This is a genomic window from Bacillus sp. UNC41MFS5, assembly GCF_000686805.1.
Map to the genome: position 1 here is coordinate 1,161,183 of NZ_KK366017.1, position 57,671 is coordinate 1,218,853.

48 protein-coding genes (1 of these 48 only partly in view) are annotated in these 57,671 nt (G+C 38.2%); 35 read left to right on the plus strand and 13 right to left on the minus strand.

All coding sequences use genetic code 11. The annotated features are described in order from the left end of the window. Window positions 1–339 precede the first annotated feature (339 nt). From BR30_RS0121930 to brnQ, 6 genes are all read left to right on the plus strand, one after another. Complete coding sequence (locus tag BR30_RS0121930) at window positions 340–1,872, plus strand: spore germination protein (protein WP_026566864.1); 1,533 nt, start codon at window positions 340–342, stop codon at window positions 1,870–1,872. 1 nt (window position 1,873) lies between these two features. Continuing rightward, window positions 1,874–3,058 carry a Ger(x)C family spore germination protein gene (locus BR30_RS0121935; protein ID WP_026566865.1) on the plus strand — a complete coding sequence of 395 codons (1,185 nt, stop codon included), beginning with the start codon at window positions 1,874–1,876 and terminating at the stop codon, window positions 3,056–3,058. Window positions 3,059–3,074: 16 nt separating this feature from the next. Then, entirely contained in the window at window positions 3,075–4,175 is a 1,101-nt protein-coding gene (locus BR30_RS0121940) for a GerAB/ArcD/ProY family transporter (protein WP_026566866.1), read from the plus strand. Between the two features lie 377 nt (window positions 4,176–4,552). Further along, complete coding sequence (locus tag BR30_RS0121950) at window positions 4,553–5,323, plus strand: L,D-transpeptidase family protein (RefSeq protein WP_035445791.1); 771 nt, start codon at window positions 4,553–4,555, stop codon at window positions 5,321–5,323. A 148-nt stretch (window positions 5,324–5,471) separates the two neighbouring features. After that, window positions 5,472–6,683: a GNAT family N-acetyltransferase gene (locus BR30_RS0121955; protein WP_026566869.1), complete on the plus strand. Its 1,212-nt coding sequence runs from the start codon at window positions 5,472–5,474 to the stop codon at window positions 6,681–6,683. A 138-nt stretch (window positions 6,684–6,821) separates the two neighbouring features. Continuing rightward, window positions 6,822–8,135 carry a branched-chain amino acid transport system II carrier protein gene (brnQ, locus tag BR30_RS0121960; protein WP_026566870.1) on the plus strand — a complete coding sequence of 438 codons (1,314 nt, stop codon included), beginning with the start codon at window positions 6,822–6,824 and terminating at the stop codon, window positions 8,133–8,135. Between the two features lie 68 nt (window positions 8,136–8,203). Here the strand turns inward: brnQ and BR30_RS0121965 are convergent, their stop codons facing one another. Further along, on the minus strand, window positions 8,204–8,539 hold the full coding sequence (locus BR30_RS0121965; RefSeq protein WP_026566871.1) for a hypothetical protein: 336 nt from the start codon (window positions 8,537–8,539) through the stop codon (window positions 8,204–8,206). Window positions 8,540–8,729: 190 nt separating this feature from the next. Between BR30_RS0121965 and BR30_RS0121970 the strand changes: the two genes are divergently transcribed. Together BR30_RS0121970 and splB are read left to right on the plus strand one after the other, a co-directional pair. Beyond that, entirely contained in the window at window positions 8,730–8,978 is a 249-nt protein-coding gene (locus BR30_RS0121970; RefSeq protein WP_026566872.1) for a transcriptional regulator SplA domain-containing protein, read from the plus strand. Beyond that, window positions 8,971–9,999: a spore photoproduct lyase gene (splB, locus tag BR30_RS0121975; protein WP_026566873.1), complete on the plus strand. Its 1,029-nt coding sequence runs from the start codon at window positions 8,971–8,973 to the stop codon at window positions 9,997–9,999. Before BR30_RS0121970 ends, splB begins: the two co-directional genes overlap by 8 nt. A 41-nt stretch (window positions 10,000–10,040) precedes the next feature. On the opposite strand, the gene BR30_RS0121980 is transcribed toward splB, so the two are convergent. Further along, entirely contained in the window at window positions 10,041–11,645 is a 1,605-nt protein-coding gene (locus tag BR30_RS0121980) for an MDR family MFS transporter (protein ID WP_026566874.1), read from the minus strand. 113 nt (window positions 11,646–11,758) lie between these two features. Continuing rightward, complete coding sequence (locus BR30_RS0121985) at window positions 11,759–12,619, minus strand: TetR/AcrR family transcriptional regulator (protein WP_026566875.1); 861 nt, start codon at window positions 12,617–12,619, stop codon at window positions 11,759–11,761. A gap of 153 nt (window positions 12,620–12,772) precedes the next feature. Between BR30_RS0121985 and BR30_RS0121990 the strand changes: the two genes are divergently transcribed. The 8 genes from BR30_RS0121990 (at window position 12,773) to BR30_RS0122025 (ending at window position 25,063) form a co-directional block, all read left to right on the plus strand. Next, window positions 12,773–15,931 carry an efflux RND transporter permease subunit gene (locus tag BR30_RS0121990; RefSeq protein ID WP_026566876.1) on the plus strand — a complete coding sequence of 1,053 codons (3,159 nt, stop codon included), beginning with the start codon at window positions 12,773–12,775 and terminating at the stop codon, window positions 15,929–15,931. A 267-nt stretch (window positions 15,932–16,198) separates the two neighbouring features. Next, a complete protein-coding gene (locus BR30_RS0121995; protein WP_026566877.1) occupies window positions 16,199–18,148 on the plus strand; it encodes a lipoteichoic acid synthase in 1,950 nt (649 codons plus the stop codon). A gap of 132 nt (window positions 18,149–18,280) precedes the next feature. Continuing rightward, window positions 18,281–20,317, plus strand: coding sequence for a YhgE/Pip domain-containing protein (locus BR30_RS0122000; RefSeq protein ID WP_051633724.1), 2,037 nt, complete (start codon window positions 18,281–18,283; stop codon window positions 20,315–20,317). Between the two features lie 254 nt (window positions 20,318–20,571). Continuing rightward, window positions 20,572–21,285: a phosphoadenylyl-sulfate reductase gene (locus BR30_RS0122005; RefSeq protein WP_026566879.1), complete on the plus strand. Its 714-nt coding sequence runs from the start codon at window positions 20,572–20,574 to the stop codon at window positions 21,283–21,285. Between the two features lie 111 nt (window positions 21,286–21,396). Beyond that, window positions 21,397–22,545 (plus strand): sulfate adenylyltransferase, encoded by a 1,149-nt coding sequence (sat, locus tag BR30_RS0122010; RefSeq protein WP_026566880.1) that lies wholly within the window; start codon window positions 21,397–21,399, stop codon window positions 22,543–22,545. Between the two features lie 15 nt (window positions 22,546–22,560). After that, window positions 22,561–23,160 (plus strand): adenylyl-sulfate kinase, encoded by a 600-nt coding sequence (cysC, locus tag BR30_RS0122015; RefSeq protein ID WP_026566881.1) that lies wholly within the window; start codon window positions 22,561–22,563, stop codon window positions 23,158–23,160. 95 nt (window positions 23,161–23,255) lie between these two features. After that, window positions 23,256–23,984 carry a sirohydrochlorin chelatase gene (locus BR30_RS0122020; protein WP_026566882.1) on the plus strand — a complete coding sequence of 243 codons (729 nt, stop codon included), beginning with the start codon at window positions 23,256–23,258 and terminating at the stop codon, window positions 23,982–23,984. A gap of 194 nt (window positions 23,985–24,178) precedes the next feature. Next, a complete protein-coding gene (locus tag BR30_RS0122025) occupies window positions 24,179–25,063 on the plus strand; it encodes a YitT family protein (RefSeq protein ID WP_026566883.1) in 885 nt (294 codons plus the stop codon). A gap of 45 nt (window positions 25,064–25,108) precedes the next feature. Here BR30_RS0122025 and BR30_RS0122030 read toward each other — a convergent pair whose 3' ends face one another. Then, window positions 25,109–26,356 carry an MFS transporter gene (locus BR30_RS0122030; RefSeq protein ID WP_026566884.1) on the minus strand — a complete coding sequence of 416 codons (1,248 nt, stop codon included), beginning with the start codon at window positions 26,354–26,356 and terminating at the stop codon, window positions 25,109–25,111. A gap of 198 nt (window positions 26,357–26,554) precedes the next feature. On the opposite strand from BR30_RS0122030, the gene BR30_RS0122035 reads away from it, so the two are divergent. Further along, entirely contained in the window at window positions 26,555–26,977 is a 423-nt protein-coding gene (locus tag BR30_RS0122035; RefSeq protein WP_026566885.1) for a MarR family winged helix-turn-helix transcriptional regulator, read from the plus strand. A 209-nt stretch (window positions 26,978–27,186) separates the two neighbouring features. After that, entirely contained in the window at window positions 27,187–28,605 is a 1,419-nt protein-coding gene (aspA, locus tag BR30_RS0122040) for an aspartate ammonia-lyase (protein ID WP_026566886.1), read from the plus strand. 70 nt (window positions 28,606–28,675) lie between these two features. Here aspA and BR30_RS38515 read toward each other — a convergent pair whose 3' ends face one another. After that, window positions 28,676–29,830: a polysaccharide deacetylase family protein gene (locus tag BR30_RS38515; protein WP_051633725.1), complete on the minus strand. Its 1,155-nt coding sequence runs from the start codon at window positions 29,828–29,830 to the stop codon at window positions 28,676–28,678. Between the two features lie 359 nt (window positions 29,831–30,189). Here BR30_RS38515 and BR30_RS0122050 point away from each other — a divergent pair, with 359 nt between their 5' ends. Next, window positions 30,190–31,221, plus strand: a complete 1,032-nt coding sequence (locus BR30_RS0122050; protein ID WP_026566887.1) for a VanW family protein — start codon at window positions 30,190–30,192, stop codon at window positions 31,219–31,221. A gap of 89 nt (window positions 31,222–31,310) precedes the next feature. On the opposite strand, the gene BR30_RS0122055 is transcribed toward BR30_RS0122050, so the two are convergent. Together BR30_RS0122055 and BR30_RS0122060 are read right to left on the minus strand one after the other, a co-directional pair. Continuing rightward, window positions 31,311–31,517 carry a DnaJ-like cysteine-rich domain-containing protein gene (locus BR30_RS0122055; RefSeq protein ID WP_026566888.1) on the minus strand — a complete coding sequence of 69 codons (207 nt, stop codon included), beginning with the start codon at window positions 31,515–31,517 and terminating at the stop codon, window positions 31,311–31,313. Between the two features lie 219 nt (window positions 31,518–31,736). Continuing rightward, window positions 31,737–33,155: a sigma-54 interaction domain-containing protein gene (locus BR30_RS0122060; RefSeq protein WP_051633726.1), complete on the minus strand. Its 1,419-nt coding sequence runs from the start codon at window positions 33,153–33,155 to the stop codon at window positions 31,737–31,739. A gap of 486 nt (window positions 33,156–33,641) precedes the next feature. Between BR30_RS0122060 and BR30_RS0122065 the strand changes: the two genes are divergently transcribed. From BR30_RS0122065 to BR30_RS0122095, 7 genes are all read left to right on the plus strand, one after another. Beyond that, window positions 33,642–35,084 (plus strand): amino acid permease, encoded by a 1,443-nt coding sequence (locus BR30_RS0122065; RefSeq protein ID WP_026566890.1) that lies wholly within the window; start codon window positions 33,642–33,644, stop codon window positions 35,082–35,084. A 303-nt stretch (window positions 35,085–35,387) separates the two neighbouring features. Next, window positions 35,388–35,561: a hypothetical protein gene (locus tag BR30_RS37450; protein ID WP_197032384.1), complete on the plus strand. Its 174-nt coding sequence runs from the start codon at window positions 35,388–35,390 to the stop codon at window positions 35,559–35,561. Window positions 35,562–35,673: 112 nt separating this feature from the next. Continuing rightward, window positions 35,674–36,021, plus strand: a complete 348-nt coding sequence (locus BR30_RS0122075) for a PadR family transcriptional regulator (RefSeq protein ID WP_026566891.1) — start codon at window positions 35,674–35,676, stop codon at window positions 36,019–36,021. Beyond that, complete coding sequence (locus BR30_RS0122080; RefSeq protein WP_026566892.1) at window positions 36,002–36,637, plus strand: HAAS signaling domain-containing protein; 636 nt, start codon at window positions 36,002–36,004, stop codon at window positions 36,635–36,637. The genes BR30_RS0122075 and BR30_RS0122080 overlap by 20 nt, the downstream gene beginning before the upstream one ends. 69 nt (window positions 36,638–36,706) lie before the next feature. Continuing rightward, complete coding sequence (locus tag BR30_RS0122085; protein WP_231507766.1) at window positions 36,707–38,179, plus strand: DUF4153 domain-containing protein; 1,473 nt, start codon at window positions 36,707–36,709, stop codon at window positions 38,177–38,179. A gap of 204 nt (window positions 38,180–38,383) precedes the next feature. Continuing rightward, window positions 38,384–39,259 (plus strand): ABC transporter permease subunit, encoded by an 876-nt coding sequence (locus tag BR30_RS0122090; RefSeq protein WP_026566894.1) that lies wholly within the window; start codon window positions 38,384–38,386, stop codon window positions 39,257–39,259. After that, the gene (locus BR30_RS0122095) at window positions 39,256–40,245 is read left to right on the plus strand and encodes an ABC transporter permease subunit (RefSeq protein ID WP_026566895.1); all 990 of its coding nucleotides are present in this window, start codon (window positions 39,256–39,258) and stop codon (window positions 40,243–40,245) included. The genes BR30_RS0122090 and BR30_RS0122095 overlap by 4 nt, the downstream gene beginning before the upstream one ends. Window positions 40,246–40,375: 130 nt before the next feature. On the opposite strand, the gene BR30_RS0122100 is transcribed toward BR30_RS0122095, so the two are convergent. Further along, window positions 40,376–41,170, minus strand: a complete 795-nt coding sequence (locus BR30_RS0122100; protein ID WP_026566896.1) for a TIGR00266 family protein — start codon at window positions 41,168–41,170, stop codon at window positions 40,376–40,378. 339 nt (window positions 41,171–41,509) lie between these two features. Between BR30_RS0122100 and BR30_RS0122105 the strand changes: the two genes are divergently transcribed. From BR30_RS0122105 to BR30_RS0122130, 5 genes are all read left to right on the plus strand, one after another. Beyond that, window positions 41,510–43,258: a SulP family inorganic anion transporter gene (locus BR30_RS0122105; protein ID WP_026566897.1), complete on the plus strand. Its 1,749-nt coding sequence runs from the start codon at window positions 41,510–41,512 to the stop codon at window positions 43,256–43,258. 21 nt (window positions 43,259–43,279) lie between these two features. After that, the gene (locus BR30_RS0122110; RefSeq protein ID WP_026566898.1) at window positions 43,280–43,633 is read left to right on the plus strand and encodes an ArsR/SmtB family transcription factor; all 354 of its coding nucleotides are present in this window, start codon (window positions 43,280–43,282) and stop codon (window positions 43,631–43,633) included. Window positions 43,634–44,030: 397 nt separating this feature from the next. Next, window positions 44,031–44,231: a cold-shock protein gene (locus BR30_RS0122115; protein ID WP_007083969.1), complete on the plus strand. Its 201-nt coding sequence runs from the start codon at window positions 44,031–44,033 to the stop codon at window positions 44,229–44,231. A 190-nt stretch (window positions 44,232–44,421) separates the two neighbouring features. After that, window positions 44,422–45,567, plus strand: coding sequence for an exonuclease SbcCD subunit D (locus tag BR30_RS0122125; RefSeq protein ID WP_026566899.1), 1,146 nt, complete (start codon window positions 44,422–44,424; stop codon window positions 45,565–45,567). Beyond that, window positions 45,564–48,701 (plus strand): SbcC/MukB-like Walker B domain-containing protein, encoded by a 3,138-nt coding sequence (locus tag BR30_RS0122130; protein ID WP_026566900.1) that lies wholly within the window; start codon window positions 45,564–45,566, stop codon window positions 48,699–48,701. Before BR30_RS0122125 ends, BR30_RS0122130 begins: the two co-directional genes overlap by 4 nt. 596 nt (window positions 48,702–49,297) lie before the next feature. Here BR30_RS0122130 and BR30_RS0122135 read toward each other — a convergent pair. Then, entirely contained in the window at window positions 49,298–49,615 is a 318-nt protein-coding gene (locus tag BR30_RS0122135; protein WP_026566901.1) for an antibiotic biosynthesis monooxygenase, read from the minus strand. 31 nt (window positions 49,616–49,646) lie between these two features. Then, a complete protein-coding gene (locus tag BR30_RS0122140) occupies window positions 49,647–51,302 on the minus strand; it encodes an FAD-binding dehydrogenase (protein ID WP_026566902.1) in 1,656 nt (551 codons plus the stop codon). A gap of 233 nt (window positions 51,303–51,535) precedes the next feature. Between BR30_RS0122140 and BR30_RS34265 the strand changes: the two genes are divergently transcribed. The 3 genes from BR30_RS34265 (at window position 51,536) to BR30_RS0122155 (ending at window position 53,126) form a co-directional block, all read left to right on the plus strand. After that, window positions 51,536–52,000, plus strand: coding sequence for a hypothetical protein (locus BR30_RS34265; RefSeq protein WP_035445795.1), 465 nt, complete (start codon window positions 51,536–51,538; stop codon window positions 51,998–52,000). A 156-nt stretch (window positions 52,001–52,156) separates the two neighbouring features. Then, on the plus strand, window positions 52,157–52,651 hold the full coding sequence (locus BR30_RS0122150) for a hypothetical protein (RefSeq protein WP_026566903.1): 495 nt from the start codon (window positions 52,157–52,159) through the stop codon (window positions 52,649–52,651). Next, window positions 52,632–53,126 (plus strand): hypothetical protein, encoded by a 495-nt coding sequence (locus tag BR30_RS0122155; protein WP_026566904.1) that lies wholly within the window; start codon window positions 52,632–52,634, stop codon window positions 53,124–53,126. The genes BR30_RS0122150 and BR30_RS0122155 overlap by 20 nt, the downstream gene beginning before the upstream one ends. A gap of 27 nt (window positions 53,127–53,153) precedes the next feature. Here the strand turns inward: BR30_RS0122155 and BR30_RS0122160 are convergent, their stop codons facing one another. Continuing rightward, window positions 53,154–53,576, minus strand: a complete 423-nt coding sequence (locus BR30_RS0122160) for a hypothetical protein (protein WP_026566905.1) — start codon at window positions 53,574–53,576, stop codon at window positions 53,154–53,156. Between the two features lie 185 nt (window positions 53,577–53,761). Here BR30_RS0122160 and selB point away from each other — a divergent pair, with 185 nt between their 5' ends. Beyond that, a complete protein-coding gene (gene selB / locus BR30_RS0122165; protein ID WP_026566906.1) occupies window positions 53,762–55,642 on the plus strand; it encodes a selenocysteine-specific translation elongation factor in 1,881 nt (626 codons plus the stop codon). Window positions 55,643–55,689: 47 nt separating this feature from the next. On the opposite strand, the gene BR30_RS38520 is transcribed toward selB, so the two are convergent. Further along, window positions 55,690–57,129, minus strand: a complete 1,440-nt coding sequence (locus BR30_RS38520) for a TerD family protein (RefSeq protein WP_026566907.1) — start codon at window positions 57,127–57,129, stop codon at window positions 55,690–55,692. Window positions 57,130–57,330: 201 nt separating this feature from the next. Continuing rightward, window positions 57,331–57,671, minus strand: partial view of an MMPL family transporter gene (locus BR30_RS0122175; protein ID WP_026566908.1) — the end only. It continues 2,800 nt past the right edge of the window; 341 of the gene's 3,141 nt are visible here — the last part of the coding sequence; its start codon lies off the right edge, out of view — the gene reads right to left on this strand; its stop codon occupies window positions 57,331–57,333.

The window sequence follows — 57,671 nt, forward strand, 5'->3', positions numbered from 1 at the left end:
GTCTAAGCGACTAATGCCCGTGAAGGCAGAAAAATGGGATCAGCGGTAACCATAGTAAGCGTATGATGCCCGTGAAGGCAGAAAAAACGGTTCAACGGTAACTAGTGGAAATCTTAGAATCTACCTACTTAGGAAAAAGTAAATGAAATGTTCTAGAAGTAACTTATTATACTTTCGATGGATATAGAAATATAAGATTTTTTTTATTTTAACGCAGACCCTTGTATTTTATGAGGTATGCGGTTTTTTTTGTATTCAAAATGGTGTGGTGCATATTACTTAAATTAGTGTATTTTGGAAAATATAAAAGAATCTGAGGAAAGAGGAGGAAAGAAGACCTTGTGGAAAAAAGTTAGTCTAAAACAGCATAAAAGTTCAGGAAATACTTCTTCCTCCGATGACCTATTAAACAAAAATTTGATTGAGAATGTAGGACAAATTAAAGAGGATTTAGGTGATTGCTCTGATTTAATTGTTCGTGTCATCAAGCATAATGAAAATCCGTTTGCCTTTGCAGTTCTTCATATTGAGGGGATTTCAAATACACCAAAAATTGATGAACATGTCATAGAACCTATATTAACAAACAAGTTTGACCCAGCTTCTAGAACAATAAAAGATGAATTACAACAGGTAATTGCAGTCACAAAGATTAAGGAAAAAAACACTTTTAAAGAAATACTATCAGCGATTGTATCTGGCGGCACAGTCATTTTAATAGATGGTGAAATGAGTGCACTGATCCTTGATACAAGAGAAATTGAATCACGTAGTATCGTAGAGCCAACAACACAAACAGTTATTCGCGGACCAAAAGACAGCTTTACTGAAAACCTTAGAACCAACACATCCCTCGTCCGATCTCGAATCCAGAGTCCAAATTTACGTCTGGACCCGATGATAATTGGTGAAGTGACTCAAACTCAAGTTGAAATCATGTACATCAAGGACATTGCTGAAGAGTCGATTGTAAAAGAAGTTAAGAATCGTCTTCAGAAAATAAAAATAGACGGCATTATTGATTCAGCCTATATTGAAGGCTTTATTGAAGATGAACAGCAAACTCCTTTTCCAACGGTTCAAAATACCGAACGCCCGGATGCAGTGGTTGGAAATTTACTTGAAGGACGTGTGGCCATTTTTATGACTGGTACTCCTTACGTTCTTATTGTCCCGGTAACCTTTACCCAACTCTTCCAATCTCCGGAGGATTATTATCAGAATCAATATATAGGCAGTGTTTTAAGGATTTTACGGTTGGGGGCATTTTTTTTAGCCTTATATGCACCGGCTGTATATGTAGCGATGATTACACACCATCAGGCACTTGTTCCAACTGTATTACTTGTCAGTATTGCTGCCCAACGAGAGGCTATTCCTTTTCCGGCCATTGTGGAAGCTTTTATCATGGAGATCACCTTTGAAGTACTAAGAGAAGCAGGAATTAGGATGCCTAGAGCAGTGGGATCAGCCCTTTCTATTGTGGGAGCGCTTATCCTTGGACAAGCAGCTGTAGATGCAGGCTTTGTATCTGCAGCGATGGTTATTATCGTTTCTGTAACAGCCATCGCTAGCTTCGCACTACCAAACTACAACCTTGGAATCGCTGCTCGCTCTCTTCGTTTTTTATTATTAATCGTTGCCTCATACGCCGGGCTTTATGGTGTGTTAGCTGCTTCCCTTATTATAGGGATGCATATGTGCTCATTGCGTTCGTTTGGGGTTCCATATCTATCTCCTATAGCTCCATTCAATCTAAAGGAGCAAAAGGATGTTCTATTTCGTTTTGCTTTACCAAACCTAATAAACAGACCAGCACCTGCAAATAAAAAAAATAAAGTAAGGATAGGGAAAAGGAATGAGGGAGAATAGAATGAGAACTAAAATATCGTTCTTGATTATATTCTTATTTGTCGGACTCACGGGGTGTTCAAATTATACGGAATTAAATGAAATAGCGATTGTCCTCGGAATAGGGATTGATTATATCCCTGAAAAAGATGTTTACGAAGTTACCTACCAAGTAGTTAATCCAAGTGAAAATGCTGCAAGAGGCACGGGTTCCGGCGGTACGCCAGTAATTAACTTTAAAAGTAGGGGTAAAACAATTTCTGAAGCAGCTGGTAATTCCTCAAATATTTTTCCCCGGAAAAATATTTATTCGCATATTCAGTTGGTTCTCATTGGAGAACAACTGGCAAAAAAGGAGAGTTTGAACTTTATTTTTGATGTATTTGAGCGGGATGCAGGAGTGCGTGTCAATGTTCCTGTTTTAATTACCCGTAATGCTGACATAAAAACGACAATGGATATACTTTCTTCTATTGATAAAATTCCTGTTCGATCACTTGTAGGCAAGGTAATGAATGCCTCAGATTTAATAGGGGAACATGGTGAAATTAAAATTTACGATATTATTGAGAATTTAACTAACGAAGGTTCAGAACCAACAATAAGTGGGATAAGCGTAAGAGGTAATTCAAAAACTGGTGCTAGCAAGAAAAACATAGAAAGTATGAATAAGACATTCGTATTCCTCAATGGAATTGCAGTATTTAGAAAAGGAAAATTAGTTGGATGGATAGATGGAAAAAAGACAAAGTCGCTTCAAATTATTAAGAATAAAATACGAACTAGCAGTTTGAGAATTCATTGTGACCAGAAGCGGTATAACAATTTACTCGTAAATCACTTGAAAAGTGAGTCAAAAGTCGATTTGCAAAACAGTCAAGCAGTCATAACAATTCAGGTGAACGCTTTCGGTAATCTAACTGAATTGCTCTGTAACAAGGATATAAGTAAGCGTGAAGTAATAAAAGAATACCAACGTAAAGGTGAACAGGAACTGGAAAAAGAAATTAAAGATGGAATTATTGTGGCACAAAAGTTGGAGAGTGATGTGTTCGGCTTTGGGGAAATTTTACGCAACACTCATCAAAAAAAATGGAGAAAATCCAAGCAGCAGTGGAATAAGTTATTTTCACAAGCGAAGGTAAATGTCCGGGTGAATTTGACTATTGAAGGAACAGGAATGCGAATTAAGCCTTATCCTTATTGATCTAGGAGGGAAAGAAATGGAACAAGTAAAGGTCAATGGGTTTCAGTTGTTTAGTGTCATCTTTTTATTTGAATTAGGAAGCGCAATTCTTGTAGGGATGGCTGGTGAAGCAAGGCAAGATTCATGGATTACGATCCTATTTGGAATTGCTTCAGGCTGCGTTCTATATCTTATTTTCACAAAATTATATACTATGTATCCTGCATTACCATTGACCAGTTACCTTCAAAAAATTCTGGGGCGTTATTTGGGCTGGCTATTTGGGCTAATGTATGTAACATATTTTATGTACATCGCTTCTAGGGTTTTGCGCGATTTCGAGGAACTATTAGTCATTGCAGCATATCGATCAGCAACACTTCTGACGCTTGGAATCATCATGATGGTATGTGTAATGTATGCAGTCTTTAAAGGGATTGAAGTATTTTTTCGCATATCGGAGCTTTGCCTTTTCATCATCGTGTTCATGCTTCTCTTTATTATATTATTTGAAATGGCTAGTGGAATAATAAAATTACATAATCTCCGTCCAATATTAGAACACGGTTGGCGTCCATTAATTAAATCCTTTCCAACTACTCTAACTTTCCCTTTCGGGGAAATGATTACGTTCACAATGCTTCTTCCATACCTAAATAAACAAGAAAAGGCTAAAAAAGCGGGTATTTCAGCTATCGTTTTGAGTGGTTTATGCCTTCTATTATTTACCCTTTTGAATATCGCCATTACCGGAGCAGATATTGTTTCCCGGTCTGCCTTTCCTATCCTTACGGCTGTAAGTTACATTAACATTGCTGAATTTGTTCAAAGGCTCGATACAGTGGTGATTATTAGTATGGTCATATTAGGTTTTGTAAAAATAACTGTTTTTCTCTTCTGTGCGTTTATCGGGACAATAGATTTGTTTAAGATCAAACATCAAAAGAATTTAATTTATCCAATGGGAATCATTATTTTAGTTAGCTCAGTCGTTATGGCACCAAATTATATAGCTCACATTAACGAAGGATTAAAAATTGTGCCGTACTATTTACATATTCCTATGCAAATAGTAATCCCAATATTATTATTGGTAATTGCCTTGATTAAAAGAAAGCTAAAGCCAGCTTCTGCCTGATATTAAGCATTATTCTTCTTATTAATACTGGATCTGTTGACCTTTGTAAAAACAAGTGGCAGGAAGGAAAAAATAATCAGAATAACTTCTTCACCTGTCATCTTTTGTTTTATTTTATTAAAGGAATTTATAGTCTCATATATACTAAGACCTTGGAGCAAATCAATTATTATACTGACTCCTATAACAAGGGAAAATAAAAGTAAGATTATAAATAATAATTGTTTCAAGAGTATCACCCAGCTTTTTTTTTTATTATTTGTAAATATAGGAATATTAGCCTAAAATGTAATATCTTTAACAAAATTGTAATTTGTACAAGCCCTTCCGACATAGGATACACGGATTAGTATTTATGTCGTATAGGAGGGGTTAGGTTGCCCAGAAAGTGGTTAGTATTTTTGATATTTGCCTTTTTTATGTTGTCTAGTTTTTTTGTTGGTGTCCCTACAAGTTCTGCAGCCTCCAGTGGAAAGTTGATTATTATTAATAAGACTACCAACCGGCTGGCTTACTTTGAAAACGGTGTATTTAAGAAGCAATTTAAAGTTGGAACCGGGAGAAAAAAATCGTATACGCCAGAGGGCAAGTTCAAGATTGTGGTTAAGATTAAGAATAGGCCTTACTATAAGGGACATATTCCGGGTGGAGACCCTCGTAATCCGTTAGGTAACCGATGGCTTGGTTTAAATGCCCGCGGAACATGGGGAACGACCTATGCGATTCATGGGAACAACAACCCCAGCTCAATTGGTGGTTATGTAAGCAGCGGTTGTATTCGGATGTATGATAGTGAAGTAGAATGGTTGTTTAGCCAAGTCCCAACTGGTACCCCAGTAATCATCACCTCATCAGGGAAATCCTTCAACGCAATTGCATTAGCCAATGGATATAAAGTAAAAGGCGGCTCAGGTGCACCTTCCGTTCCTGTTAGTACCAGTGGAGAAATCCTTAAAAAAGGTAGTCGGGGTCCAGCTGTCCAAGAACTTCAACGTAAGCTGACTTCACTAGGGTATAGTACAAAAGGTGTTGATGGTGTCTTTGGAGTAAACACCGATACTGCGGTGCGCAAATTTCAAAAAGCTCATAAATTAACAGCGGATGGGGTCGTTGGTCCAGCAACAAAAAAAGCATTAGGAATTAAGTAATAATAAAGAAATTGTTCAAGAAGTTGCTCAAAGTATTGAGCACTCTTTTTTTTTGAATTGATTCTTTATTTTTTTCGGAAAGTTTACATAAATTAACACAAATTATATGAACATAGAGTATAACCGTAAATTTGTTGGAGGTAATGGTATGAGTCGATTGGACAGGCTCAAGATGGAAAAAGTGGAGCCAAAACATTGGCGGCAATTCAATGAGTTATTACGTTATGTTTTCCAAGTGACCAAAAAAGACTTACAGACGGTGGGCTGGGAGGAACGTGAAATTGCATTAGCAAAACTGCCTGTTTTGGAACAGGCCGATGTGTTAGGCTGGTTTGATGGTGAAAAACTAATCTCCCAAGTTGCTGTTTACCCCTTTCAAGTAAATATTTATGGTAGAACCTTTGAGATGGGCGGCTTAACGGGGGTTGGCACCTATCCAGAATATGCGAATTTAGGATTGATGAATAAGTTGATCTGGCAGGCACTGGCTGATATGAAGGATCGAAACCAATCGATTTCTTATTTATATCCCTATTCATTGCCTTTTTATCGTAAAAGGGGCTGGGAGATTATTTCCGATAAAATGACCTTTGAAATCAAAGACTATCAATTACCAAAAGTTAAGAAAGTTTCAGGTTACGTCGACCGGCTAAATACAGAGCATTCAGATATAAAAACTGTTTACCAGCTTTATTCTAGGACACGTCATGTCGCCATGATACGAAACAATTTAGCTTGGGAAGAATTCTGGAGATGGGAACTGGATGAATTAACGGCCGCAGTTTATTATGATCATTCTCATCAGCCACAAGGATATTTGCTGTACTGGATCTCTCAAGATGTACTGCATGTCAAAGAAATGATCTATATGAATGAAGAAGCGCGGAACGGACTTTGGAACTTTATCAGTGCCCATTTCTCCATGGTAACGAAGGTTGTCGGGAATATTTTTACCAATGAGCCATTGGCTTTCTGGTTGGAGGACGGGGATATTAAAGAAACCATTGCTCCCTATTTCATGGCACGTATCGTTGATGTCACACAGTTTATCGAACAATTCCCATTCAGAGCACTTGGCTCTGAAATTCACATGACGATTAAGGTGGATGACCCGATACTAGAGTGGAATCAGGGCATATATACACTTCGAGTATCTGCAGTCGGTCAGGGGGATATGGTGCCAAGCGAGGGACAGCCAGATGTAACTGTTACTATTCAGACATTAACAACGATGCTGCTTGGATATAAACGGCCGTCCTATTTGGCAGCAATGGGTCGCCTTTCCTGTAATGAGCAAACGGTGGAGATATTAGAGAATTTAATTGAACGAGAGACGCCCTATTTCTCCGATTATTTTTGAAGTGCTGCTCTTTTTTCCTCTTTCCTAATCGGAAGAGGAATTTTTAAATTATTAGAAGTTTAAAATAAATATACCATTATGGGGTAAATTTGGTTTATTATAATGGAATAATATTTTTATTTAAAAAGGAGTTTATGAATGAATTTTTCTGCTAAACAAATTGTCTTTATTAGTTTTATGTTATTTTCAATGTTTTTCGGGGCTGGAAACCTGATCTTTCCACCATTTTTGGGGCAGTCAGCGGGGGATCATCTTTGGACAGCACTGGCTGGTTTTATTATTTCAGCAGTTGGTCTGCCGATTTTAGGCGTGATTGCGGTGGCTAAGGCAGGAAGCTTTAACGAACTTAACCAAAGAGTTCATCCTTTTTTCGCCTTTATCTTTCCATTTCTTATTTATATCGCAATCGGACCTGGCCTGGCGATTCCAAGGGCAGGTAGTCTGGCATTCGAAATGGGATTAGCTCCTTTCTTACCAGAAAATTTGGTTGGAAGTTCGCTCTCATTATTTGTTTATAGTATTGTTTTTTTTGGATTAGTAGCTTGGTTATGTATGTTCCCATCCAAGCTTATTGACCTTTTTGGGAAAATACTGACTCCAATCTTACTAGCCCTAATCGCCATTATTTTTGTGAAGAGCTTAATTGACCCAATCGGTTCATTTGAAACACCAAAGGATAACTATATTTCAAACCCTGTCTTTCAAGGGTTCTTAGATGGGTATTTAACAATGGATGCGCTGGCAGCATTAGCATTTGGCATTGTTATCTCGAATACATTGAAATCGCAAGGAGTCGTGGATCATAAAAAAAGATCACTATATATGATGTATGCCGGATTAGGTGCAGGAATTCTGTTAACTGTGATCTACCTAATCTTAGGGTATTTAGGTGCTGCTAGCTCATCCTTAGGAAAAACGGAAAATGGAGCACAAATATTGGCGAATGTAATGACACACTTATTTGGTCAAAGTGGGACCTTTATTTTAGGTTTAGTTTTTACCATTGCATGCTTTTGTGTGTCCATTGGTTTAGTTACTTCTTGCAGTCAATTCTTCGCCAATGCGATTCCAAAAATTACTTATAAAACCTGGGTTCTTATCCTAGCAATTCTAAGTATGGCCATCGCTAACTTGGGATTAACGCAAATCTTACAAATCTCTGTTCCGATACTTGGCATGATCTACCCTATGGCCATCGTGATTATCTTATTAGGTCTTTTTGATAATTTAATTAAGAAATCCCGTCAGATTTATATCACAGTTGTCAGCTTTGTTGCTCTTTTTAGCATCATTGATACGATAAATAAAACATTCCTCGCCAATAAATGGAGTGGGGCACTTGAAATTCTTCCCTTTTATACAGAAGGCATTGGATGGATAATCCCAGCCCTCATCGGATTAATAGTGGGATATCTGCTAGGATTATTTAGTGACAGACCATTTGAAGCTTGAACTGCAAATAAAAAACACGGCTAAATTCAGTCGTGTTTTTTTGATATAACTAAAACTATATAAGTAAACTAGGATTGTTTCTTGTCTGTTTTTTTCTCAGTTAGGGCACGATAAATTTGGGTATACATACTGCCTTGAACAATATTTTGTAGGAAAAAGTCTCCAATTAGTTTTAAGTATTCTTCATCCTCAAACATCTTTTTGTTTTGTAATTCCATTTCAGCCAAACCTTCATATTTGGTAAGAAGGGCATATGTATGATCCTCGCCGGAAACAGGGGTTAAGATATCGACATTATGATCATAATTTTCATTCCGGAACGTCTTAATTTCCTTTAAATTCTCAATACCTTCTTTAAATTTATCTTGTTTAATCTCAAATGTTTGATAGACAAAAATTGCCATTAGCTGCATCCCCTAGTTAAGATTTACAAACGTAAATTTAAATTTCCCTTATATGACTAAAGTTATTCTTCACCATCTAAACTGGTTGCTCCATGTTATAAATGGAAATATTTCAATACACTTAAAAATCTTCTCTGGAGAATAATATCAATGAATAGAAAAACCTAGATTTGAAAGGATTAGGTGGAAAATGTCTTCATATCAACCAGGACAAGTCGTCTATATTATCATTCGGAATCCACATGCTCAAGATGTGGCCAATGTCCAGCAAGCGGCAGTTGTGCAGAATCCGGAGGATTCGGATCAACTTTCTCTTTTTGTTTACGAAACCTATTACCCTCTAACTGAGGACGTTGCGGTTTATTCATCTGCAGAGGAAGCAGAATATGCCTATCAAGATGCGTTTGGTTTAACAGAGACGGAGGGGTATTATGGTTAAACCTTTTGTACCCCAGCTTGTTTATATTGAGCCAAGCGCACTTGAGTACCAGCTGGGCAAAGAGTTAATTGCCAAATTTGAAAATATGGGAATTGAAATAAGGGAAACAACATCACATAATCAAATTCGAAATTTACCTGGTGATAATGATTTTCAAAAGTATCGGACTGCAAAATCGACACTGGTGGTAGGAGTTCGAAAAACATTAAAGTTTGATACATCCAAACCTTCTGCGGAATACGCAATTCCATTTGTAACTGGCTGTATGGGACATTGTCATTATTGCTACTTACAGACAACAATGGGAAGTAAACCTTATATTCGTACTTATGTGAACCTGGAAGATATTTTCGAGGCTGCTGATAATTATATGAAAGAACGTGCGCCTGAACCAACTAGGTTTGAAGCCTCATGTACATCTGATATTGTTGGTGTTGACCATCTAACCCATACCTTAAAAAAAGCAATTGAGTTCTTTGGACAATCGGAATATGGCAAACTTCGTTTTGTAACCAAATTCGCTCACGTGGACCATTTACTTGATGCGAAGCATAATGGGAAAACCCGTTTTCGCTTCAGTGTTAATGATGATTATATCATTAAGAATTTTGAACCGGGTACATCGAGACTGCCAGAACGGATCGAGGCAGCAGGTAAGATTGCCGGTGCCGGGTTTCCATTAGGTTTTATTATTGCACCGATTTATCTCCACGAGGGCTGGAAAGAAGGGTATAAAGAAATGTTAGAAAAGCTTGAGGCGGAGTTGCCGGATTCAGCTAAAGAGGATTTAACCTTTGAAATGATTCAGCATCGGTTTACAAAACCAGCGAAGCGTGTCATTCAAAAAAATTATCCGATGACAAAGCTAGAACTTGATGAGACAAAGCGGAAATGGAAATGGGGACGTTACGGAATCGGTAAATTTGTCTATACAAATGAAGAACAAGAAGATATAAAGGATACACTAGGAAGATATATTAATACCTATTTTCCGCAAGCAAAAATTGAGTATTTCACATAGAAAAGAGGGATTGCCGAGCATCCCTCTTTATTTATGGATTTTTATGATTCAGTTGGATCAGGTCTAAACGATGAGATTGGTTGTTCACTGCCATCCTTTAGTTCGTTATCTTTTTTAATCCGGCCTTTACCAACGGCCATAGCCACTAAGACTCCGACTGCTATAAAGATAAGTCCTGTTAAGAAAACCGTAGAAAATGAATCGGACCAGGCGATTTGAATGCCATGAATTACGCTATTTTGAATGTCTTCTGGCATTTTTAAAAGGCTCGGATTGAGCAGTAAACTAAATAATGAATCTGTTTTTTCAGAAAGAGCTGTTAATGCTTTATGTGCAATTGGATTTTCAGCATCATTAGCAACACTAACCATTTCACCTTTCAGTGTATGGTTCATGATTGAATTTAAAATCGTAATTCCAATCGTACCACCTATTGATCGGAAGAAGGTGGAGGCGGATGTAACGGTTCCTAGCTGCGATTTTGGAAATTCATTTTGGATGGCAATCATTAATGTTGGCATAACTAAGCCCATTCCTAGACCAAGGACAACCATATATGCATAGGCAGTGTATTCGTTTGAATCGATGCCCATTGTACTCATTAAATAGAATCCTAATGCACCAAGGAGCATACCTGCTGTTAGTACAGAGCGGAAGCTAAATCTAAGTAATAATTGCCCTCCAAGTATACTTGCCGCAATCATAGCAATCATCATTGGAGTCATGGTTGAACCAGCTTGCGTTGGAGATACACCAAGAATTCCTTGCATGTACATCGGTACGAACATTATTGCTCCAAACATGCCAAGCCCCAGCAAAAATCCTAGCGCATTCATCGTTGCAAAAGTTCGATTTTTAAAAAATGAAAGATCCAAAATTGGTTCCACTGCTTTTCGCTCGATTAATCCGAAAACGATAAGTAGCAAAATCGAACCTCCGAAAATAAGGAAAGAAGTAGTTGAGGCCCAATCAAATTTATCCCCGCCGAATGTTAAACCAAGTAATAATAAGACAATGGCAGGAATTAATGTGATAATTCCCCAATAATCAATATTCACTTTTCCTTTAACTGCGGTAGTTTCATGCTTTAATCCCATAAAGATTAAAATTGCCGAAAGTAGTCCAAAAGGAACGTTAATCAGGAAAATCCAGTGCCAGCTAATACTATCAACAATAATTCCTCCTAAGAAAGGGCCGATGACAGAACTTAACCCAAAGAGTCCGCCAAAAATTCCTTGCCATTTCGCACGTTGCTCAGCTGTAAAGATGTCCCCAATAATGGTTTGAGACAGAGGCATGATCATCCCTCCGCCAATCCCTTGAAGCCCTCTATAGATCACTAGCTGTTCCATTGATGTGGCAGTTGCACACAATCCAGAACCAATAATAAAGATGATTGTTCCTAGTAAATAGAGGAATCTTCTCCCGTACAGGTCTGAAAGTTTACCAACAATCGGGACAACCGTAGTCGATGTAATCATATAGGCAGTTGTGACCCAAGCAAAAATGGTAAAGCCATTTAATTCTGAAATAATCGTCGGCATGGCAGTTCCAACGATTGTTTGTTCTAATGCACTGAAAAACATTCCGATAATTAAACCAGTGATAACTAATTTGGTATTAATCCGTTTATCTTCTATCGCCATATTATTTTCTCCTATCTAAATGTTATTAAATAATTTCCGTCATAAAATATACAATATAACTGTCCGGTCAGTCAATATTTTTCGTAGAAAAGGATACGTACAAAAAATATCCTTTATAATTCAAATCCATAAAAATCAGCCATTTCCTTAGTGAGTGGTTCTAGTGTTTCTATTCCTTTAAAATTGGAAAGCATTCCTTTGATGACTGGAAGACGAGGACTTTGTTTGTTAATTTCCTCTTCAAGGACGTCTAATGAGATTTCTAAAGCTTCTCTATTTTCCATCTGATCCATTTCATTTCTCATGTTTTTGATAACATTATTTACATTGGCTGGTTCGAAACATTGCTTTGAATTTTTTATAATATTCCCCATCTTTTCCTCAGTTAAGAAGGGTTCCTCACTTGATATGTCTTTTACGATACTATCCATCCTTTTCATTAAATATTGGGATAGTTTCTCAATCTCAAATTCAGCAGGTTCAAGCATCATTAATCCCACATATGTTTGAAACAACCCTTCTAGAATCAAGGCTAAATCAATCGAAAAAGGCTCAATCTTTTGACCATAAATAGATACTAATCCTTTGCGATGTAATAAATGAGAGTCAAACCGCTTTTTAAAGAAAAGTTTTTTGATTTCTTCATTCCTTGGGATTGCCTGTTCTTTGGCGAGCATTATCATAAATTCTTTATGACCAATGAATGTTCTGAAAAATGCAGTGATTTGCTTGATGAATTTTTCTCGCGGGGATAAATCTTGGTTTTCAAAAACTAACCTGCTTGATTCTATCGTAGCAAATATATATTCAAGTATTGAGAGTAATAAATCATCTTTTGACTTAAAATGTAAATAGAAAGCCCCTTTAGAAATATTACTTTCAGTAGCAATCTCTTGAATCGACGTCGATGAAAAACCTTTTTGAGCAAAAAGCTTCATCCCTGATTGAATAATTAGTTTCTCCTTTTCTGTCAAAATAAACCCTCCATTACTAAATGTTTCTATGAAAAAACGTATAATTCTTGACTTATGACTGGTTGGTCATTATGATTAAGTTTGTTATGACCGCATAGTCAATCCTATTCGAATCAAACAGAAATGTCAACATGGTATAAGAAGGAGAGAAAAATGAAGAAAATCATTCAGTTTTCATTGAAGAACAAGTTTGCCGTATGGCTATTAACCATTATTATTACAATTGCTGGATTGTATTCAGGAATGAACATGAAACTAGAAACCATTCCAAATATTAATACACCACTTGTTTCAGTTTTGGCTGTGTATCCAGGGGCGACACCTGAGCAGGTAGCTGAGAAAGTTACGGAACCGATTGAAAAACGAGTCGAAAATTTAGATGGAGTTTCGGTTGTTAGTTCCTCTTCTTTTCAAAACGCATCATCTATCCAAATAGAATATAATTTTGATAAGGACATGGAAAAGGCTCAAAATGAAGTAAAGGAAGCCTTGAGCAATCTTGAACTTCCTGAAGGGGTAGAGGAGCCAGAAGTCTCTCGATTGAGTTTTTCTGCCTTCCCAGTTATGTCATTAAGTATTACAAATACTAAACAATCTTTGGCAGAATTAACTAAAACAGCTGAAGAAGATATCATTCCAGAACTTGAAGGTATTGAAGGAGTATCAACGGTTCAAATTTCAGGCCAACAGGTTGACGAAGTTCAATTGAAATTTAATCAGTCTAAATTAAAGCAATATGGCTTATCTGAAGATACAGTAAAGAATTTAATCAAAGCATCGGATGTTACCATTCCATTAGGATTGTACACATTCAAAGATACACAAAAGTCCGTTGTCATTGATGGCAATGTTAGTACAATAAAAGACCTAAAAGCGATTAAAATTCCCGTTATCCCAACAGCAGGTGGCACTCAGCAAGGTGCAGCAGCCAGTCAACAAAACCAAGGACAACAGGCAGGTATAACTGCTGGCCAAGTCAGCCAATCGGCACAGGCTTCTACTGCAATCCCCAGTGTTGAACTAAAAGATATTGCCACCATTAAGGAAGTAGGGAAAGCAGAATCTATTTCACGAACAAATGGCAAAGAGTCCATCGGAGTACAGATTACAAGTGCACAGGACGCAAATACAGTGGATGTAGTAAACTCTGTCAAAGAAAAATTAGGTGATTTTGAAGATAAGATTGATGGGTTAAATGTTACTACAATTTTTGATCAGGGCAAACCTATTGAAGAATCGGTTGCAACCATGCTGAATAAAGCGATTTTCGGTGCAATATTTGCCATGATCATCATCTTGCTTTTCTTGAGAAATTTCCGTACTACAATCATTTCGGTTATTTCTATCCCATTATCCATCTTAATTGCGATATTACTTTTAAAACAAATGGATATTACTCTTAATATGATGACTCTTGGCGCAATGACTGTTGCAATTGGCCGTGTTATTGATGATTCGATTGTTGTCATTGAAAACATCTTTAGAAGGATGTCTCTTAAAAATGAAACTTTAAGTGGTAAGGATTTAATTGTTGCTGCCACGAGAGAAATGTTCATGCCGATTTTTTCATCCACGGTGGTAACGATTGCTGTGTTCCTTCCATTAGGATTAGTTAAAGGTCCTGTAGGCGAGATGTTCCTACCGTTTGCATTAACCATTGTTTTTGCTTTATTAGCATCCCTTTTAGTAGCGATTACAATTGTCCCTATGATGGCACATTCTTTATTTAAAAAAGGGATTTCCACTAAACATGTTCATGTTGAAAATAAACCAGGTAAATTAGCTTTGGGATATAAAAAGGTTCTCAATTGGTCCTTAAATCATAAAATCATTACCTTCGGATTAGCTATTTTATTATTAGTTGGCAGCTTGTTCCTGGTACCGGTGATTGGGGTAAGTTTCCTTCCATCTGATGAACAAAAAATGGTTGTGGCCACTTATAAACCAGCACCAGGAGAAACCTTGGATGAAGTTGAGCGGATTGCAACTGAAGCAGAGGGATTTCTTGAGAACAGAGCCGGTGTAAAAACGATTCAGTTTTCCGTCGGCGGAGAAAATCCGATGAATCCAGGGCAAAGCAATTCGGCCATGTTTTTTGTTGAATATGATAAAGACACCAAAAACTTTTCACAAGAAACTGAAAAAGTTATCAATGATTTGAACAAACGAAATGATAAAGGCGAATGGGCAAGTCAAGACTTTTCAGGAATGGGTTCATCGAATGCACTTTCTTTTAATGTGTATGGTGACAATATGGATGAGATTGAACCTGTTGTAAACAAGATTGAGAAAATCTTTAAAAGTCAGAACTCCCTTAAAAATGTGAAGACTAGTATTGCTGATACGTATGAAGAGTATACCCTAGTCGCTGATCAGAAAAAGTTAAGTCAATTAGGACTTACAGCAGCACAAGTAGGGATGGAACTTGCAGGTAATGGCCAGCGTCAAGTATTGACAACCATTGAAAATGATGGCAAAGAAATGAATGTCTATTTAGAAGTTGAAAAAGATGATTATGAAAATATTAATGAATTAACGGATAAAACGATCCAATCCCCGATGGGTATGGCAGTCCCTATTAAGAATGTTACCGATATTAAGAAGGGGCATACATCTGATACGATTACTAGACGTGATGGGCGTATTTATGCGAGTGTAAGTGCTGAAATAACGACTAAAGATGTCTCAAAAGTTTCAGCCGCGGTTCAAAAGAAGGTAGACAAACTAAAACTTCCTTCAACGGTTGATGTTTCGGTTGGCGGGGTATCAGAAGATATTGCAGAATCCTTTACACAGCTAGGGTTAGCCATGCTTGCAGCGATTGCTATTGTCTATTTAGTCCTCGTTATTACATTCGGCGGAGGCTTAGCACCGCTAGCCATTCTGTTCTCATTACCTTTTACCATAATCGGAGGACTATTAGGTTTATTGATTTCTGGTGAAACGTTAAGTGTATCTGCAATGATCGGTGCCTTGATGTTAATTGGTATTGTTGTAACGAACGCGATTGTCCTTATTGACCGTGTCATTCATAAAGAGAATGATGGATTATCAACTAGGGAAGCGATCCTTGAAGCGGCAGGGACACGCCTCCGTCCTATTCTGATGACAGCCATTGCGACTATTGGTGCACTTATACCGTTAGCATTCGGAATGGAAGGAAGCGGACTAATTTCAAAAGGATTAGGTGTGACAGTTATTGGCGGATTGACAAGTTCAACGCTACTTACTTTAGTAATTGTACCGATTGTTTATGAAACACTAATGAAAAAGAAGCGAAAAGAGAGAAAGCAAGTAGAGGAATCATTATAATGGTACGAAAATGAATAGCAGCTGATTCTTTTGTTTTGTTAACAGAAGAGTCAGTTGCTATTATTTTTTATAGGAGCCTTGACATTTTAAAAAAAGAGTGTATAGTAATGTTCTTGTGCTGGTCATTTTGTTTTTTTATTAAATGTTCATGGATTGTTCATATTTAGCTGTTAGGATAGATGTTAGACTATTGAGGGCAGTAGTTCCTCATTAATATAAAAATAATAACTGAAAGTATATAATCATAGATTACAAGGTAGGTGCTATATGATTAACTTATTGCAAAGAGGTCAAAGTATTTTTAATAAATATGTTGGCTTTTTCTTTTTGACAGTATTTTTCTTATGGATAAAAACATATATCGTTCAATTAACGCAATTTGACTTAGGAATCGAAAATTCTCTTCAGAAGTTTCTATTATTTATCAATCCGCTCGGATCTGCTTTACTTTTCTTGGGCGTAGCTTTCTTTTTAAAAGGTAGAAAAAAGTATATAGGGCTAATTGTAATAGATTTTCTTTTATCGTTTCTTTTATATGCAAATGTTTTATTTTACCGATTCTTTAGTGATTTTATTACCTTACCAACCTTAACGCAGACACAAAACTTTGGCGATGTAAGCGGCAGTGTCACTTCCTTATTGAAGCCGTACGATTTATTATTCTTTCTTGATGTCATTGTTTTAATTGGTTTACTTGTTTTCCGTTTTGTGAAAATAGAAGTGAAGGATATGAATCGCGGGAAAGTTGCAGCTTTATTTTCAATGGCACTTGCGATTTCAAGCGCGAACTTAGCCTTAGCTGAAACGGACCGTCCTCAATTACTAACAAGAGGATTTGACCGAAACTATATTGTTAAATATTTAGGGATGTACAATTATACCATTTATGATGCCTTTCAAAGTACGAAAGCATCCGCTCAACGGGTTATGGCCAGCAGCGATGATACTACTGAAGTTGTAAACTATACAAAGTCTAATTATGCAGAGCCAAATCCAGCTTACTTTGGTGCTGGAAAAGGAATGAATGTAATCTATTTACATCTTGAATCAACGCAAAATTTCTTAATTAATTATAAGTTGCACGGGGAAGAAGTCACTCCATTTTTAAATTCTTTAACGAAGGATCAAAATACCCTTTACTTTGATAACTTCTTCCATCAAACAGGACAAGGTAAAACTTCGGATGCTGAATTCATGTTAGAGAATTCATTATACGGATTATCACAAGGTTCAGCCTATACTACAAAAGGACTGAACACCTATGAGGCTGCTCCTGCCATTTTAGGACAGCAAGGCTACACTTCAGCAGTATTCCACGGAAATTCAGGTAGCTTCTGGAATCGTAATGAAATTTATAAATCATTTGGCTACAACAAGTTCTTTGATTCAAATTATTATCAAATCAATTCTAAAGACCTAGCTGAATACGGGCTGATGGATAAGCCATTCTATGAACAATCGATTCCACTTCTGGAATCTTTACCAGAGCCATTCTATACAAAATTTATTACCGTATCGAATCATTATCCGTATCCAATCAATGAGGAAGACGCAACGATTGCACCAGGTACAACGGGTGATAAATCGGTCGATGGATATTTTCAAACGGCACGATATGCGGACGAAGCATTAAAGCAATTCTTTGATTACCTTAAAAAATCAGGTTTATATGATCGTTCGATCATTGTAATGTACGGGGATCATTATGGTATTTCTGAAAATCATAATAAAGCAATGGCACAGGTGATGGGAAAAGAAATAACTCCATTTGAAAGTACTGGATTACAGCGCGTGCCATTATTTATTCGTGTCCCTGGAATGGAAGGTGGGGTAAACCACGAATATGGTGGTCAAATCGATCTTCTTCCAACGCTGCTTCACTTACTCGGAACAGATACAAAAGAGTATGTCCAATTTGGAACGGACCTATTATCAAAACAGCATGATGATTTAGTGCCTTTCAGAAATGGAGATTATGTAAGTTCAACCATCACTTCCATTGATGGTAAATTCTATGACTCCAAAACGGGTATGAAATTAGATGAAGCAAAAGAGGAAGAAGCCAAAAAAGATCAAAAGATCGTTGAGTATAAATTAAAGCTTTCAGATAAGGTCGTTAATGGAGATTTATTACGTTTCTACAAACCTGCAAACTTTACTCCAGTTGACCGATCGCAATATAACTATAATAAAGATGAAAATGTCGTTTCTAAATAGTAAACAGTAAACTGCCTGAGGAAATTCTCAGGCAGTTTTTTTTCACTCATTTGTACAAACACATGCCCTTTGCATCATTATTTTCAAAAAGTGAAAAGATATAGGCAGTAGGAAGTCTGGATAGGGGGGATTATGATCGGGAAGGTTTGGCACATTTATAAAACTGATTGGAGAAATATCTTTCGTGTGCCAACTGTATTGTTGTTAATTGGTGCACTTATGGTTCTGCCGTCGGCTTATGCTTGGGTGAATATTAAATCAATGTGGGATCCATATGGCAATACATCAGGAATCCGTGTAGCAGTTAGTAACGAAGATGAAGGAACCATAATCCGTGGAAAAAAAGTTAATGTTGGTCATGATACGGTTAATAATCTTAAAAAGAATCATCAACTTGGCTGGGTATTTGTAAATCGGATCGAAGCAGTGAGTGGAGTGGAAAATGGGCGTTATTATGCCTATCTCATTATTCCTAAGGATTTTTCGAAGAAGTTATCTAGTATTTTAGAGGTAAATCCCCAAAAACCAGAAATCGAGTTCGCAGTAAATGAAAAAATAAATGCTGTAGCTCCGAAAATCGTAAGTTCAGGTGCTTCAAGCGTAACCTCTCAAATTAGCCAAGCTTTTATAAAAACAGTAAGCGAAGCCATTTTCAAGGGATTTTATAAAGCCGGAATTGATTTAGAGCAAGCATTGCCATCCATACATAATGTGGAAAAACAGATTTTTGCCTTAGAAAAAGCATTGCCTGAAATAGAAAAAATGGGGAAAGTGGCAATTGAACTTGAAAAGAAGTTACCTGAAATCCAGGCAAAGGGGCAGAAAGTGATTGAGTTAGAACAAAGGATACCAGATCTAGAACAGGCGGCTGCCAGTATCTTAAAGGTTGAAGAACGCTTACCACTTATCAAAGAAGGTGGCGAGAAAGTGATAACCCTGCAAGAGAAAGTTTCTAGTTTGCAGGGAGCGAGGGAGCTTATTTCTGGTGCTGTCACCAATCTATCAGATATAGAAAACGTGCTTCTTCAGTCACTTGAACAATTGAAAGGATCTTCAGTATCACAGAGTGAGACCAAAGGAGAACAAGCTGAGATAAAAAAGATTTATGAGGAACTGGTAAAAATCCATGGAAATATAGTGGAGGCAGAGACAGGGCTACATGGGAGAGTAGATAAATTGACAGAAGAGCTTAATTCAGCAGCTAATTTTTTTAAAAGTGATTTTGCGACTAGTGAGCAAAAAATTCATCGCGCTGCTGACTTTGTGCGAACTGATTTACCAACTTTAGAAAACGACATTCGAAAAGCAGCAGATTTATTTAGAACGAGGCTTCCTGCCATTGTGAGGGCTGTCCACAAAGCAGCGGACTTAGCACGCAACGATTTACCAGGATTTGCGGCAAAAATAAGGAGTGCTGCGGATAAAATTAGGAGATTTGAAAGTAGCGTAAATATGTATGACTTAATCGAATTTCTAAAGCACGATCCGCAAAAAGAAAGTAATTTCCTTTCGAATCCAATTTTATTAAAAACAAAGCGGCTATTTCCAATTCCAAACTACGGATCGGCAATGACACCATTTTACACGATGCTAGCCCTTTGGGTTGGTGCGACATTATTAATTGCCTCACTAAAAGTAGATGTTGATAATCCAGGTCCTAGCTTTAAAGGGTACCAGCTTTTTTTAGGAAGGCTCCTTACCTTTCTTACTATCGGAATCTTCCAAGCAGCGATTGTGTCCCTAGGTGATTTGTTTTTCATTCATACCTATGCAGTGGACAAACTATGGTTTGTAGTATTTAGTATGTTTATCAGCATGGTATTTGTTACAATCACTTATTCCTTATGTTCCGTGTTTGGCAATATTGGAAAAGGGTTAGCGATTATTTTCTTGGTCCTGCAAATCTCAAGTTCTGGCGCAACATTTCCTGTGAGCTTGACCTCATCATTTTTTCAAACGATCAATCCTTTTATGCCATTTACGTATGCAGTGAGTATGCTTCGTGAAACAGTTGGCGGCATGATTGTCGAGGTCGTGAGAAATGATATATTCGCGCTGGTTGTCTTTATCTCATTGAGTTTACTATTAGCATTGATACTAAAGAAACCATTAAGTAAACGGATTCAAAAAACAGCAGAAAAGGCAAGAACTTCGAGGATTATTCCGTAGGATGTATCAACAAAGTTAATATTATCATTTATGATTTCGCAGACATGTAAACATGTCTGCTTTGTTTATTTATCGAGTAAACGAATGTATCATTTTGACTTCGTAAACACTTTTTAAAATATTGTAATAAATCAACTTGACAATTCCTATGTGTATGGTAGGATTAAATTTATATAATAACACATTGAGCGTATACTCGATCCATTAAAATATGGATTTATTATTCTAGTAATTCAACAGGGAGGTCCACAGGGATGTCAAAAGCAGTGACTTATGAAAACTGGAATCAAATATCAGATACTTTTTCCATAGAAGACAAAACAAAGGGTGCACGTGCTGTTTTAGAATGGGCTTACAGCCAGTATCCTGAAGAAAAAATTGTATATGCCTCCAGTTTTGGAGCTGAAGCCATTGTATTAATTGATTTAATTTATCAAGTTAAAAAAGATGCGCACATCGTTTTTTTAGATACAGGACTTCACTTTCCGGAAACGTATGAGGTAATCGATAAAATAGAAGCGCGTTTTCCAGAGCTTCAAATTGAGCGAAAAACTCCTAAATTGAGTTTAGATGAACAAGCAGCGGAATACGGTTCTGCATTATGGAAAAGGGAACCTAATCAATGCTGTCAAATCAGAAAAGTAATTCCTTTACGTGAGGCACTAACCCCAAGAGAGGCATGGATTTCGGGTCTCCGCAGGGAGCAGTCTCCAACAAGAAAGGATACTCAATTCTTAAATAAGGATGAAAAATTCCAAAATATTAAAATTTGCCCGCTCATTCATTGGACCTGGGATGAGGTTTGGGAGTACATCAAGGAAAAGGACCTCCCTTATAACCAATTGCATGACCAAAACTATCCTAGTATTGGCTGCTTCCCTTGTACCCAAGCGGTCGGAACCAATGGTGATTCTCGTGCAGGACGTTGGTCAGGCAGCAGTAAAACAGAGTGTGGATTGCACTCTTAGTAAAAAGGATCATTTCCCGTTACTTACGATCATTGGGTAGGAAAGGGAAAACAACTTCAAGGTAATCGATACTAACATGAATCTAAAACTATAATGAAAGGTTGATTAAAAATGTCATACTTACCAAAACCTCATGGAGGAAAACTTATTCAAGCGTTTGACCCTAATTACGATCTAACTTCTGTAGTAAAAGAACTGGAAATTGATGCGATTGCCTTAAGTGACCTTGAATTAATCGGTATTGGTTTATTTAGTCCGTTAAAAGGTTTTCTTGGCAAGGCGGATTATGAATCTGTTGTTAACAATATGCGTTTAGCAGACAATACCATTTGGTCCATCCCAGTTACACTTCCAGTTTCTTACGAGGTTGCTGGATCACTAGTTGTGGGAGAAGAATTCAAACTTACCTATAACAACGAAGTTTATGGAGTAATTAAGGTTTCAGAATGGTTTGAACCTGATTTAGACAAGGAAGCAGTTGAAGTATATAAAACGGGAGAACTTGCCCACCCAGGTGTGAAGCGCCTTTATGAAAGAGGACCTGTATATGTGGCAGGAGAAATTGTTTTAGTTAAAAAATCAGAAAAAGGTGTCTTCGGTGATGTATGGTTTGAACCAAAGGAAACTCGGGCCATTTTCGAAGAAAAAGGATGGAAGACAGTTGTAGGCTTCCAAACTAGGAATCCGATTCATCGCGCACATGAATACATTCAAAAAGCGGCACTTGAGACTGTTGATGGCTTATTTGTAAACCCGCTAGTTGGTGAAACAAAGTCAGACGACGTCCCAGCAGAGGTTCGTCTAAAAAGCTACCGAGTGTTACTAGATAATTATTATCCTAAGGAACGTGCACAGTTAGGTGTGTACCCAGCAGCAATGAGATATGCAGGTCCAAGGGAAGCAATTTTCCATGCACTTGCTCGTAAGAATTTTGGCTGCACTCACTTTATTGTCGGTCGTGACCATGCTGGTGTTGGTAACTATTACGGAACTTACGATGCACAGCACATTTTTAGTAATTTTACAGAAGAAGAGCTTGGCATCAAGCCGTTGTTCTTTGAACATAGCTTTTATTGCAACAAATGTGAAGGAATGGCTTCTGATAAAACTTGCCCGCATAGCAAGGAAGACAGAGTAATCCTTTCCGGAACAAAAGTAAGAGAGATGCTTCGCGCAGGAGTATTACCACCATCAACCTTTAGCCGTAAAGAGGTTGTAGAAGTACTGATCGAAGGAATGAAAGAAACAGCTACCGTGTAAGGAGGAATTAAATCTATGGCTAAACCAACAAATATTACATGGCATGAAACATCTATTTCAAAAGAAAATCGACATGAAAAAAATGGGCATGGAAGCTGTGCTCTTTGGTTTACTGGACTCTCAGGGTCTGGTAAATCAACAATCGCTAATGCGGTATCTAATGAATTATTCCGCCAGGGAATCAGTGAATATGTTCTCGATGGGGATAATATTCGCCACGGATTAAATAAAGATCTTGGTTTTTCCGATTATGACCGAACTGAAAATATAAGAAGAATTGGCGAAGTGGCCAAATTGTTTGTCGACAGTGGCAAAGTTGTGACGACCGCTTTTATTTCTCCATTCCGCTCTGATCGTGACCAAGTCCGTGCATTGTTCGAAGACGGTGAATTTATTGAAGTCTTTGTGCAATGCCCGATTGAGGAATGTGAACGTAGAGATCCAAAGCAGCTATATGCGAAAGCACGCCGCGGGGAGATTAAGGATTTCACTGGAATTGATTCACCATACGAAGCACCAGAACAACCAGAAATTACTCTTCACTCAGATCATGTAACAGTTGAAGAAGCGGTGGAACAAGTCTTTGCTTATCTAAAAGAGAAGAACATTATCTAAAAAAGACGGTGGTTCCTTCTATCGGTTATGAGGAAAGTATGGTAATGTCCTGAAAGGTGAAGGATAGTAAGTGAAGCAAGGAAGGAGCAGTGAGGGTGAAAGCAATTCTATACATTGGCCATGGTACACGTTCAAAAGAGGGGGCTGAAGAAGCCAAATCTTTTATACATAGAGTGATGGAACGAATAAATGTTGAAATTCAGGAAATCTGTTTTCTCGAGTTGACCAAGCCAGGTATTGAAGAGGGCTTTCTGCACTGTGTTGATAGGGGAGCGACAGAGATAACTGTCGTTCCCTTATTTTTATTAGCTGCGGGTCATATTAAAGAAGATATTCCACAAGCTCTTTCTTCTCTTTACGACCGGTATCCAACAATCAAGGTAAAGATAAGCGATCCTTTTGGTGTTCAAGGGAAAATTCTCGATGGAATTGCCGAGATGGTTAGAAAAACGGTCATCGATCTATCACCTAAGGATTCGGTTTTAATTGTCGGAAGGGGAAGTAGTGACAAGAGTATTCACACAGCCTTTGCCGCGATAACCAAAGGGATTAGTGATCGACTTGGAATTGAAAATGTAGCGGTTTGTTTTTTAGCTGCAACAGAGCCAAGGCTTAAAGAAGGGCTTAATTCCATCTCTGTAAATTCTGCTGGAAAAATAATCGTGATTCCTTATTTATTATTTTCCGGTCTTCTTTTAAAGGAAGTGGATCAAATGGTCTCAATGAGACAAAAGTTAGGTCGGCAGATCTTTCACACCGGTCAACTGAGTAAACATCGTGTCATTGAAGATATTATCATTGAACGAGCAACAGAAGTTGAATAAATTTATTTATTTTTGCTAAAATCGATAGATTTTAGCTATTTTTTTGGAAAAAAAGGGTAGATTAACAAAGTAAATAATTAAAAGATGAACTCGAGTTCATCTTTGAGTGTAAAAATGATATAATTAAACTATAGATAGCTATTATTTTGAACGAAATAAGTTCTGGCTAAATTTTGACGAAAAGATGTGATGATGTGACAGATCTTAAACAAGAAAAAGTTCAACACCGAAAGTTACCTCTAAGAAAGATCGTACTCCGAGCAATCGCCATCACCATAGGAGCTATCCTAATGGCAACAGGGTTAGAAATATTTCTAGTCCCAAACCATGTTATTGATGGTGGAATTACAGGTATTTCTATTATGCTTGCGCATATCACAGGATGGAAATTAGGGATTTTCCTCCTCATCTTAAACCTGCCATTTGTTTATATGGGATATAAGCAGATGGGAAAAACCTTCGCTATATCAACCGTGTATGGAATTATTGTTTTATCGATTTTCACTTCATTTTTTCATCCCATTCCAGCATTTACCGATGATATTCTCCTTGCTACTGTTTTTGGCGGGATGATTCTCGGGACAGGGGTAGGTGTCGTTATCCGCAATGGCGGTGCATTAGATGGAACAGAAATACTGGCACTTTTGATCACTAAAAAAGTTCCATTTTCTGTTGGGCAAATTATCATGTTCATTAATATCTTTATATTAGGTGCAGCAGGTTTTGTTTTTAGTTGGGACCGTGCCATGTATTCGTTGCTAGCTTATGTTATTGCATCCAAGGCCATTGATACCGTGGTAGCCGGCCTGGAAGAATCTAAATCTGTGTGGATTATCAGTGATGAAGCAGAAGAGATTGGAAATGCAATAAATGCGAGACTTGGAAGGGGAGTTACCTATATTAAAGGGCAAGGTGCCTTCACTGGTGACAATAAGAAGGTCATCTTCAGTATTATTACGAGGTTGGAAGAATCAAAATTAAATACGATTGTTCAGGATATTGACCCGAGCGCATTTTTAGCGATTGGTGACATTTCAGAAGTTCGCGGAGGCCGATTTAAGAAAAAAGATATTCACTAATAAAGAAAAAGGATCTGCGATTCAATCACAGATCCTTTTTATATATTAATGACCTATTCCGATATTATCTACATGATTAATATGTTTATTATTAGCCCAGATAAATAGGACCGAAACGACCACAAACCCGCCTCCAACTAGAAATGGAATACTTGGGTTATAGATTTCAGCAAGTTTACCTGCCGTAAATGGTGCTATCGCACCTCCAATAAATCGAAGGAAGCTATAGGCAGCAGAAGCCGTTGATCGTTCAACTGGAGCTGCATTCATCACGGCTGTGGTAATTAGAGTATTGTTATTACCTAATAAAGCGCCCGCTAAAATAACTGCTGCAATGATTACCCATTGTGTTGATGTCCATATCCCCATGACCACCAATAGCAGGGCGAACAAAATTAACATCAAACACATTGATTTTATGGTTCCGAACCATTCTGTCAGTTTTGGTGCCATAAAAACAGAGGTAATCGCAAGTAAAACCCCCCAGCCTAGGAATACGAATCCTAACCCGTGTTCATCCAAGCCCATGACGAATGGTGCATATGCAAGCAAAGTGAAGAAGCCGAAGTTATAAAGTGCCGCTGCAATACCGAAGACTAAAAGTGAACGATGTTTTAAGGCACGGAATGGATCCATTAACGAAGATCGTGATTTAACTCCAGGTGGAGTGGTTGATTTTGGCATTAATATGAAGAGACCAATAAAGGCTATAATCATTAAGCTGGCAACCCCAAGAAATGGACCTCGCCAAGACATTCCGCCAAGCCATCCGCCAAGTAGAGGACCAACAGAAATGCCAAGACCGATTGCTGCTTCATATAAGATGATCGCTTTTGCGGTTCCGCTGTTTGATAGTGATACAATTGCTGATAAAGCTGTTGCTACAAAAAGTGCATTTCCAAGTCCCCATCCGCCTCGAAGTCCGACGAGGGTCCAAATCCCATTTGAAAATCCGCCAAGTGCTGAAAAGACTGCAATAATTACGATTCCAGACAATAAAGTCCATTTGATACCAAGCCTTGTAGAAATCACCCCAGTAATAAGCATGGCAACCGCCATAACGGCATTATAACTAGTGAACAGCAAGGTAACTTCACTATGTGAGGCATGTAGTTGTTCGGCAATTGCCGGCAAAATGGGATCAACTAAACCCAATCCCATGAACGCAATAATGCTTGCAAAAAAGACGGCCCAAACAGCTTTTGGCTGGTTAAGTAAACCCGCCTTTTCATCAGGTCCCACCTGTATCTGTTGTGGTGGTGGAGCGGTATTAGTTTTTGGTACTGATGCCATCAAATTTCCCCCTATGCGATTCTTTCCAACTTTTTGAATTAGTTGTATGATGAAAGTATATAATTGTATTATACAATTAATTTTCACCACGTCAATAGTGCTTTTGCCATATCAGTCAAACCGTGTATCCTTACAAATAAGAATGTGAGTATGTTATCATAATTTATATGAGGAAATAACAGTGAGGTAGGAATATTAATGCATGAACATTATTTAGAAATGATCGAACTTGAATTAGCTATTCTGATTCGCCGAACCACGTCAATTTCGAGTAATAAGAAATTGGGGAATCTTGATCGATCGGCCTATTTAATCCTACGGCGTATTAATGAAAAGGGTGCTGTTGGAGTTAAAGTATTAGCGGATGAATTTAAACTAGATATCTCTACCGTCAGTAGACAGGCGGCCGCTCTAGAGCATAAAGATTATTTATATCGAATTCCAGATCCATTGGATGGTCGAGCGTATTCTCTTCAATTAACTGAACTGGGTGCAAAGGAATTATTCGATTATCAACAGGCGCGATTGAAGAGAGTCGCAGAACTGCTAGAAGATTGGTCGGATGAGGAACGTGAATTATTCGGGGTACTTTTAGAAAAATTCAATCGGTCTTTTAAATAATAATTATTTTGAGTTAATTGAAAAAAGAGGTTGATCCAAAAAGTTATGATTGACATTTTTTGGATCAACCTCTTTTTTTTAATGGACATTTTTATATTAACAGAGTAATTACAGTGAAAAGAGAGACAACGGTTGTCTTAACTGTTATTATTTTGGTGTGAGCAACAATTACACATCAAGAGTTTTTATTAAGGGTGGGAGAGGTTATCATGGATACTACAAGAACCGAACAAGACTTCTTAGGAAAAAAAGAAATACCAGTAAATGCTTACTACGGTATTCAGACTCTAAGGGCAGTTGAAAATTTTCCAATCACAGGTTATCGAATACATGAAGAATTAATCATTGCACTTGCGATGATTAAAAAAGCAGCAGCGATTGCTAACATGAGAACGAAGCGTTTGTATAGTGGACTTGGGGATGTAATTTGCCAAGCAGCAGATGAAATTATTGCAGGGAAATGGAATGATCAGTTCATTGTAGACCCAATCCAAGGCGGAGCTGGGACCTCCATGAATATGAATGCAAACGAAGTTATTGCCAACCGTGGACTTGAGATACTTGGACACGAAAAAGGTGCCTATTTGCATTTAAGTCCCAATACGCATGTGAATATGTCGCAATCCACCAATGATGTTTTTCCAACTGCCATTCATATTGCGACACTAAGAGTACTAGAAAAGTTACTTGTGACGATGAAGGATATGCATGAGGTATTTAAGGATAAAGCTAAGCAATTTGAAACCGTAATCAAAATGGGTCGTACCCATCTTCAGGATGCTGTTCCTATTCGCCTTGGCCAAGAGTTTGAAGCATATTCCCGTGTGCTAGAAAGGGATATTAAGCGAATTAACCACTCTCGTGAAAACTTGTATGAAGTGAATATGGGAGCAACTGCGGTTGGAACGGGTTTAAATGCAGACCCTCAATATATCGAAGATGTCGTTAAAGAACTGGCGGTCATTAGTGGACTGCCATTAGTCAATGCTGAACATTTGGTTGACGCTACCCAGAATACGGATGCATATACAGAGGTATCAGCTGCACTTAAAGTATGTATGATGAATATGTCAAAAATCGCCAATGACCTCCGGTTAATGGCCTCAGGTCCCCGTGCAGGATTAGGGGAAATATCACTGCCCGCACGTCAGCCAGGATCATCGATTATGCCGGGAAAAGTGAATCCTGTCATGCCAGAGTTGATTAATCAGATTGCCTTCCAAGTGATCGGGAATGACCATACCATTTGTCTTGCCTCAGAAGCAGGGCAACTTGAATTGAATGTAATGGAACCTGTATTGGTATTTAATTTACTTCAATCCATTAGCATTATGAACAACGGCTTCCGTTCTTTTACCGACCATTGTTTAGTAGGTATCGAGGCTAATGAGGCACGCTTAAGAGAGAATGTCGAAAAGAGTGTCGGTATCATTACCGCAGTAAACCCGCACCTTGGCTATGAAGTGGCAGCAAGAATCGCCAGAGAAGCAACCGTTACTGGGAAATCAGTTCGTGAACTATGCTTAAAGTATGATGTCCTTACCGAAGAAGAATTAGATCTTATTTTAAATATCTATGAAATGACCAAACCTGGAATATCCGGGTCAGCCCTCCTAGATAGAGATTAATATTAATATTTAAATTTACTTGGTGCCTGACACCCAATACGATTACGTATTGGGTGTCAGGCACTATTTATTATTTTAATAGAATACTTAACGGGACGAGTTGGTAGCCTTGGCCCTTTAGCCATGGAATGACTTGGTCGACGGCTTCTGGAGTATTTATTCCTCCGATATGCATAAGGATGATATCACCATTGCTTGCTCCTGTTTTAATACGGGAAATGATGACTTCAGTGTCTGGTTGTTTCCAATCAATTGTATCAAGCGACCACTGGATGCTAAAAGGATATCCCGCTGCACCAACAATTTTTAGCGCGGCAGAATTGTACGAGCCGAATGGAAAACGAAAATAGGGCTGTGGAGATTTTCCTGTTGCCTCCTTAATGGCTACCTCTGCTTTGATAATATCCTGTTTTAACGCATTTGCTGTTGTTTTTACTGCATCAGGATGAGAGTAAGAATGGTTACCAATTTCATGTCCTGCCTCGGCAATTTTCTTGGCAAGGCCAGGATACTTCTCAACCCACTTACCTGTAAGGAAGAACGTAGCTTTGACATTATGCTTTTTCAGGACATCCAATATTCTTATCCCTACTGCATCACTTCCGGCATCAAAGGTTAATGAGATCTGTTTTTGCTGGGGGCTTCCCTCTGAAATAATGACAGAGGAGGCCGTTGTCGGTGGAGGGTCCTGCTTAGGTGGAGTCGGCTCCACATTCTTACCATAAAGCTTTAAGATTTGACCTACATAGATGGCATCGGAGGATAGATTATTCCATTGCTTTATTTTTTCTACAGTCACCTCGGCCCTAGTTGCAATGGAAAATAAAGTATCTCCCTTAACGACTTTGTATTCAACTATTTCGTTATCACCCAGAATAATTTGTTCAGGAGTAGTGGGCTCTGGGTCATTAGGTTCTTCCTCAGGCTCTACAGATGGAGGGTGTTCCTCGTCAGCAGGGTTTTCCTTTTCAGGATCCTTCCCATCCACATTTTGTCCAGGACCTGAAGGAGCCTCTGTTTTAGGGGAATCGACAGGTTTACCATTCCTCAGGGCTGTCAGGTTCCAGTTGTAAAAGAATAACAAGAATACAACGCATCCTAAACAGATTGTTGCTAGAGAATAATAAACTTCTTTTCCGCTTTTTCGATGGACCTGAGATACCACACCTAAAACAAGAGATACAGAAAATAATAGTATACTAAGCAGTATTAATGTTTCTCGCATGGCACTTTCCCCCTTTAATTCAAGTGATGACCAGGGAGCAGAATCATTTAGTTTGCAAGGAATCAATTTATGGAGTAAATTGAGGGCTAAAGGAGTATTGATATTAAATTAATTTCTGCTTTAATTATACAATATGAGAATTTGGGCTTAGTTGCTACGTACCTTTTAAAAAAAGCTTACGAAGTATCGAACATCAATTTAATCTCCTTTTTTATATTAAGATTTCCAATTTTTTTTGCAGGAAATTGCCATTAAAAATGGAATAGAATAGGAGAGTCATATGAAACAAAATCCGTTGTAAATCGTCTAAAAATATAAAAGGGCATAAGGCTATACAAAAAGGAGTAAAGTAGGAGAAAATGGCGAAGCGTAATTGGGTAATATCACTATTGGTAGCTGTGTGTTTAATTGGCACTGGATGTTCGGGACAAACCGCAAAAGAAAAAGAGGCAAAGGCAGCGGAAAAGCAAGAGCAAATAGAAAAAGAGAAAAAGTTACAAGAAGAAAAGAAGCTGGCCGAAGCAAAGAAACGAGAAGAAGAACGAAAACGAGAAGAAGCGAGACCTGTATACGTAAATATTATTGATCCGAACACGAAAGACATCGTAAAAACTTTTAATACAAAGGATTTAGGATACATAACGAATCCTGACAATTATAAAGTCGAAATAACAAAATTGACAAGAGAACTTGCTCGTGGAACCCAATCAAAGCCTGGATACGACAAACGAATGGTTCTTGATAAACTTGATGAAAAAGGGAATATCATCAAAGGTACTCCTCAACAAATTCTTGATGAAGAAGAATTGGCTGAAAAGATAATGTTGGTCTCAGAAAAAGGCGGCAACGTGGAATTACCTTTATATGTGAATGCAAGCGGGTATCAGGCTGAAGAGGCTTCTCAATTAGATGATGTCGTAGTCGCCACATATACGACCCATTTTAATAGTGGGACTGTGGGAAGAACTAAAAATATTGAACTATCAGCAGAGGCGATAAATAATGTCATCCTTGGGACCAATGATTCGTTCTCATATAATACAACAGTTGGCCCGAGTGACGCTGAACACGGATACCAAAAAGCACCGGAAATAAATTACGGTAAGTTAGTTGAGGGTTATGGCGGGGGCATCTGTCAAACTTCTTCTACTTTGTATAATGCAATCGATCAATTGGCCGTCCAATATATCGAAAAACACCACCATTCTTTAACGGTGGGTTACGTGCCAAAAGGAAGAGATGCGACTGTTTCTTATGGAGGTAAAGATTTTAGATTTAAAAATACTACTGGTGTACCTTTAATTTTAAAAGCGATAGTAAACGGAGGTTCACTAACGGTAGAAGTAAGGACGTCAAAAACGTATCAAAGTCAACTTAAGAAACGAATCTAAGTAGCCAAATGTTGAAGATATGAAGTCATAAAAAAATCCCTTCATTAATCCAAACGGAATTAATGGAGGGATTTTTATTTATTATCCAGTTACTGCATTTCTTCCCAATCAGTATATTGACCAGTGCCTTGGCAACCTGGACATTCAAACGAATTAAAGTAAGCAAATTCATTATAAGGATAGACGGTATAGCCACGGCCATGACAGTCAGGACATTTGCCTTGGTCTTTCATATTTGAGACATGATTTTGGTATTTAGTCTCTTTCCATTGGTTAAAAGAGTTGAGTAGTCCCATTTTATTCACCTCATCTTTTCTTCTTAGTATGGAGAAAAAATGGAATATTTATGCTTGTATTAGTTTATTGCCTATAGGGAATTCATTGGAATAAAGATTCCATTTATCAAACTAATTTACTTTTCTATAATAATTTTATGTGAAAAAAGGTAGTTTTGTGATGGATCAGAATAAAAAAAGCGGAAAGCATCATAGCTTTCCGACTTTACCTAAAAAATCTTATTTTCCTGTAATGTTTAATTTTTTCATTCGATACTGCAGGCTTTGTCGGCTTAGTCCGAGAAGATTAGCGGTCCGGGATATATTAAAATCATTTTTAGATAAAACATGATCAATATAGGATTTTTCAAATAGCTCCATCTGATATTTCAGTGGTACTGCTGTTTCAGAATGTTCCTTAATAAAGGTATCCACCGTAGAAAGGGGAATCATTCTCTCTTTCATCTGCATTTTGCTTCGATATTGGTAGGGTAAATGAGAGTAGGAAATCCATTCCTCATCAATCATTATGTTCATCGCAGCTTCAATGATATGCTCAAGTTCGCGGACATTCCCGAGCCAGTCATATTCAAAGAAGGACTGTTTAACCTCCTCGGTTAACCCTTTTACATTCATCTGAAACAGTTCATTGTATTTTTGAATAAAACTCTCGACTAATAATGGAATATCCTCTTTCCGATCTTTTAACGCAGGGATAAAAATGGTGACAACTCCCAGACGATAATATAAGTCTTTGCGCATTCGATTATTAGCAATAGCATCAATCGGATCTTCATTCATATTGGCAATGACTCGAACATCCACAGGTGTATCCTTCGTATCCCCAATACGCCTAATCGTTTTTTCCTGTAAAACACGGAGTAATTTTGCCTGCAAATTTAGATTCAATGAGTTAATCTCATCGAGTAATAGGGTACCTCCGTTAGCCTGTTCGAATAAACCAGGGGTGTCGACTGCCCCCGTGAAGGCACCGCGTTTTGTTCCAAACAGAAGACTTTCGATTAGATTATCAGGCAGGGCAGCGCAGTTTTGTGAAATGAACGGAGCAGATAGCCGAGTGCTCCCATTGTGGATGCTTTGAGCAAAAAGTTCTTTCCCCGTACCAGTATCTCCAACAATTAAAACATAGGAAGAGGTCCTAGTTGCCCGTTTGGCAGATTCAATAACTTCTTTAATAGCTGGACTGTTCCCAATGATTTTATCAAAAGTGTATCGGGTCTGCCCCTTATTCATATTGCCTTTAATGAGTCGTTCCAGCTTTGTTACATCCTTGGCGATCTCGACAGCACCCTGAAGTTTTTCGTTGTTAAAAATAGGAATGGTATTGTTAAGGGTCGTAATTTCGCGTCCTTTATTATTAAAATAAGTTTGTTTGACGTTACTTGTTTCTTTGCCCTCCTGGAGTGCTTTTACTAGTGTACTAGATTGGTCGTCTTTAAACATGAATACATCAAGCAGGTTTTTATCAATGACATCTTGAAGGTCCATTGACTCCATTTGCATCATTTTTTTATTATAAATAATTGTTTTCCCAGTTTCATCTACTGCATGAACACCCACATCCACCTCGTCTAAGATCTGTTTATACATCCGATTTAGGTACTGCAAATAATTGACTGTATGATTATTTTTCTCCATTTTGATTCATTCCCTTTGATTAATCCTTTATGCAACTATTTAATCAAATAAAACTTAATAATGCAAAATAGTTTTGCAGTTTTATTAAAAAAGTGTTAAATTCGCAAAGAATATTTGCATTTGTTAGATAATTCCTTTATTTAGGAACTTTTTCTAGATAAATGCTCTTTCTTTTTTGTGGAAAAATTATTTTTGCAGTATAAGTGCAAAATTTTTATTGAAATGCAAAAATATTTTGCTGATATGTTCAAAGAATGTACACATTTTAAGGTGATTTTATTTTTGGCACAAAACTTGCATTTTTCTATTATAGAAATATAGTGATAATTTAGAAATTATTATCTGTTGTTATTAGACTACTATTTCTCTATAATTTCTAATGGTGAAGGTTTAATCATTATTGCCTTTAGTAAAAATTATCCTACTATTTTGGGTATTGAAATTTTGAAAGCGTATTCTGTTGTTTGGGGAGAAGGGGGAAATTTAATGAATTTGCAGGAAAACAGTTCAAACCATGAATTAAAACGAACGATGAAGGCGAGACATTTATTTATGATCTCTTTAGGTGGGGTAATTGGATCAGGTCTATTCTTAGGTTCAGGCTATACAATCAGTCAAGCTGGACCAATAGGTGCCATTCTCGCCTATATTGTTGGCGGTTTTATCATGTTTTTAACTATGCTTTGTCTAGGAGAATTGTCTGTAGCCATGCCGGTTTCAGGCTCGTTCCAAACGTATACGACAAAATTTATTGGCCCAGGAACAGGATTTGCACTCGGATGGCTATATTGGTTAGGTTGGTCCGTAACAGTTGCATTAGAGTTCCTATCTGCTGGGCAACTTATGCAAAGATGGTTTCCTGATGTACAAGTTTGGATTTGGAGTGGCATTTTTGCAGTTATTTTATTCTTACTGAATGCTCTATCTGCAAGAGCATTTGGTGAAGCAGAATTTTGGTTTTCAAGTATAAAAATTTTAGCAATTATTCTGTTTATCGCATTAGGTGGCGCTGCCATGTTTGGATTAATTGACATGAATGCCGGTCATGCTGCACCATTTTTATCTAATTTTACAGCACATGGTCTTTTACCTAACGGATTCTCAGCATTAATTGTTACCATGATCGCGGTTAATTTTTCTTTCCAAGGAACGGAATTGATTGGAATAGCTGCAGGAGAAAGTGAAAATCCAGAAAAGACCATCCCAAAATCAATTAAACAAACTGTATGGCGTACCCTTTTCTTCTTTGTATTAGCGATATTTGTTGTTTCTAGTTTAATTCCAATGGATAAAGCAGGGGTTGTTGAAAGTCCATTTGTTGTTGTATTTGATAGTATCGGAATTCCTTACGCTGCAGATATTATGAATTTTGTTATCCTTACTGCACTGCTTTCTGTTGGAAACTCTGGCTTATATGCGGGAACTCGGATGTTGTATGCGATGTCAAAAGAAAAAATGGCTAGTCCTATTCTCACAAAAGTAAATAAACGAGGCGTACCGATTAACGCACTACTATTCACAATTGGTATTGCTTTATTATCACTACTTTCAGGTTTTTTTGCAGAAGAAACGGTATTTATGTGGCTTCTTTCCGTAGCTGGTTTAGGTGCCCAAGTTGGCTGGATTTCCATTACTGCTTCACAAATTGCCTTCCGCAGAAGATTTATCCGTGAAGGTGGAAAAGTTGCAGACCTTAAGTTCAAAACACCACTTTACCCAGTTTTACCACTTATCGGCTTACTATTAAACGTTTCCGTTCTAGTAAGTTTAGCATTTGACCCAGCACAGCGCTTAGCTCTTTATCTAGGGGTTCCATTTGTGGGCGCCTGTTACTTGATTTACCATTTTAGAATTAAAAAGCTTCGTGAACAGGATATGATTGATGAGCACGAAATTGAACTGAACGAAAATAAAAAAATGGTGATCTAATTACTTTGTAAAACGCTTGGAAAAAATCCAAGCGTTTTGTTTTTTTTTGTATTGGAAAAAATAAAATAATTAATTGTGGATAAAATTAAATTAGTTCTCTGAATCCAGCTCCAGCGCCCAGCGGCTAGTGTACTTCGCTCTCAGCCCTACGATAAGTCAACATCGAATCGCTATCGCTCTTCGTGTTTCCTTTATCTCGGTTGGAGCGCTCCAGTCCATACGCCGCTAAACGGGCGCTTGCGCTTTTTGTTCTTTGGATAAGATAAACCAAAACTTTAAATACTATGTATCGAGGTGATAGTAATGGGAGATTGGAATGAACAGGCGGCACCCAATAATAATTTGCCACCTAGGGCCATTAAGCAAGGTGAATTAGTTGGAAACGAAGCAAAGCATGAGTTTTCAGAGGAATTATCTGATGGTGGCGAGCGTGACCAAAACATTAAGGTGCTTAGAAATAACGGAAGAGTAAAGTGAGGAAAGAGTAGTGGCGATGAAAACATCGTCACTATTTTTTATAAGCTATTTACAATGAGAAGAATTCAGTATAGAATTTCTATGTACCTAAAATTTCTAGGTAGGTGAGAAAATGTTTAACCGTGAATTAGTAAAAGGCAGTACTTCCTTAATCCTCCTCCAGCTATTAAACGAACGTGATATGTATGGCTATGAACTCGTAAAGGAATTGGAGCAACGAAGTGATAATGATCTAAGTGTAAAAGAGGGAACCTTGTATCCTGCACTTCATAAACTTGAAAAGCAAGAGTACATTGAATGTTACTGGCAGGAGCAGGAAAAGGGGCCAGCCCGGAAGTACTACAAAATCACAAAAGCAGGAAAAGAATTATTGGGTGAAAAAACACGTGAATGGCAGGACTTTGTTAAAGTGATGAACAAGGTGATAGGGAGATCGAAGCATGGAACGGCAGAAGAATAGGTTTCTTGATGAGTTAGGAAAAGGATTAGGTAACCACTTAGATAAAAAGGAAATTCTCCGTGAATATGAATCACATATTGATGAAATTATGATTGAATCAGGAGCTTTGAATGAGGATACAGTTTATGACATGATAGTATCGCGCCTAGGAAGCCCAGAGGAGATTGTTCAAATTTGGAGAGAAGAATTTTCTGTCACGCCTAGCAATATGAAATGGCTGTTTATCCTTTTAAATGTTCTTTTTTTCGGCGGGGGGAGTTTACTCACCATGGCTCACAATGTGTATCAATGGAAATGGATAACGGCTGCTTGGAACCACCTGACATCGATTCCCACCTTGATTGCTATATTGTATCTGTTTTTTTGGGCATTGTTAGGTTATGAAATTGGAAAGGGGTTTGGCCATAACGGAAGGGTGCTTCTTAATAAAACGTTTCTACTTTCCCTTATTCCAAATTTAATCTTAATGGTCCTTACCGTGTTTCAAATTATTCCTCATTCTTGGTTTGCCCCATTGTTAACGAAAACGTTTATTATTGCTTGTATCATTTTTACCATCATCTTATATCCAATCAGTTGGATTGGCTACCGGTGGGGGAGAAAAGCTTCGGTATAAGCATTTTTTTTGTATATATACCTAGTAAAACTATATATATAGAAAATCTATACTAAAAGAGGGATGAAGATGGAAACGAAAATAGAAACAAAAATAGGTAAACCTGCTTGGATCTTTTTATTGTTATGTTTATTGCTTGGTATTTTAGCGGAAGAAGCATTTTTTCGCAGTGAGATTGGGATATCCTACTTTTTGTTTATTTCTGCATTTTATTCAGTTTTTCTTTGGCGTTACCGACGCTATCAATTTTCCCATCAACGGTTAGGGTACTTAATTCTTTGCTGTGTTTGGCTAATGTCGGCCAACTACTTCTTAAATAATAACTTTCTCTTTTATGGTTTAAATATCTTAGTAATCCCTGGATTGGTTATCTTCCATTTGGTGTTAATTACCAGTCCGAAAAATTTTCAATGGAATAAACCTGCTTTTATTATGTTAATATTCACACGCCTAATCCAATCAGTAAAATTTAATATCGGTTTTGTATCATTGATTGGAAAGAGCTTAAAACAAGGCGGTCATGAGGACAAATTGATTGTATGGAAAAAGGTAATTGTTGGGATTGTGATTTCACTGCCTATCCTATTTGTTGTATTGAACTTACTGGTAGCGGCAGATTCACAGTTCGAACAATTGATTGGCGGCATCCCACAATGGTTTCAAGTCTTAAATGGGGAACGAATCTTTAGATTTATGGTTATTTTAATTTGCACGTTTGCCTTCTTTGGTTTCATGCAGATTCTTTATACTAGACATATTAACGTAATGAAACAGCCAACAAACAAGCAATCATTTAATCTAGATGGGATTATCACTATTACAGTTCTTGTAATCATTAATTTAGTGTATCTATTGTTTACTATCGTCCAATTTCGGTATTTCTTCAGCGGATCTTTATCGGAAGTCTTTACCTATGCAGAATATGCTCGAAAGGGGTTTTTTGAGCTTCTGTTTGTTACACTCATCAATTTATCGATAACAGTAATAGTTTTAACGTTCGTAAAGAGAGGAACAGTTTTTTTGCAAAGAGCCACACAAATAATGTTAACCATCCTTGTCCTCGCGAGCTCTGTTATGCTTACTTCTGCTTACATGCGGTTAAGTATGTATGAAGATGCGTATGGATTTACATTCACAAGGGTTCTTGTCCATTCGTTTATGATTTATCTTGTTATTATTTTTACGTATACTCTTGTGAAAATATGGGTGGAGAAGCTATCATTATTTCATTTTTACTTTATTTCATCATTAACCTATTACACAGCAATTACAGTAATTGACTTAGATAAAATTGTTGTGAATGAGAATATGAATCGGTACGAGTTAAGCGGGAAAATTGATGTTCACTACCTCAATAACCTGTCCTATACAGGGGTTTTAGGATTAATCGACCTCTATGAAAAAGATAAGAGTATACCAGATTTAAAAACGATCCTCATTGAACGAAAACAGGATGTCTTTGCTGAAGACCTCCCGTGGCAGTCGTATAATTTAAAACGAAAGCAGCTTGAATCTGAACTTAGGAAGTTGAATCTTCAATAAATCAAAAAAGACGATTCGGAGGGAGCTCCGAATCGTCTTTTTATGGTGTTACCCTAAGTCTCTACAATTGCTTGAGGTATGAACGGACTTTTGGCAGCTTTTTTGTTTTTATAAAATAAATTAGGAATATTGCAAAAATACTAATTAAATGGTAAAAAGGAAAGGGACTGTAATTTTTTAGCAAAAATAGTTGGGTGGGATAGAATGAAACGATTATTTCGAGAACTTATCAGAATTGTATTAATAGTAGCAGGATTTCTTTTTATTTTTAATCTTCCCTCCTTATTAGGGATTGGAAAGGATCATATAGAAGTTAACTTCGAAAGGTTTTGGGTAAATCTAAAAAACGATTTTCAATTATTACTTCAATCTAATCAAGATAAATACTTAGAGATTTTTGAAAAATTACATATTGCTGAGAGTTATCAGTATACGATGACGATTCTATTAAGCAGTCTTTTATTTATCATTTTCCTAGCGATGATTACGGCTCTATTGATTTTCCTCTCATCAGTAAACGTAAAAAATAAATTGAAAAGCGGACTCAATTTCTTCGAAGGTATTCCAGATTTACTCATAATTTTTTTATTCCAGTTCTTTGTTATTACACTATATAAATCAACAGGATTAAAGTTTTTACAACTGTATGGGTTATTTGGTCATAAGCCATATTTTGTTCCAATCATGACCGTTTCCTTTCTACCTTTTTTCTTATTGCTGCAATTTCTCATTAAGATCATTGATGAGGAACAATACCAGCAATATGTTCTCTATGCGAAAGCGAAGGGAATGGGCAGCCTTCGGACGTTACTTGTCCATATTATGAGAAACATTTTACCACTTTTAATCCTTCAGCTAAGAACAATCGTATGGGTATTACTATCGAATATTTATTTAGTAGAAATTTTATTTAACATTAGTGGGTTTAATCAGCAATTGTTTAAAATTATTTTTATGAATGGAGAATTTTCTATACTTGTCATGTGTTTGCTTATGTTATCCATTCCACTAGTGCTTATCGAAACTGCAGGCTGGTTTATTTCTAAGTTAATCAAAGGGAAGGGGGCGGTTAGTATATGAGAAAATATAAAAAGACGATTATTGGCTCAACTTTACTACTTCTCCTATTAATCATGAGTCTTTTATATCCTTATTATGGGCCAAAGGATTATAATCATCAGGTGCTCGTTAAAAATGAACAGGGCGATATCATCGGCAGGGCGCCGTTTCCACCCTCTGACCAGCATTTATTAGGAACGAACCGAAATGGTGAGGACATGCACTGGCTATTACTCTATGGAGCAAAATTTACCTTAATCTCAGCCTTTGGTGTCGCTTTATTAAGAGTTTTTCTGGGGGGGATTTTCGGGATTTTTCTTTCCATGTGGGCTCCATTCTTAAAAAGTTATGTGAAAGACTTTTTTCTAACTTTCCGTTACATCCCGTCGATTCTCATTGCGATACTCTTGATGATACCGATTGTGGGCGATTTTAATGATGTTGCGGTTTCTTCTATTGTTACCTACCAAATTATTATTCTTGTATTTATCGGATTTCCTTCGGTCACCATTTTCGCCTCCGATATAACCGATCAATTATTACAAACTTCATTTGTACAAAGCTCAAAGTTGATGGGGGCTGGGAAATTACATATAGTCAGGAAACAGTTAATGCCATATATCCGTTCTTACGGAATTCTATTTTCAGTCCAGCAATTTATAAGTACCCTCCACATTACAATGCAGCTCGGTCTGTTTGGAATGTTTCTTGGAGGAAGAAATAGGGCAGGTGTCATGGGGTATGAGGAACCACCTAAGCCAGCCACCATATCCAATGAATGGGCAGGTTTAATCGGTCAAAATTTTAGTGAATTCGTACGTGCCCCATGGGCCATCTTTACTCCTGTGTTCGGATTTTTTATAGTGATTGTCATCGTAAATATGATTAAAAATGAACTTGAAGATAATTTAGATGGTCTAAAGGCGGCAAAAAAGAAAAAGAAAAAAGGTCTAGGTCCAAAAGTTACTGCTTATTCTGCTGACCAATTTGAATTTGTTCAAAAATAGCCGATTCGTAAAATTCAAGGATAATGGGATAAGGATCAGGGTGTTAGTTTATAGATTTATCAGTGGAAACCGGGCAGATGCTCGGTTTTTTGTATAAAAAAAGCAGGATCCATTGATCCCGCTATGCAAATCAGTCCCCATTAAACATATCAAAAATGCCCCGTGCAATACTGCCTTCATCTTTTGCACCGCCGCGTGAAGGGGCTGCCGCAAATACCCGGCTTGCAAGACGGCTGAATGGCAACGATTGAATCCATACCGAACCTGGACCTCGCAGTGTAGCAAAAAACAACCCTTCACCACCAAACAACGCTGTTTTAACGCCTTTTACAAATTCAATATCATAATTAACGCTGCTGGTCATCGCCACTAAACAACCAGTATCGACTCTCAATGACTGGCCAGGCAATAGGTCTTTTTTAATAATTGTTCCTCCCGCATGTACAAAAGCGAGCCCGTCGCCTTCTAACTTTTGCATGATAAACCCTTCACCGCCAAAGAAGCCGGCCCCGATTTTACGTTGGAATTCAATGCCAACTTGAACTCCTTTAGCTGCAGCAAGGAAGGCATCTTTTTGGCAGATAATTTTCCCGCCCAGTTGGCTTAAGTCCATTGGAAGGATCTTTCCAGGGTACGGAGAAGCAAACGAAACGTGCTTTTTGCCCATGCCATTATTGGTGAAGGTTGTCATAAACAAGCTTTCACCAGTAAGTACGCGTTTTCCCGCACTAAACAATTTCCCCATTAGGCCGCTACCGCCGCCAGGGGCACTGCCATCGCCAAAAATAGTCTCCATATGTATGTCATCATCCATCATCATAAAGCTGCCTGCTTCAGCAACAACTGTCTCTTGCGGATCTAGCTCAACCTCAACAAACTGCATGTCATCTCCATAGATTTTAAAATCAATTTCGTGGTTATTCATCCTTTTCCCTCCACTTTTTAAAATGGCAAATCTATTTATATTATAAGAAATTTAGGAAGAAAGTGCTAATTTTAACCAATAAAAAAGGACGCCTGTTTACACAGGCGTCCTTCGCGTATTGAGGCGAAAAACCACACTCCACATAGTGCGTTCCATAACGGAATGTTTCTCGACTTACACAACTCAGCTCATCGCTTAGCTATTATACCATGGCCTCGTCAATCTAACAAGTGGTTTCTTAAAAAATAAATTTTTAAACAAAATACTTGAAATGGGATATAAATTACCATATATTCAAATAATCAGATATACAAAAATAAGAAGATAAGAAGGGTTAATATGTTAATTGATAAAAGATTCCATAATTATTCCTTAAGGAGTTTGCCAAAAGACTTCCTGTCAGGATTGATTGTCGGGGTAATCGCGATTCCACTGGGGATGGCGTTTGCTATTGCTTCAGGAGTGAAGCCAGAGTATGGAATCTATACCACTGTTGTTGCAGGGATTCTTATCTCCTTATGTGGCGGATCGAAGTATCAAATAGGCGGCCCTACCGGAGCGTTTATTCCAATTTTATTTGGAATTGTGATGACATACGGATATGAAAATCTCCTCATTGCTGGGTTTCTCGCGGGGGTTATTCTCTTGTTAATGGGCCTTTTTAAACTTGGTTCCTTAATTAAGTATATTCCTAGACCTGTAACGATCGGATTCACCACAGGAATCGCCGTGACGATATTTACAGGCCAAGTTGCTAGTTTTCTAGGTTTGATAGGATTAAAGAAACATGAAGAATTTATTAGAAATGTCCAAGAAATTTTTGTTCATTTAGGCTCTATTAATATGTTTAGTATTTTAACGGCTGCAATTTGTTTAGGTACGGTCATTCTAACACCTAAAATAGCTCCAAGAGTTCCTGGTCCGCTGATTGGCTTAGTGGTTTCCTCGGTCATAGCAACATTGTTCTACCCAACACAAATTGCGACGATTGGAACTGCCTATGGACAAATTCCAAGTACTTTACCTGAACTCCATATTCCGAATCTAAACATTGAGATAGTTGTTAAGATGCTAAAGCCAGCCTTCATTATTGCGATGCTGGGTGGGATTGAATCATTGTTATCAGCCGTTGTGGCAGATGGAATGACGAATAGCAGACACAACAGCAATAAAGAGTTAATCGGGCAAGGGATTGCTAATATGATTACCCCTTTATTTGGGGGAATTCCAGCAACAGGGGCAATTGCAAGGACTGCAACAAATATTAAGAATGGAGCAATTTCACCGTTTTCTGGAATGATTCATGGGGTTGTTGTCTTGTTGGTCTTGTTGTTTTTTGCCCCTTATGCATCGTATATCCCGTTAGCGAGTATGGCGCCAATTTTGATGGTCGTGGCGTGGAATATGAGTGAAAGAAAAGTTTTCTCCTATATATTAAAAACAAAATCGACGGATTCACTAGTGTTAATGGTTACTTTTTTATTAACGGTTTTTGTAAATTTAACAATGGCAGTAGAGGTGGGCTTAGTTATGTCTGCAATCCTTTTTGCCAAACGTATGAGCGACGTCATGGTTACGGCGAAAGCATTACCGAACAGGAAACACAAGCATGAGAAAGTCGAATCAGGTATTGTCTCTGATACAAATGATTGCCCGCAAATTAGTATTTTTAATGTGGAAGGGCCATTATTTTTCGGGGCAGCGGAAACGTTTGAAAAAACAATCATGAGCACCATTAATTATCGGCCGAAGATTCTTTTGTTGCGAATGAGTAAGGTTCCATTAATGGATACAACCGGTGAAGCAACTTTATCTAGTATTGTTCGCCATTTTTCAAAAAGTGGTATAATCATGATATCGGGCTTAAATCCGCAGCCGAAAAGTGTCTTGAAAAAGACAGGATTATATCAAATCATCGGTGAGGAACATTTTTTTGAACATACTGGAGAAGCCATTCAATATGCTCTTGAGCATATTAACAAAAATAAATGTCTCGGCTGTAAGCATTTTGCGTTTAGGGAATGTAAAAAACTATCAGCGGCAGAGGCTATAGAGGGAAGCAGAACCAAGCTAACTGCTACTTTCTAAAATAGCATGGGAGTGGACAAATTGAATCTTGAAATGCAGCAATTTAAAGCGGAATTTTTCAAAGCACTAGCACATCCCTTGAGAATCCGCATTTTAGAGCTATTAGCTGAAGGGGATAAGAATGTCAATGAAATTCAAACCCTTGTAGGAAGTGAAGGGTCTGCTGTTTCACAGCAACTAACCATTCTAAGAGCCAAGAATATTGTCACTGGAACGAAAGAAGGCAATAAGGTCATCTACACATTAAAGGACCCGATGATCATCGAATTGCTAGCTGTTGCAAGACAAATCTTTAACAACCATCTTGTCGATACAATTACGATACTAGACAAATTTAAAGATGATGAAGAAGAACCAGCGATGCCGAAGAACTAAATTCTTCGGTTTTTTTCTTTTTTGACAAAATTAATCGACATAAACACAAAATAACAATATAAAAATAGTTAAATAATCGTCTGTTTTTTCTTGAAAGCACTTTCATTTTCTCGGAGATGTCGTCTGAAAGCGATGTCGAAATATCTCGAATTCGATTAGGAAACAAAGAGGAAATGTAGAAATCTGTAGGTTTATATTGCTTTGTCCTTTGTTGACATATAGACTACTAGAATGCTAAAATTTAGTCAGCCGTTGCACGAGATTAGATTTATGTTACAAAGCTTGTTCAAAGTTTTAACCGATGTTTGGATGAGGAAATGAAGGTAAAGCTATCACGTTGTAATTTGGTGAATTTACACATGGCTTACGTGATAAGCCAATAGGAGGATTTTTTTTCATGAAAAACGGTAAAGTAAAATGGTTCAACTCAGAAAAAGGTTTTGGATTCATCGAAGCTGAAGACGGTAACGACGTATTCGTTCATTACTCTGCTATCCAAACAGAAGGTTTCAAAACTTTAGAAGAAGGTCAAGAAGTATCTTTCGAAGTTGTTGAAGGTGCTCGTGGACCACAAGCTGCTAACGTAACTAAAAAATAATTTGTTTTCTACTATAACAGCCCGGACTAAGCTCCGGGCTGTTTTTTGTATTTACTATTTTATTAATTGAGCCTAGTATAAAATACCCAATATTCCAGTAATCTGCTTGCATTTCCAACCTCATTTCCATTTGTATTTTGCTATAATAGTAGTATCGGAAAGATGCAGAATTATAAATTGGGGTGAGCAGATGAAATTTATCCATACAGCTGATTGGCATTTAGGCAAACTAGTTCATGGAGTCTATATGACAGAGAATCAGCGTGAAGTACTTGAGCAATTTGTGGCCATCGTTGCGGAAGAAAAGCCGGATGCTGTTGTTATTGCAGGAGATTTATATGATCGCTCGGTACCACCAACTGATGCCGTGGAATTACTCGATGAAATTCTTTTTAAAATTAATGTTGAATTAAAAACACCGGTTGTGGCGATTGCTGGGAACCATGATAGTGCAGAAAGACTTTCATTCGGCAGTTCCTGGTATAAGCACAGTCAATTTTATTTATCAGGAAAATTAACAAACAGCTTTACTCCTGTGCGAGTTAATGGTGTTAATTTTTATTTAGTACCCTATGCTGAGCCTGGTGTAGTCCGTCAACTACTTGAGGATGATTCCATCCATTCCCATCAAGATGCAATGAAAGCCCTAATAGGAAAAATGGAGGAAAATCTTAATCCGAATGAGCCTAATGTTTTGGTTGGACATGCCTTTGTATTAGGAGGTCAAACGTCTGATTCTGAACGAATCTTGTCTGTAGGTGGTTCTGGATGTGTGGGAGCTGAATTGTTCGAACCCTTTTCATATACTGCACTAGGCCACTTACACAGTCCGGATGCCATTAACCATAACAAAGTGAAATATTCAGGTTCCCTTTTAAAATATTCTTTTTCGGAAGCCAAACAGAAAAAGTCGATTTCGATTATTGAGATGGATGATAAAGGTAACTTTACACATCGTTACCGCTGGCTTTCACCAAAACATGATATGCGGGAAATAGAAGGTCATTTGGAAGAATTGCTTGATCCATATTTTTATGAAAAAGAAGCGATCCATGATTATTTAAAAATCACTCTTCTTGATGAAGGTGCTTTACTTGATCCTATAAATAAATTACGTCAAGTGTACCCCAACGTCCTCCATCTTGAACGAAAAATTGATCTAACCGATTTAAAGAAAAAACAATCATTCACGTCGATTCGAAGTGAAAAAAAATCAGAGATTGAGTTGTTTGAACAATTTTACACGGAAATGACAACCTCTGAATTTTCGTTTGAAAAAAAAGCAGCAATGATAGAAGTCATTGAAAAAGTGCTAAGGGAGGAGGGATTGAAATGAAACCGTTAAAATTGACGATGCAAGCTTTCGGCCCTTATGCCGGCTTTGAAGAAATTGACTTTACCTCCCTAGGTAATCGGACAATGTTTGTTATTTCCGGAAAAACCGGCGCCGGTAAAACGACCATATTTGATGCCATCAGTTATGCAATCTATGGAAAAGCAAGTGGGGAGGATCGCAATGGTCCAGAACTCCGCAGCCAGTTTGCAAAAGACGAATTGTTAACCGAGGTTTCACTAGATTTTTCTCTTCGTAACAAAGCATATTCGATTACAAGGTCACCACAGCAATTGAAGAAGAAAGATAAAGGTGATGGTTATACACAAATAGGTGCCAAAGCTGAGTTATATATATGGGCAGAAAATGGCGAAAAGAAACTGCTTGCTTCTAAAATCAACGATGTTGAGGAAAAAATTAAGGAAATTATGTTGATTGATGCGAATCAGTTCCGGCAGATTTTAATGATTCCGCAGGGGGAATTCCGTAAACTTCTCACCTCAGACAGTAAGGATAAAGAAGTCATTTTACAGCGGCTGTTCCATACCCAATTATATAAAATGGTGGAAGAGAAACTGAAGGTTGAAGCAACCGAACTGAAAAAGTCAGTTGAAGACCAGGTCCTGGCAAGAAATGAGCAGATTCGACGCATTCAAGCTGTAACCAATCAAGAACTTCGTGAATATTTGGATGCAGATAGTGTAAACGATGCGATCATCATGCCGCTGTTACTAACAGAAATTGCGGGCATGGGGGAAGTGTTAGAACAACTTAATCTCCAATTAAAAGAAAAAGGCCAGAAACAGGACAAACTGAAAGGACAGTTGATTGAAGCAGAGGGAGTATTAAAGAAACTGCAATTGAAAGAGGAGTTAAAGGGGCAAAAGGCAAGACTTGTTTCTCAGGAAGAAGTGTATAACGGGAAAGAAAAACAGGTGCAGCTTGCCCATAAAGCTGCCGTTTTATCGCAGCAAGAAGAACTATGCCACCGCTTAAAGCGCGAAGTGGATCAACTTGATGGAAATTTGAAATCCATTCAGATGGAAATGGAAAAATTAGAAGGACTTTTAAAACAGCATGAACAACATTTACAAAAGGAACTGGAACGAGAAGGCGAACGCCAAGCAGCCCTTGATGAGGTAAATCGATTAGACAATATGAGGGAGGATGTCTATTCGTTTGCAACATTACTTAAAGAAACACAAAATAAGGATGCTGAATTAAAAGCTGCGCAACAGAAGCTTAAGCATGCCGAGCAAATTCTCGAACAACTAGAAGTGAATCTAGTGAATCTACAACGTCAAAAGGAAGAAATTGAAAAAGGGAAACTTATCTTTCTAGAAAATACAGGCAGAATCGATAAACTGAGAACGGAAATTGATCGCTTTGAAAAATACGAAATGCTGCTTGCGCGTCATCAAAAAGCTGAGGAAAATTTACGGTCGATCACTGCGAAATATGAAAATACTACTGCTAGATATACAGATTCAAGAGCATTGGTCGAACTACTAGAGAGCAAATGGATGCACGGCCAGGCCGCGATATTAGCAGCAAAACTTCAATCAGGTGAAGCCTGTCCAGTGTGCGGCTCCGAGCACCATCCATCACCAGCGATACAAAATAGTGATAGTATTCCGACGGAAGAGGAAATGAAGGCAGCTAAGGCTCAAAGTGCCAACTGGGAAAAAGCAAAGTCAACAGATGAAGCCGCTTTTTATCAGAGTCAGTCAGCTGAGGCAGCGCAAAGGGAAGCTGTAGAAGAAATAATGAACGAAATTCGTTTATTCCGGGCAAATTTTACTGCTGACCATTTAGTAGATGCAAAAATGGAAGCATCGACGGCAAAGAACCAGCTGGTTCAGAATCAAGAAAAGCTTGCGGAAAAGATTAAGCATCTTGATCAAGTGAAGAGGGAATTAGAAACCAAAGAAGTTGAAAAAGTAGATGTGCAAAACAAACTTCAGCAGTTTTCAGCTATAATCAATGAGTTAACCGTTCAATTCACTGAAAAGAAGACGAATCTTGCTCGGATGATGAAAGTAATTCCAGAGAATTTACGCTCGGAAGTGGAATACGAAAAAGCACTTACGGCTTCTAAAAACCGGCAGCAAATGTTAGTAAAACAGCTGGAAGAGGCACAGCAGCGCCTGCAGCAAGTGAAAGAAAAACTTTCAAATGAAACAGCAAGATTATTAGATGCCAAGAAGCATCATGAGAGTAAAAAACAGGAGCTGGATTCCGAAAGAGGAATCTTTATTAATCAACTTTCAGAGCAGGGCTTTGAAAAATACGGTACTTATACTGAAGCGAAACGGACGGAAGCAGAAATTCGCAGTCTTGAAGCTGAAATCCGCAGTTATCGAGAAGAATTACGATCGGTTTCTGACCGATTGAAAGAATTAACCGATGAGTTAATGAATGTAAAAACACCAGATGTCGATGGTTTGAAGCACGAGATTGCGAAAATGACAAGTGAAATTGAGGCTCTTAATCAGCAGCAAACCAATCTATTTGTTAAAAAGCGGGATAACGAAGAAATATACAACCGTGTGGGAAGTTTGAATGAACAAATGAAGGTCCTTGAAGATCGGTATAAGTTAATTGGTCATCTTTTTGAAATAGCTAAAGGTCAGAATAACTTCCGGATTACCTTTGAACGCTATGTACTAGCTGCATTTCTGGATGATATTTTACGAGAAGCTAATGGCCGCTTACGAAAAATGACTTCTGGCCGTTTTCAATTGCTGAGAAAAACAGACCGTTCAAAAGGGAATGCTCAAAGCGGCTTGGAATTGCTTGTGTTTGACCAGTACACGGGTCAGGAACGGCATGTTAAAACTCTCTCAGGAGGGGAAAGTTTTAAAGCTTCGCTCTCGCTAGCACTCGGTTTGGCTGATGTCGTTCAAAATTATGCGGGTGGGGTTTCGTTAGAAACGATGTTCATCGATGAAGGTTTTGGTACACTAGATCCTGAGTCCCTTGATCAGGCCATCGAAGCATTAATGGATATTCAAAGCAGCGGCCGTTTAGTTGGTATTATCTCGCATGTTCCGGAACTCAAGGAACGAATTGATGTCAGACTCGAAGTCAGGGCAGATCAGACGGGAAGCAGGACGGAGTTTGTGTTTACAAATTAAAATAAATCCGAACAAAAAGTAGTGGATATCATTAATAGTTCCATTTTCGGGTGCTTTCTTAATAAAAGACACAAGAATTGACGTATGAATTGGCATACGTCTTTTTCTTTATTTATCAAGGTTTCTACGAGCTTTCAATAACTTTGACATAACAATTGTACAATACTTATTATGATGGACAATAAGTATTGTACAATGAAAAAAGAGGGACAAAACTTCTGTCATTTGCAGTGCAGGTTTGAGTACCAATTTTATTGATCTTTGTAAGCTGCTGATTCAGAGGGTCCGCACTTTTCGGTTGGGGGGATCAGGTTAAGCGCCCGAGCTAATCAATAGACGGAAAAATTCCGTTTAATTCGTAATTTTTATTAAAAAAGCTTAAATAGACGGAGAAATTCCGCCTATTTACTCGAAAAATTCGAAAAGGGGAGATTTTGCTTTGCATAATCGGAAAATCTCCCCTTATTTACCCCGAAACGAGCTCCATTTTGTATTTAACCGGAAAATCTCCGCTTATTTTACTTTCGCTGGTTACTCGATTAAGGGCAAGTATCATTAATCCCACTGCTTTTTGTGTTTTTCTTCCATTTGAAACTCTATAAAGGCTTAAAATTAGGAAACGGATGCTGGGCTTCAGCAAGCGTGGAAAGACTCGTTAATTCGGATAGGTCACCAATTTTATTCCAAACGGCCATGACTTTAGAAGATTGGTGTGCTTTTTCAATGGCCTCTGTTGACCGCCATTCAGCGATTTCAATAATCGTCCCATCCTCTGCTTGAAGCGTTAATAATTCTCGACTAGTAATTAACTCTTCCTCGCGGAGTGTTGGGATATGTACTTTAAGAAGTTCTTTTAATTCCTCCTCTTTTCCTGGGTGCGGACGATAGAGCGCCATAAACACTAATGAAGACATATTCTCACCTCCTTTAATAACATCATCATACTCATGATAATTCTTCAGCAATGGCACGTCCAGTTTGCCTTCCTGTAAATAAACAGCCGCCGACAAAGGTTCCTTCTAAGGAACGATAGCCATGAATGCCTCCTCCGCCAAATCCTGAAACTTCGCCAGCTGCGTATAGACCTGGCACAGGTTTTCTTGTTGAATCAAGGACTCTGCCGGATAAATCGGTCTGGAGACCGCCTAGCGTTTTTCGACTTACTATGTTTAGCCGTACAGCGATTAGGGGGCCCATTTTTGGATCGAGAATTCGATGCGGAGGTGCTACTCTTATCAGTTTGTCCCCAAGATAATTTCTAGCTCCACGCATAGCCGTAATTTGAAGATCTTTGGTAAATTTATTTTCAATTTCCCGGTCTCTAGCAAGAATCTGTCGCTCAATCTCATCTAGAGATAACAATTTATCACCGGAAAGTTTATTCATCCCGGCTACAAGTTCAGACAGGGTATTTGCAATAACAAAATCTTCGCCCTTATCCATGAATGCCTTAACAGGGGCAGTAGGACCAGGCAGGATTCGCGCTAACACTTTTTTGATACTTTTTCCGGTTAAGTCTGGATTTTGCTCTGACCCAGATAAGGCGAACTCTTTTTCAATAATTTTCTGGGTTAAAATAAACCAAGAGTAGTCGTAGCCTGATTTCATAATGGCTTCGAGTGTACCCAAAGTATCAAATCCGGGAAAGTTTGGCGCAGGGAAACGCTTCCCTTTGGCATCAAGCCAAAGCGAGGAGGGACCCGGCAGGATTCGGATGCCATGGTTTGGCCAGACTGGGTCCCAGTTTTTTATTCCTTCGGTGTAATGCCACATTCGGTCACGATTGACTATTCGACCCCCTGCTTGCTCCGTAATGCCGAGCATTCTTCCGTCCACATGTTCCGGTACTCCTGAGATCATATATTGAGGAGCCTTACCAAGACGTTCCGGCCAATTTTTTCGAATGAGTTCATGGTTACCGCCAATACCGCCGCTTGTTACGGCTACAGCCGATGAATGAAACTCAAATTCCCCAATTACTTCTCGTGAACTCGCTTCACCTCGGGACGCTGTACTTTGAACTAGTATATCACCACGGACACCGATTATGGCACCATTTTCCTTTAATAATTCAGTCACACGATGGCGTGGGCGATAATCGACAATTCCATCCCTCATTGCTTGTCTGACTCGATCCTCGAATGGTTTTACGAGACCTGGACCTGTTCCCCAGACAATGTGGAAGCGGGGGACAGAATTGCCATGTCCTTCAGCCGTATAGCCACCGCGCTCTGCCCAGCCGACAACTGGGAAAAAACGAATTCCCATCCCTGTGAGCCACTCACGTTTTTCATCTGCAGCAAATTCAACATAAGCCTTTGCCCACTTTTTCCCCCAATAATCTTCGTCGTCTTCTCGATCAAAGCCTGCAGCGCCTAACCAATCCTGCCAGGCAAGTTCCCGAGAGTCCTTGATCCCCATTCTTCTTTGTTCGGGAGAGTCGATGAGAAATAACCCCCCAAATGACCACCAAGCCTGACCGCCGAGAGAGGCTTCGGGTTCTTGATCTAAAAGCAATACTCTTTTTCCGGCATCAGCAAGTTCAGCAGTTGCCACCAAACCTGCTAAGCCAGCACCCACCACAATTACGTCAAATTTCAAAGAAATCCCCCCGGATATAATATAAGGCCTATTTATGAGTTACTAAATTTTCTGAAAAGTAAATATAATCCAGTATAACATAATTTACATAGGATTTTGGGTGAAATAATTAGGCTTGAGAATCACCTGATAAAAAGTTTGAAATTTCAATTATTTTGGGTTTTTTTGAATTCCGTAATCGTATATCATATTAATAGAGTAGAAGGGAAATGAATAAGAAAGGTGGAAAAAGGATGACAACAACGACAACAACCTTTTGGCATAAGCAACAGGCGGTAAATAGTTTTAATGCAGTCTGGGATCTCCTTGATTTGAATGTGAGAACAAACGAAGAGGTAGAGAAAATGATCCATCAAGCCCATACATCTTTTTATCATTGGACTCAGGTTGAGGGACATACAGCAAAGAATCTATCAATCGGTTATTGGCAGCTATCAAGAGTGTATGCGACAGCAGGGCTCGGCGAGAGGTCCATGTATTATGCAGAACGTTGTCTATCCGTCAGCCTAGAAAACGAAATCGAGCCGTTTTATATTGGCTATGCCTATGAAGCCTTAAGTCGAGCAAATGCTTTGTTAGGTCATAATGATAGATCAATAGAACAAGCTAAAAAGGCAATGGAATATGCAAAGTTAATAGTAGATAAAGATGCAAAAGAAATGCTTGTTCAAGATTTATATGAACTTGAAAGAACCTAATCTTAAAAGATAATAGTTTTACCAACATAAAATGACTTGTGCTAATCACACGTCATTTTTATTTGGGTACGAATGTGTGGAATATTTCTATTTTTTATAAAAGATGGAAAGAATTAAGGTAGTTGGAATCAAGCTTAAAATAGAAGAGGAGATTTCATGGTATTTACCTTTTATTTTGTCTTAAGTTGGATGATGATGGGATTACTTATCTTTAATCGTCAGGAAAACCGAGGGTCGAGAAAGGAGAAATTATTTCTTGTCCTGCTAACCTGTCTCATTAACACTCACACCTATTTAGGTTTATTTGAAACATTTAAATGGATGAAAACAACAACCACTCCGAAATTATATTTGGCATTTCTACTATTTCGAAGTGTCTTTAGTCCATTATTTGTTTCCTATTTCATTCTGTACATAAATAATAGTACATTTAAGAAACAATTAATCCTTGTATTATTCTACTGCCTATTAATAATCGGTATCGATAAAGTCAATTTGATCAATGACCTGTATGATTTTAAGAAGTGGAATCAATTTTATACCGTTATATATTATCTTCTATATTTGTTATTTACAATGTTTGCATTTAACTGGTTTAGAGGATTGGAAGAGCAGGAGGTGAAATGCGAGGATGATGTTGGTAGAACATAAATTTGGTCAGAATGATTATTTTGTTATTTGTGCGGTTTTAGTATCGTGGGGAATTTTTTTCTTTTTGCCAAAAGTGTTTTCTAAGCAATTAACCATTCTCATTTTCCTTTATAGCCTGACAGCTGCAGGTCTTTTCGATAATTCGATTGGATCTGAACCCTTTGACTTTTACGATATTATGGATGGACCAGCGTACACGGTAATGGATATAGTCGTTTACTTTCTCTACCCGCCATTCGCTTATCTTTTTCTTTACCTTTATAAAAAATTTCGAATAAAAGATCGCTACCTATTGTTTTTCATCTTATGTTTTACTGCAGCTGCTATTGCAATAGAGTGGGTTTACCATATCATGGGGGTTTTTCATTATAAAAACGGAAACAGTATCATTTACTCTGTTTGTACTTATCTTTTTATTCAATCATTATTAATTGTGTTTTACCGATTCTTACGAACAAATAAAGCTGATACATAACAAAAACCAGATGAATTCTGGTTTTTGTTAGTTTAGAGGATTTTTCTCAAGAAAACTCTTAAGCTCCTTCAAATTTTTCGACTGATGAATCACTCCACTATTATCAAAAAGAATATAGGCTGATTGTTCGTCTATTGGTAACTTCGGATAAATCTTTTCGACCATTTCAAGTGTTGGTAAACTTAGTATATTTGTTACGGCTTTACGAATCTTTTGATCATCTTCAATAGGTGTTTGTTCTTCCTGCTCTCCGATGACTAGCAGCGAATAGGACTGGTCAGTTTCAGCCAATAAATTTTGATAGGGGAAGGTACCGTCTTTTTTCATCTCAACGGTTCGCTGCGGCCGTTCACTAGTAGACTTCACTTCACTTGCCTTTTTGGGTTCACCGCTCTGACATGCCGATAATAGGAGGATTCCTGCGATAATTGTACAAATCATTTTTTTCATTTGCTTTCTTCCTTTGGTGTTTTTATGTTCTCCTTTACAACATAGCATACGGACGAAACCAATGGTCGAGATGAATGTGGAGATATCTTGAAAAGCGAAGTGTAAGTTGTCGCAAAATCTACCCTTGAACAATAGAGCCATAATCGATACATTAGAAGGGAAGAATGAAAAAGTAGGTGGCATCCTTGGAAAAACGATATTTTACAATTGGTATGGCAGGGCATATCGACCACGGGAAAACGTCCTTAACCAAAGCGTTAACCAATGTAGATACAGATAGATTAAAAGAAGAAAAGGAACGTCAAATTTCTATTGAGCTCGGCTTTGCACCATTATACGAAGATCATGAAATCCAAATTTCAGTGATTGATGTGCCAGGACACGAACGGTTTATCCGGCAAATGATCGCTGGCGTTGCTGGGATTGATTTGGTCGTGCTCGTCGTTGCAGCAGACGAAGGTGTGATGCCGCAAACGAGAGAGCACTTAGACATTTTGAAATTCTTAGGGGTAAAAAATGGTTTGGTGACCATCTCAAAAATTGATCGAGTCGATGAAGAATTTATCGAACTTGTAAAAGATGATATTTTAGCGGAGCTTTCAGGAACAGTATTTGAGGGAGCACCGTTTGTTTTGGTTGACAATCTTTCTAAGAAAGGCATCGATGAGATTAAAGCATTAATCATTAGAACGTTAAAGGAACAAGAAATGCGTGATGCGAAAGGGGCATTCCGTCTCCCGATTGACCAGGTATTTACAGTAAAGGGCCAAGGTACTGTTGTCCGAGGAACGGTATATGAAGGAACAGTAGAAGAGGGGCAATCCCTAAAAATTATGCCCAAAGGGCTGGAAGTCAGAGCAAGGCAGATTCAAGTCCACCATTCACCAGCTGAAAGGGCCTTCGCAGGACAACGAACAGCAATTAATCTTTCAGGTGTCTCCAAGGAAGATGTCGAGAGGGGCGATGTGCTTGTCTCCTCTGAACATTTCCTTGTCACTAAGACATTGGATGTAGCGATTCGTGTCGTTGAAGACCTTGAGCATAAGGTCAAACAGAGGATGCCAATTAAGCTTCATATCGGTACCGCAGAGGTAATGGGGCGGATTGTCTTTTTTGACCGCAATGAAATCAAGGAGGAAAATGGAGAAATCCTATGTCAACTCAGACTTGAGGAAGAAATCCTAACAAAACGCGGCGATCGCTTTATTCTACGTCGTCCAAGTCCGCAAGAGACGATTGGCGGGGGCTGGGTGATTGATCCACGTGGAAACAAATATCGATTTGGCAATCAAACCATTGAGGAATTGGAAAAGAAAAAGGTTGGTTCACCTAAGGAGCGGATTACTGCTGCTTTAATGGAAGCAAAGTGCCTGCCGCTGGATGAATTAATCAAACGGACTTCTTTAGACGGAGTCACAATAACTGACAAATTAATTGAGGAAGAATTTGTCTTATTTGACGGGAAAGAATATACGCTCCAATTGCTGATCAATTCCATTGAGGAAGATATTTTTGATAGATTACAGGATTTTCACCTTCTCCACTCGATGAAAATAGGGATCAATAAAGCTGAGCTGTTGCAAACCCTTCAAAAAAGAGTTCCAAAGCATTTGCTGGATTTTGTTGTCGAGAATGGAATTGCCAATCATATCTTTAACAGAAGAGGGCAGTTTGTTTTGTTAGCCAGTTTTGTGCCACATGTGCCCAAAAATTGGGCAAAGCGGACTGAAAATCTGATTGCAGAATTAAAAAAGGATGGATTAAAAGTTCGTTCCTTAAAAGAGTATTTTGCTGATGCCGGAATACCTGCCACTCTGGAGGCGGATTTAAGACGCTTTTTAGAAGAGGAAGGATTGCTCGTTTTGCTGGATGCCCAGTTTGCATATCATGGAGATGTGTTTCAACAAGCAGTGGCTAAACTGCGCAGTCAAACAGGAGCAGAATTTGATGTCGGAGCGGCGAAAGATGTTCTTGATCTTTCACGGAAATATATGATCCCGTTTTTAGAAAAATTAGATTCAATGGGTCTGACCAAACGTGTGGAAAATAAGCGAATTTGGAAATAGGAAGAAAAATGCCTCTATTCCGTGATGGAATGGAGGCATTTTGTCGTTTAAGATAAAAACTCTGCCGGGTTAAGACCGAGCTCGCGGCAGATATCGCTAACCATTTGCTTTTCATTGTTGTCAAAATTTCCATCAGCATAGCCAATGGCGATACAATACCTGGCGACCAGACGAGCAATTTCGGGCTTGGTTCTTATTTTTCCAAGAGCACGGAAGGCCTCCGCGCGACCCATCATCCGGTCATTTTCTATTCTAGAAACAAACATGTTAAATTTTTGAATAACCTTCGTCGTATCAAACACTCGTAATTCTTCACTTTGATGGACGAACTCAATCATTTTCTGGCGTTCAGAAGCATCCAAGTATCCATCTGCCATGGCCACTAAAGCACAAGCAGCAACCACTGCCTCTAGGACATCCTGACTTTTGTAACGATTAAAAAGTTCCTGTGCTTTTCTCTTTGAATTGTTTGCCCATTCAGCGTAATCGGTTTGCGAAGGGGACCAGGAATTGCCGCAGCTATTACATGAAAATTTCAACTGGTTTTTCCCGATGAATCCGCCAAGAAGGCCTACAGGACCAAGGATGAGTCCGCCAATGGCTGCTTTACCTAGACCAAATCCTTTCTTTCCTGTCCTCACATTTGACGAGTGACAGCGCGGACAAATGATCTCATCTCCACCATATGTCTGGTGTGAATTGACCGTCGCAGGATACGACTGTGTCGGAAATCCGTAGGCAGGCTGTTGATAGGATGATTCAGGCTGAAGATGAGTCCGCTCCTGAGTAGGGTTTGTATAGTTTTGTTGATATGGATTACTCTGCTGGAACGGATTATGGTTTGCTTGGCTTGGCTGGTATGAATTAGGACTTTGTTGGTAGCTTGGTGTTGTTGGCACACTAGAAGGTGGATCATCAACGGCAATCCCAAAGTTCCGGCAAAGTGCTGCAAGGCCTCCTTGGAAACCGCTGGCTATCGCATTAAACTTCCATTCACCATTGTGCCGGTACAATTCAGCGGCAACAATCGCTGTCTCTATCGTAAAGTCTCTGCCTAAGTTGAATCTTAATAATTCCTCATGTGTTTGCTCATTAAAAATACGTACATAAGAGTCTGATATTTGTCCAAAATTTTGCCCTTTCATTTGAGCATCATGGATGGTAATGGTGAAGGCAACCCGATGGATATGGGAAGGTACCCTAGCTAAATCAATCCTGATTTGCTCATCATCTTGCGCACCTGCACCGGTACGATTGTCACCACTGTAGATGATTGATCCGTTTGCTCCATTTGGATTATTATAAAACACAAAATCCTGATCACTGTTCACTTTTCCTGTTTCACCTAATAAAAAGGCAGATGCATCTAAATCAAAGTTTGAGCCCTGCTGATTAATATTCCATCCTAACCCAACCACGACATTTTGCAGGCCAGGGTGAGATTTGGTTAAATCTACTTTTTGTCCCTTGCTAAGTATAACACCCACTTTATTTCACTCCTCAACGATTATGTTCATATGTACATTATAATGTATTTTTAAAAAAGGGAAAAATTTCTAGATATTTCAAGCTCCTTACTAGTTATATGTACGAAAAAAAGGTGAAAAAGTTTCATAATAAAATAAAAAGAACTAATTTGCTTGTTTTCTAAAAAAAGAACGCTGATCCATTGGATCAGCGTAGTAAAATCAGTCGATAAGATTGGAATTATCTTTATTTTTAATAAAAGGCCACCAGTTGGCTTCTCCAAATGTTTTCACCATTACAGGGACAAACAATGGAAGAACGACAAGGGAGTACAAGGCCAATCCGATTAATAGAATTGTAGCAATTTCCAGCAAAGATAAAACTCCTGATGGCATCATTGCGGCAAATGTACCGCCTAAGATAATTGCTGCTGAAATAATAACGGTTCCCATCTTTTTCATAGACAGTAGAATGGCTTTTTCAACTGGCATGTTTCGATATTCGTTGAAGCGATCCATTAAGAAAATACTGTAATCGATTCCTAAGGCTACTAATATTACAA

What these genes read in the sequence shown, in the direction of transcription:
- BR30_RS0122065 (WP_026566890.1), top strand. Translation starts at nt 33,642, where the DNA reads ATGAATTTGCAGGAAAACAGTTCAAACCATGAATTAAAACGAACGATG.
- BR30_RS0122105 (WP_026566897.1), top strand. Translation starts at nt 41,510, where the DNA reads ATGTTAATTGATAAAAGATTCCATAATTATTCCTTAAGGAGTTTGCCA.
- splB (WP_026566873.1), top strand. Translation starts at nt 8,971, where the DNA reads ATGGTTAAACCTTTTGTACCCCAGCTTGTTTATATTGAGCCAAGCGCA.
- BR30_RS0122130 (WP_026566900.1), top strand. Translation starts at nt 45,564, where the DNA reads ATGAAACCGTTAAAATTGACGATGCAAGCTTTCGGCCCTTATGCCGGC.
- cysC (WP_026566881.1), top strand. Translation starts at nt 22,561, where the DNA reads ATGGCTAAACCAACAAATATTACATGGCATGAAACATCTATTTCAAAA.
- BR30_RS0122095 (WP_026566895.1), top strand. Translation starts at nt 39,256, where the DNA reads ATGAGAAAATATAAAAAGACGATTATTGGCTCAACTTTACTACTTCTC.
- BR30_RS0122035 (WP_026566885.1), top strand. Translation starts at nt 26,555, where the DNA reads ATGCATGAACATTATTTAGAAATGATCGAACTTGAATTAGCTATTCTG.
- BR30_RS0122000 (WP_051633724.1), top strand. Translation starts at nt 18,281, where the DNA reads ATGATCGGGAAGGTTTGGCACATTTATAAAACTGATTGGAGAAATATC.
- BR30_RS0121970 (WP_026566872.1), top strand. Translation starts at nt 8,730, where the DNA reads ATGTCTTCATATCAACCAGGACAAGTCGTCTATATTATCATTCGGAAT.
- sat (WP_026566880.1), top strand. Translation starts at nt 21,397, where the DNA reads ATGTCATACTTACCAAAACCTCATGGAGGAAAACTTATTCAAGCGTTT.
- BR30_RS38515 (WP_051633725.1), bottom strand. Translation starts at nt 29,830, where the DNA reads ATGCGAGAAACATTAATACTGCTTAGTATACTATTATTTTCTGTATCT.
- BR30_RS0121940 (WP_026566866.1), top strand. Translation starts at nt 3,075, where the DNA reads ATGGAACAAGTAAAGGTCAATGGGTTTCAGTTGTTTAGTGTCATCTTT.
- BR30_RS0121980 (WP_026566874.1), bottom strand. Translation starts at nt 11,645, where the DNA reads ATGGCGATAGAAGATAAACGGATTAATACCAAATTAGTTATCACTGGT.
- BR30_RS0121990 (WP_026566876.1), top strand. Translation starts at nt 12,773, where the DNA reads ATGAAGAAAATCATTCAGTTTTCATTGAAGAACAAGTTTGCCGTATGG.
- BR30_RS37450 (WP_197032384.1), top strand. Translation starts at nt 35,388, where the DNA reads ATGGGAGATTGGAATGAACAGGCGGCACCCAATAATAATTTGCCACCT.
- BR30_RS0122060 (WP_051633726.1), bottom strand. Translation starts at nt 33,155, where the DNA reads ATGGAGAAAAATAATCATACAGTCAATTATTTGCAGTACCTAAATCGG.
- BR30_RS0122030 (WP_026566884.1), bottom strand. Translation starts at nt 26,356, where the DNA reads ATGGCATCAGTACCAAAAACTAATACCGCTCCACCACCACAACAGATA.
- BR30_RS0122100 (WP_026566896.1), bottom strand. Translation starts at nt 41,170, where the DNA reads ATGAATAACCACGAAATTGATTTTAAAATCTATGGAGATGACATGCAG.
- BR30_RS0122085 (WP_231507766.1), top strand. Translation starts at nt 36,707, where the DNA reads ATGGAAACGAAAATAGAAACAAAAATAGGTAAACCTGCTTGGATCTTT.
- BR30_RS34265 (WP_035445795.1), top strand. Translation starts at nt 51,536, where the DNA reads ATGACAACAACGACAACAACCTTTTGGCATAAGCAACAGGCGGTAAAT.
- BR30_RS0122055 (WP_026566888.1), bottom strand. Translation starts at nt 31,517, where the DNA reads ATGGGACTACTCAACTCTTTTAACCAATGGAAAGAGACTAAATACCAA.
- brnQ (WP_026566870.1), top strand. Translation starts at nt 6,822, where the DNA reads ATGAATTTTTCTGCTAAACAAATTGTCTTTATTAGTTTTATGTTATTT.
- BR30_RS0122155 (WP_026566904.1), top strand. Translation starts at nt 52,632, where the DNA reads ATGATGTTGGTAGAACATAAATTTGGTCAGAATGATTATTTTGTTATT.
- BR30_RS0122115 (WP_007083969.1), top strand. Translation starts at nt 44,031, where the DNA reads ATGAAAAACGGTAAAGTAAAATGGTTCAACTCAGAAAAAGGTTTTGGA.
- BR30_RS0121955 (WP_026566869.1), top strand. Translation starts at nt 5,472, where the DNA reads ATGAGTCGATTGGACAGGCTCAAGATGGAAAAAGTGGAGCCAAAACAT.
- aspA (WP_026566886.1), top strand. Translation starts at nt 27,187, where the DNA reads ATGGATACTACAAGAACCGAACAAGACTTCTTAGGAAAAAAAGAAATA.
- BR30_RS0122135 (WP_026566901.1), bottom strand. Translation starts at nt 49,615, where the DNA reads ATGTCTTCATTAGTGTTTATGGCGCTCTATCGTCCGCACCCAGGAAAA.
- BR30_RS0122005 (WP_026566879.1), top strand. Translation starts at nt 20,572, where the DNA reads ATGTCAAAAGCAGTGACTTATGAAAACTGGAATCAAATATCAGATACT.
- BR30_RS0121995 (WP_026566877.1), top strand. Translation starts at nt 16,199, where the DNA reads ATGATTAACTTATTGCAAAGAGGTCAAAGTATTTTTAATAAATATGTT.
- BR30_RS0122090 (WP_026566894.1), top strand. Translation starts at nt 38,384, where the DNA reads ATGAAACGATTATTTCGAGAACTTATCAGAATTGTATTAATAGTAGCA.
- BR30_RS0122125 (WP_026566899.1), top strand. Translation starts at nt 44,422, where the DNA reads ATGAAATTTATCCATACAGCTGATTGGCATTTAGGCAAACTAGTTCAT.
- BR30_RS0122080 (WP_026566892.1), top strand. Translation starts at nt 36,002, where the DNA reads ATGGAACGGCAGAAGAATAGGTTTCTTGATGAGTTAGGAAAAGGATTA.
- BR30_RS0122050 (WP_026566887.1), top strand. Translation starts at nt 30,190, where the DNA reads ATGGCGAAGCGTAATTGGGTAATATCACTATTGGTAGCTGTGTGTTTA.
- BR30_RS0122150 (WP_026566903.1), top strand. Translation starts at nt 52,157, where the DNA reads ATGGTATTTACCTTTTATTTTGTCTTAAGTTGGATGATGATGGGATTA.
- BR30_RS0122160 (WP_026566905.1), bottom strand. Translation starts at nt 53,576, where the DNA reads ATGAAAAAAATGATTTGTACAATTATCGCAGGAATCCTCCTATTATCG.
- BR30_RS0122075 (WP_026566891.1), top strand. Translation starts at nt 35,674, where the DNA reads ATGTTTAACCGTGAATTAGTAAAAGGCAGTACTTCCTTAATCCTCCTC.
- BR30_RS0121935 (WP_026566865.1), top strand. Translation starts at nt 1,874, where the DNA reads ATGAGAACTAAAATATCGTTCTTGATTATATTCTTATTTGTCGGACTC.
- BR30_RS0121965 (WP_026566871.1), bottom strand. Translation starts at nt 8,539, where the DNA reads ATGGCAATTTTTGTCTATCAAACATTTGAGATTAAACAAGATAAATTT.